Origin of the sequence: Paenibacillus radicis (ex Gao et al. 2016) (assembly GCF_014641555.1) — a bacterium.
GTDB classification, from domain to species: domain Bacteria; phylum Bacillota; class Bacilli; order Paenibacillales; family Paenibacillaceae; genus Pristimantibacillus; species Pristimantibacillus radicis.
Genome location: NZ_BMHY01000011.1, coordinates 64,382 through 122,052 on the forward strand (window position 1 = coordinate 64,382; position 57,671 = coordinate 122,052).

The following is a 57,671-nucleotide window of genomic DNA, read 5'->3' on the forward strand; positions in this document are numbered from 1 at the left end:
TCCGCTTCGGCGGCGAGACAGTGGCCGAAAGCGTAAAGGCGCTTATCGTGCATGAGCGCGGCCATCTGCCCGTCTATTATTTTCCGCGGGAAGATGTTCGCTTCGATTTGCTAGAATCAACCGATCATAGCACGCATTGCCCATTGAAGGGCGATGCTTCCTATTGGACGATCCAAGCCGGCGGGCGTATCTCGGAGAACGCAGCTTGGAGCTACCCGGAGGCGATCCCGGAGAGCAAAGGGCTGGAAGGCTATATCGCTTTCTATTGGGACAGAGTCGATCAATGGTTTGAAGAGGAGGAAGAGGTGTTCGTCCACCCGCGTGATCCGTATAAACGGGTAGACTTTCTGGCTTCGACCCGTCATATCCGGGTTGAGCTGGACGGCGTGACGGTTGCAGAGAGCCGCAGCCCGGTCATTTCGTTCGAAACCGGCCAGCCTGTCCGGTATTACTTGCCGGAAGCGGATGTGAACAGCGAGTATCTGCTCTCGTCCGACACCGTGACCCGCTGCCCTTACAAAGGGATAGCTGCCTACCATTCCGTTCAAGTCGCCGGTACGGAGCATAAGGATTTGATTTGGCGCTATAACGAGCCCATTGCAGCAGCGAAAGCGATTGAAGGAAGACTTTCCTTCTATAACGAACGCGTGCAGATCTACGTGGATGGCGAGCTTGAAGTTGTAGCTAAGTCCGAACGTTCGGTGCTGGACAGCATCCGGCTTCACATCGCGTAAAGGAGGCTGAAATATGGATATCCATTCAGAAGAAGGGCGGCGGTTGATTCAACGAATGTCGCCTGTCGATGCCTCTGGCTCTGGCTCGGGGCCGGAAACACTCGGTACCGGCAGCACACGCACTGTCATTAAGCTAGACAATTGCCCGTTTTGCGGTTCGGATATGCGAATTGAGCAATTCGGCGGGCGGCTTCGGGTACGGTTTGGCGGCGAGACGATCGCTGATAGTGCACGGGCGGTGTTGTTTCGGGAGGCGGAACGTCCGCCGGCCGTCTATTTTCCGCCCGACGATGTGCGCCAGGAGCTGCTTCAGCCAACCGATACCCGGACACTGTGCCAATACAAAGGAAATGCCTCGTACTGGTCCATTCATGCGGGTGGTCAGGTAGCCCGCAATGCGGTTTGGAGCTACCAGGAGTCATCCGCCGATAGTGCGTCGATTCGCGGCTACTTGGCCTTTTATTGGGATCGCGTGGACGAATGGCTTCATAATGAACAGCCCATCGAAGACCGGCTGCTGTCAATCTATGATAACGGGATTAAGGAAGAGGAGGAGTTAGTCCAATGAGTGAAACGAAACGCCAACTATCGCTGGGAGCGATGATGTTTTTTCCAACGGGAGAGCATATCTCCAGTTGGAGACATCCGAAGTCGAATGCAGCGGGATCGTTGAATTTTGACCATTACAAAGAGATTGTGCAAACGGCGGAGCGCGGGAAATTCGATATGTTTTTCTACGCCGATGAGCTTTATGTCTGGGACCGCTTCGAATCCGGCATCGCCCAGGCCAACAGCATTCGTCCCGAACCGTTCACGCTGCTGTCGGCGCTCGCTGCTGCTACGAAGCATATCGGCTTGGCAGCGACGATTTCCACCACCTACAACGAGCCCTACCATATCGCCCGCAAGCTGGCTTCGCTCGATCATTTGAGCGGCGGCCGCGCAGCGTGGAATATCGTCACTTCACAGACGGACGAAGAGGCACGCAACTTTAGTCAGGAGAAGCATCTGCAGCATGAGACCCGCTATGAACGAGCCCGGGAGTTTGTCGACGCGACGCAAGGGCTCTGGGACAGTTGGGAAGATGACGCGCTGACGCTCGATAAGGAAAGCGGCGTATTTGCCGATAAGGATAAGCTGCACAATGTGGACTTCAAAGGGAAGTTCTTCAACATTCGCGGCCCGCTGAACGTCAGTCGTCCTCCACAAGGTTATCCGGTACTCATTCAGGCGGGCGCTTCAGAAGCCGGGAAGGAAGTTGCGGCAGCGACGGCCGAAGTGGTGTTTGCCCCGAAGGGAACGTTGGAGGAGGGCCAGGCTTTGTACAACGACCTGAAAGGTCGATTGGCTAAATACGGTCGCAAGCCGGAAGAGCTGAAAATATTGCCGTTCTTCATGCCGGTCATCGCGTCGACAGAGGAAGAGGCGAAGGCGCTGCTCGCAGAGGTCGAGGAGCTGACGCCGGAACGGCTTGGGCTGGATTTGCTGTCGCACTATTTGGGCAGAGACATTTCCGGCTTCCCGCTGGATGAGCCGCTGCCTTTCACCCCAGAGCTGGAGGGCTTTAATCAGAGCAAAAGCGGGCTGAAGCGGATTATTACGATTTTGGAGGCGGAGCCGCAGCTAACCATTCGCCAATTGTACAAGCGAATCAACAATCGCGCGATTGCAGGCACGCCGGAGCAGATTGCCGACGAGCTGGAGCAATGGTTTACGAATGGAGCCGCAGATGGATTTATTATCGGATTCCCGCATCTGCCTGCAGGCATTGATGACTTTGTCAATTTAGTTGTGCCGGAGCTGCAACGCCGGGGCTTGTTCCGTACGGAGTACCCGGAGGGAACGCTGCGCGATACGCTTGGCTTCAAGCGTCCGCAGAACAGCTTCGCGTCGGCGCCGGTCGGATAAGCTGACAAGACAGCATACAAAGAAGAGCACGCCGGGGCTTCCCAGCTCCAGCGTGCTCTTTGTCCCGCGATTGCAATATTTCTCGTATTATCAATCATACATTCAGGAGGCTTATCATGCGTGAATTAACGAAAGACGATGTGATTGCTGCCGTTAAGGGCGGCTCGGTGTTTGCGTCCGGAGGCGGCGGATGGGTAGAACACGGTTTGGAGATCGGCAACGCGGCGGTGGCGCTGGGCAGGCCAAAGCTGGTATCGGCGGATGAGCTGCCGGATGACGCGATCATCATAACTTGTACAGCGATTGGTGCTCCGGCAGGCACGGATTGGCAGATGCTTGGCAAGGATTATGTGCGAGCGGTCCAACTGCTGTTTGAACAATACGATGGTAAAATAGTCGGCGTTATGACGCCGCAAAACGGCATGTCGAGCTCGATCAACGGCTGGCTGCCGGCAGCTGCACTAGGACTGGTTGTTGTCGATGCGACGGGAGATATCCGGGCACATCCGACGGGGAAAATGGGCTCGCTGGGGCTTGCCTCCCGTACAGACTTCGAGACGATTCAGGCGGTTGCCGGGGGCAAGCCGGAGCTTGGCTCCTACATTGAGCTTACTGTAAAAGGTACGCCGGCGCGCACGTCGAACATCCTTCGTACGGCATCTGATATGGCGGGCGGTTTCATTGCGGCTGCACGTCATCCGCTGCCTGCGAAATATGTGAAGGAGCATGCGGCGCTTGGCGGTGTCTCTATTGCGATTGATCTTGGCAGGGCAATTATCGACGCGGAGCCGCAAGGGCCGGAACAGGTTTTGAAGACGATTTGCCGCAAGACAGGCGGGAGATTTGTGGGCAAAGGCAAGGTAGTCAAGAAGGATGTGAGCTATTCGGGAGCTTTCGATATCGGCACGATTGAGGTAGAGAAAGGCAAGAAGAAGCTTAAGCTGCACGTTATGAATGAATATATGGCGGTGGAGGATCAAGAGGGGACGAGGGTGAGCACCTTTCCCGACGTTATTACGACGTTCAATCTCGACACAGGCCTACCTGTCAGTGTTGGCCATATCGAGGAAGGTCAGCGCATCGGCGTTTTTGTTATCGACAAATCGCTTCTGCCGCTTAGCTCCAGCGTAAAGGACCCGTCCGTATACCCGGAAGTTGAGAAAGCGCTTGGTATTGAATTGTTGAAGTATGCGCTGGAGGATGAACCGGCGACGGTTGTTTCCGCCCATGCATGATCGTGTAGAGGTATTGAGTGATCCGCTTGTGCTGGACGGCGGAACTCTGACTGTGGAGCAGTTGCATGAGGTAGCCGTCAACGGGCGTGCTGTGCGGATCAGTGAAACGGCGCGGCAACGGCTGGAAGCTTCGCGCAAGCTTGTGTTCGAGCTGGCCGAGCAGGATATCCCGATTTATGGACTAAACCGCGGGGTCGGCTGGAACAAGGACAAGGTAATTGGGAAGACGTTTTTCGAGCGCTTCAATCGAAATTTGATTCTGTCTCACAGTGCAGGAGTGGCGCCTTACGCTTCAGTTGCAGAGACAAGGGCTGTCATGCTGGCCAGACTGAACACGCTGCTGCCTGGCCGCTCCGGCATCGATCCGGCAGTTGCAGAGCGCTATGCGGAGTTTCTAAATCAGGGGATTCACCCGAAGCTGCCTCTTCGCGGATCGGTGGGGGCCGCCGATATTACGACCATTTCACATCTGGGCCTGGCGATGATTGGGGAGGGAGAAGTGGAGTGGTCCGGCAAACGGCTGGCGGCAGGCGAAGCGCTCCGGCAGGCTGGACTTGCGCCGCTCGCTCTCGGTCCCAAGGACGGTCTGGCTATCGTCTCATCTAATGCTTTGTCTGCCGGAATGGGCGCGCTTGCCCTGCAGGAATGTGAAGCACTGCTTGAAACGGCCGATCTGGTGTACGCTCTGTCGCTGGAAGCGATCCGCGGCAACGTAAGTCCGCTGGAGGAAGGCGTGCATCTGGCGCGTCCGTATCCGGGACAGCTGCGAAGCGCAAACCGTGTCAGAGCGGCGCTTCTCGGCAGCAGCTTATGGGAGAATGCAGATACGGAGAGTCTTCAAGACCCGCTTAGCTTCCGCGATGCTTGCCAGATTCATGGGGCGGCCTATGATGCGTTGGGCTATGCGAAGGGGCAACTGGAGCTCCACTTGAATAGCTCAGAGGATAATCCATGCGTACTTCTGGAGGAGCGGAGGATCGTCTCCTGCGCAAACTTTGATCCGGTCACCTGGATACTTGGCTTCGAAATGCTGGGAAGCGCGCTGCATCATCTATCCAAAAGCGCCTGCTACCGGACGATCAAGCTGGGAACGCCGGCGTTTACCGGGTTGTCGCGGTTTTTGACTGCGGATGAAGAGCGTTCGATCGGATATTGCACGGCTCAGAAGACCATTACCTCGCTGGATGCGGAAATCCGCCATCTGATCAACCCGGCATCGACAGACTATTACGCGTTGGCTGGTGATATTGAAGATCATGCGGCGAATGCGCCATTCGTCGTTATGAAGACGAGAGAGATCATTGACCGGCTGTGGTATATTATCGCGATTGAAGCGCTTCATGCTGTGCAAGCGATTGATCTTCGCGGAGATTTAAAGCTTGGAAGAAGGACAGCGGCCGTCTACCGGGCAATTCGAGATGAAATTCCGTTTCTCGGTGCAGACCGGGATATATCCGTTGACATCGACCGGGCTTACCATGTGGTTAAGGAGGGACGCCTGCTGGAAGGGGCGGAAGCATGATAAAGCTTGATCGAGTCATGCTCGGACTTTGCGGCGTCGCTATATTCTGGGGCTTCAGCTACGTGATCAGCGGCTATTTGCTGCAGTCGTTTTCACCGGTTTTTTTATCTTTTTGCCGGATGATCATCACGTCCCTGTTTACGCTTACGCTGCTATTCGGGAACGGCGGGCTGCGGTGGCCGACGCGCAAGGAATGGCTGCTGCTGCTTGCCTCCTCACTATTCGGCTTGTTTATTCAACAGCCCTTGTACTACTTGGGGCTGCAGTTGTCTTCGGTTGCCAACGCTTCGTTGATTTATGCGGCTGCACCGCTTGTGGCCGTCTTGCTGGAGAGAGTGTTTTTTGCTGTGCGGATGACCGGGGAAAAGATTGCTGGCGGCGTGCTTGGCCTTGCCGGGGTTGTCGTCATTATCGGCTTGCATGGCGCCTCCTTCCAAGTGTCGCTGGGCGATCTCTTTCTGCTCCTAGCTATGCTTGGGATGACCGTCGGCATGCTGTTCACACCGGTACTCGCCCGCACGATGTCGAATCAGGCGATCAATCTGTATGCATGTCCAATTGGCATTATGCTTATGGCACCCTTAGCTGCAGGAGAAGCGGCTCTAGGCCGGACCTACATGACGTTCAATTGGGGCACGGCAGGGTTGTTTTTGCTGTTGGGGGCAATCACGATGTACTCCGGTCTATTGTGGACGAAGGGGGTTGCGTCTACTGGACCAGGGACGGCAGCGATGTTCATGAATATTCCGCCGATCATTTCGCTCGTGGCCGGACATTTCATCTTAGGTGAGCCTATCCGGGGCGTTCAATTGGCGGGTGGGGTGCTTGTACTGGCGGGAGTCTATGTATCCAGCCGTTCGATGCTGCGCAGACAGTCGTTAGAGCAGGGAACGGTGCTTGCAGAGGAGAATTAGGGGTTAGAGAAGAACAGTGAGATGAGCTTGTGTATCTCACTGTTCTTTTTGTTGTTGCTAGATTAGCGTTTCATATTGCTGCTGTGTCCAGGCGACAGCTTGGCGGCAGGGTCTAAGTAGACTTTGGCATTGTTGATAGCCGTTGGCGCCTCGCCGAACCCGACGGCAATCAGCTTTAATTTTCCGGGATAGGTCGTAATGTCGCCTGCTGCAAAAATACCCGGTATGCTTGTCTCCATCCGCGTATCCACAACGATCGAACCGTTCTGAATATCCAGTCCCCATTCCAGAATCGGACCAAGAGAAGAGATGAATCCAAAATTGACGATCAGCGCATCACAAGCAATTTCCCGCGTTTCGTTCGTTTGATTAAACGTAACCGTCAGGCTCTCGATCTGTTCGTCACCATGAAGAGCTGTAATCTCAGCTGGTGTTACGATATTTACTTTCGAATTAAAAAGCTTCTCTACGCTATGCTCATGGGCGCGGAACTTGTCCCGTCTATGGATCAGCGTCACTTCTTTGGCCACAGGCTCCAGCATCAGCGCCCAGTCGACCGCCGAATCGCCGCCGCCGTTGATAACTACACTTTTACCCGTAAAAGATTCAAGGTTGCTGACGAAGTAATGCAGGTTCGTACGCTCATATTGCTTCACATGAGGCAGATCCAGACGGCGCGGCTCGAATGCCCCGACACCTCCGGTAACGATGACTGATCTGCTGTAATGGGTTTCTTTATCTGTAACAATCTCGAAATGGCGCTCGTCCTTCTTAATGACCTGCAGAACCTTTTCGTCTAAACACACTTGCACCGGAAAATAGTTCATTTGCTGTTTCAATTGATCGACCAGCTGCTGGGCAGTCACTTGAGGAAAGCCGGCAACGTCATAAATGTTCTTTTCCGGATAAAGGGCCGTTAATTGTCCGCCAAGCTCTGGCATACTGTCTATAATTTTAACGCTGGCTTGACGCATGCCTCCGTAAAAAGCGGCAAACATGCCCGCTGGGCCCCCGCCGATAATGGTAATATCTTTGAATGTATCTTGTTGTTCAGTGGTCACGCAACATTCTCCTTCAATAAGTACATATTTTATATATTTATGTATATAAAGTTACCTTATCGCTAGATGGCTGTCAATGTTTGTGCAGCTGCGATAGGGTTTGGAGCATCTGTATCGAATATCATCTTAATAGACAGATGGGTATGGATGGGCCTTTCATTAATCATACTAGTACAATCTATATAGATGAGGAGATAGGCTCATGAACCAATTACGTTCATACAGACAGTCGCGTCGCCGGTTTGGCAAGCTTGGCGTTGTTTTGCTGATTGGAGTATGTATGCTGCTTATGCAAAGCTGCGCCCGCCCGCAGGCTAATGAAACGAAGCCGAGCCCGACAGCTGTGGAACAAGATCCTTTGGATCGGCAGATCGCTGACATGTCGCTGGAGGATAAGGTTGGTCAGATGATTATTGCCGGGATAGACGGCAAAGTTATCGATCCTGAAGCGAGCAAGATGATTAAAGACGAGCGGATCGGCGGCATTATTTTATACGGAAATAATATTTCGGATTTACAAGGCATGGTAGCTCTGGTCAATGCGCTAAAGCAGGCCAATGCTGGGAATTCCGTCCCTTTGCTGATCAGCGTAGATCAGGAAGGCGGTAAAGTCAGCCGGATGCCGAAATCGTTCACCGCAATTCCATCCAGTAAAAAGGTTGGTGCAACGAATAATCCTGCTTTGGCTGAGGAGATGGGCACGCTGCTGGCGGAGGAACTGAAGCTGACGGGCTTTAATATGAATTTTGCCCCCGTTCTGGACGTGAACAGCAATCCCGCGAATCCGATTATTGGCAGCCGGTCATTTGGTTCGACAGCGGAGCTGGTAAGCCGGATGGGTATGGCGGAGATGAAAGGCATTCGAGAGAACGGGATTATACCGGTCGTCAAGCATTTTCCCGGCCATGGCGATACCTCCGTTGACTCTCATTTGGAGCTGCCCGTCGTCAACAAGACGAGGGAGGAGCTTGCCAAGCTGGAATGGCTGCCGTTCGAAGCGGCAATTGAGCAGCGGACGGATGCCATCATGGTCGCGCATATTTTGTATCCGCATCTTGACCCCGACAAGCCGGCTTCCATTTCTGCCGCCATTATTGGGGACGTGCTCAGAGGAAAGATGGGCTATGACGGTGTCGTCATGACCGATGATCTGACGATGGGCGCGATTACGAAAAACTATGGACTCGCCGAAGCTGCGCTCGATTCCGTTCAAGCGGGGAGTGATATCGTGCTGATTGCCCATGGCTACGATAATGCCCTGCAGGTGCGGGATACTCTTCTGAAAAGCATACAGGAAAACAAGCTCTCCATCGAACAGATCGATAAGAGCGTCCGCCGTATTTTATCGCTGAAGCAGCGCTACCAATTGAATGACGAGACCGTCCCTGTGCCGGATTTGAAGGACCTGAATGCGCGGATCAAGGCGTGGATTAATAAGCTGTAAAGCTCGGAGCGGATGCGAAGCTCTAGCTTTTTGACCCGGAAATGAAGCAAGCTGGGATCGGGAAGGTTGAAGCAGCAAGCTTTTAGCGCATAACGTTCGCAGCGGGAAGGCATGCTTCCGTGAGCTTGTTTTACCGCTGCGTCACCATTTATTCACAAATAGTCAGACAATTGCGGATTTGTTTGCCGGACATCTTGCAAGAAGCGCTCGTACCGTGTAAGATAAAGACATCAAAACATTGTGATTAAATTCACATGACGATTGAAACAGTGTTCTCACCCCCATCGCAGCCAAGAAAGTTGTCCGGTTGATCGGCTTCGTTCAAGCAGCAATTTCAGGGCAGGTACCCGAATACAATTGCTTGAAAGTATTGCGCAGTAAGGCATAAGCTAGCTGGATTCGGGATTGGACATTTTTTTCAAACTACATTGTGATTTATTTCACAAAACAGGAGGCTATTATCATGACATTGAAAATTGCTGTAATTGGATGCACGCACGCTGGAACCGCCGCTGTCAAAAATATCGCCGCACAATATCCGCAAGCGCAAGTTACCGTGTATGAGCGTAATGACAATATTTCGTTTCTGTCGTGCGGCATCGCGCTGCATGTAGGCGGCGTCGTTAAGGATGCAGGAGGACTGTTCTACAGCAACCCGGAAGAATTGGCTCAGCTTGGTGTTCTTACCCGGATGCGTCATGATGTGTTAGCGATAGACGTTAAAGCCAAAACGCTGAAAGCCCGCAACCTGGATACTGGTGAGCTGGTCGAGGACAATTATGACAAACTCGTGATGACAACGGGTTCGTGGCCGATTATTCCACAGATGGAAGGCATCGAGCTTGGCAACATTCAGCTTTGCAAAAACTACGGTCATGCCCGTGAAATTATAGCCCGTGCGAACGATGCTCAGCACATCACTGTTATTGGAGCGGGTTATATCGGCATTGAGCTCGTTGAAGCGTTCCGCGATCAAGGTAAAGAAGTGACGCTGATTGATAATATGGACAGTGTGATGGCAAAGTATTTGGACCGTGAATTTACCGATTTGGCAGGCAAAGAGCTGCAGGAGCGTGGAGTACAGCTGGCGCTGGGCAGAACCGTGAAGGGCTTTGAGGGTGAAGATGGCAAAGTGAACAAAGTGCTGACGACGAACGGCAGCTTCGATACGGATATGGTCGTGCTTTGCATCGGCTTCCGTCCAGGAACGGATTTGCTTAAGGGTCAAGTCGATATGCTTCCCGGCGGCGCAATTCTAGTCGACGACTATATGCGCACAAGCAATCCCGATGTTATGGCGGCGGGCGACAGCTGCGCGGTTCGGTACAACCCAACTGGAAAAGCAGCTTACATTCCGCTAGCTACAAATGCGGTTCGAATGGGTACGCTTGTTGGGATGAATTTGTTGACGCCAATCGTTCGATATCAAGGTACACAAGGCACATCGGCGATCAAGCTGTTTGACTGGAATATCGCTTCGACTGGCATGACTGAAGCTGCTGCACTTGCTGCAGGCATGAATGTGAAAACAATCACAATCCAAGAAAATAACCGTCCTGAATTTATGCCAACTTACGAAGACGTACTGGTTAAACTTGTTTTCGAGAATGACGGCAGAATTGTCGGTGCTCAAATTATGTCGAGGGCAGACATGACGCAGGCGGCTAATACGCTGTCGGTCTGCATCCACAACCGGATGACCGTGCAGGAGCTTGCTTTCGTCGACTTCTTCTTCCAGCCGCATTACAACAAACCATGGAACTTGCTTAATACCGCTGGACTTGCGGCTATGGCGCTTCTAAGGGAGCAGCAAGCTCAAACTGCTCAACCAGCGAAGGTTGAGGTCGCTTAAGTAAACAGATTTGCTTGAAAAGGAGGCTCTCTGATTCATTAGAGAGCCTCCTTTTTGTTGGAGGTAAGCTGGTTGCTGGAGCCTTTGAGCGAAGCAGCTTCGCAAAATAGCGAAGCTAATTTCGCTGGAGCAGCGAGATGCAGTTGGTTTAGATGCCGAGCGAAGCAGCTTCGCAATAGAGCGAAGCTAATTTCGCTGGAGCAGCGAGATGCAGTTGGTTTAGGTGCCGAGCGAAGCAATCTTCGCTGTACGAGAACCTAGGTTCATGAGTAGCGAAGATCACTTCGCTATTCGCAAACTGCCTAGCTGGTCAGGTCAGTACAGCGAAGATTGCTTCGCAAATTAGCGAATCCGCTTCGTTACAGCAAAAGTGGCAGGTTACCTTCGAAAAAACTCTCAACCGCATCAGTATGCGTCCTTACCAGTAACATGTCGGCGAAGCAGTTTTGCCCAGCAGCGAAACTAGTTGGTTTAAAAGGTGAAGTTGAAGTTAGTTGAATTGCCGAGCGAAGCAGCTTCGCAATAGAGCGAAGCTAATTTCGCTGGAGCAGCGAGATGCAGTTGGTTTAGGTGCCGAGCGAAGCAATCTTCGCTGTTCGAGAACCTAGGTTCATGAGTAGCGAAGATTGCTTCGCTATTCGCAAACTGCCTAGCTGGTCAGGTCAGTATAGCGAAGATTGCTTCGCAAATTAGCGAATCCGCTTCGTTGCAGCAAAAGTGGCAGGTTACCTCGAAAAAACTCTCAACCGCATTAGTATGCGCCCTGACCAGTAACATGTCGGCGAAGCAGTTTTGCCCAGCAGCGAAACTAGTTGGTTTAAAAGTTGAAGTTGAAGTTAGTTGAAGTGCCGAGTGAAGCAGGTTCGCAGTATAGCGAAGCTAATTTCGCTGGAGCAGCGAGATGCGATTGGTTGAACTGTCGAGCGAAGCAGGTTCGCAGTATAGCGAAGCTAACTTCGCTGATGCAGCGAGATGCGGTTGGTTGTAGTGCCGAGCGAAGCAGGTTCGCAAAATAGCGAAGCTAATTTCGCTGGAGCAGCGAGATGCAGTTGGTTTAGGTGCCGAGCGAAGCAATCTTCGCTGTTCGAGAACCTAGGTTCATGAGTAGCGAAACTTGCTTCGCTATTCGCAAACTGCCTAGCTGGTCAGGTCAGTACAGCGAAGATGGCTTCGCAAATTAGCGAATCCGCTTCGTTGCAGCAAAAGTGGCAGGCAGGTTCCCGCCATTGCCATTCCCCCCTGATTCAGAACAGGGGAAATAGGGTACATATGCTAAACAAATTGCCGGATAAAGGGGAAAGCATATGGAAAAGCTGAATGCTTTTATTAAAATAAGTGTTGCCGTGCTGCTCGTGTTGGCCATCATTTACTTGGGATCGCTAGTTGATTTTCTGTTCAAGCCGATTGCATCATTGGTTGCGATTATGACCGTGCCTTTAATGCTGTCGGTGTTTTTTTATTACCTGCTGCGGCCGCTCGTCAATTGGATGGAACGCAGGAAGCTGAATCGAACGCTTGCCGTCATAATCATATATGTAATGATTGCATTAATCTTTGCTGGATTTGTCGTTATCGTCTGGCCGTCGTTACGCGGACAATTACTTACTCTGGTAGAAAATGCACCGGATTTATTCGCTTCCTTGAGCAAGCAGCTGGAGGAAATCGAGCAAAACGGAATATGGAGCCGGTGGTTTCCTGAAGGCGGCAATCCGCTTTCGCAGATGACAGATTACTTAAACAAGGGCTTTACTTTCGTCACTAATTATATCTCCAATGCGGTAACCGTCATATCGAGTATTGCCATTGTGATCGCGATTTTCCCGATTATTTTGTTCTATATGCTGAAAGACAGCGGGAAATTTAGCGACCGTATCATCAAACTTATGCCAACCCGATTTCAAAAAGATACCGCGGAGGTCGTTACGGAAATCGATCATTCGCTGAGCGGCTTTATCGTCGGAAAAGTGCTGATCAACTTAGCGCTAGGCGTGCTCATGTATCCCGGATTTCTGCTGATCGGATTGCCCTATGCGCTGCTGCTTACGGCGATCGCCGTTATCTTGAACTTTATCCCGTTTATCGGTTCGTTTCTTTCGATGATCCCGATCGTTATCATCGGGTTTATCGAATCTCCGTCAATCGCGATCTGGTCGCTTGTCGTTATTTTCGTAGCCCAGCAAATTCAGGATAATCTTATTGCACCTTATGTTTACCGCAAACAGCTGGACATTCATCCGTTGACGACGATTATACTCGTATTGGTCGGCGGGGATCTGGCAGGGATGCTGGGCATTTTGCTTATCATTCCCGTCTATATGATCATCAAGATCATCGTTGGAAAAATATATCGCCTGTATATAAAATGGCGCTGGGAGACGATATAAGAAGCAGTCACCGGCCAAGCCGCTGCTTATATGTGGACTCCACTTGCGGCATGGCCGACCACCATTAGGCAGCATGTGCTGCGCATAGCCTGTTGACAACAGACGATGTGATCATTATGATTAGAATGAACGTTCGATACAATCTTCTTTTTCGTTGAATCCAAGGCAAGGAGGTGCACCCATGTTTGAAAAATACAACAACGTGCAGCAAGCGGTATTGCAAACGACGCTGCAAATTATCAATGAGAAAGAGCTTCAGGCTACGTCGATGGCGCTTATTGCCAAACAATCCGGCGTGTCGACAGGCAGTATCTATCATTACTTTTCCAGCAAGGAAGATATTATAAACGAGCTGTACAAGGGAATTGTAAAATTCAACGGGGAGTTTGTAACGAGCGGACTCGATACGGATGAACCGGTTCGGATACGTTTTGAGCGTGCTTGGAAAAAAGTATTCGAGCTTTGCATGACCTATCCGCTGGGCTTTCAATTTATTGAGCAATATTCGTTCTCGCCCTATATTTATGATTCTTCGAAACTGGAGGCATATGAAGGGGGCTGGTGCGGGCCGTTGGCAAAGCTGTACGCTGAAGCGATTGGTCAAGGGCTGATGCTGGATATGGAGCCGAAACAGATGGTTCAGATGAATTATGGTTCAATCGTCTATTTGGTGAAGGGGCATCTCAAAGGCCAGTTCAACCTAAATGAAGAGACGATTCAGAGCGTGATTGATTCCAGTTGGAAAGCAGTAAGCCGATAATGCGAGGAAAGACTGCAAGGGAATGCGGTTTTTTCTTTTCAACAAATTAGAATGAACGTTCGATCTAACCTGATGTGAACTTAATTATTTCAATATGCATTCATCCGAGGAGGAAAAGAAAATGAGCAAAACAATTTTTATAACGGGTACAAGCAGCGGACTGGGCAAATTGACGGCGATTCATTTTGCGAAACAAGGATGGAATGTAGCGGCAACGATGCGTTCCCCGGAGAAGGAAGAGGAGCTGTTGAAGTACGAAAACATTAAATTGTTCAAGCTGGATGTGACGGATGCAGCTCAGGTGAAAACAGCTGTTGCCGACGCAATCGAAGCTTTTGGTCAAATCGATGTAGTCGTCAACAACGCCGGTATGGGCGCTTATGGGCCTCTGGAACTGGCGGAAGAGGACGCGATTGATTGGCAGTTTGCAGTCAATGTCAGAGGGCCGATTAATGTCATCCGGGCGTTCCTGCCTCATTACCGTTCCCGGAGGGGCGGAATGTTTATTAATATTAGCTCGTTAATGGGGCTGACGACAGCGGTACCGACCGGCTCGCTGTACAACATGTCCAAGTTTGCGCTGGAAGGCCTAATTGAGGGGCTTTATTATGAGCTGAAGCCGTTAAATATTGAGCTGAGACTGATAGAGCAAGGAGGTTCGGCTGGCAACAACTTCAACAGCAGCATCGTTTGGAGCCAAGGGGAAGAGATTACCGATTATGATGCGATCACGGAAAAAGTGAAGGCAAGCTTCAGCCAAGCACAGAACAAACCGATGGATGATCCGCAAATGATTGTAGATGCGATCTCTTCGCTAGCTACGGGAGAAAGCAAGAAATTTCGAACGCTTGTTGGTGAGGCAAGCAACGGACTGGTAGCCATGCGCAATTCGATGCCGATTGAAGATTATTTGGAGACGATTGCTTCTAATTACAAATAAACAAATAAAGGTTCTGATATTACGGCTGCCTGTGAGCGGAATGAAGTTCGCTCATAGGCAGCTTTTTCATATTTTCAACCTTTTATTTACAATAAAACCAATCGTTCATAATTCCTCATTAACAATCCCGGCGTACACTTGTCCTTGGTAGGACGAATAAGTCTAAGGGGTGGACAAGTTGAGCAAAACGATGGATCGCAAGACGTTTCTTTCCTATTTGGGTACCGGAGCAACAGCTCTGGCAGCCGCTTCTGCAGGGCTCGGCGTACTGGATGGCAAGGCCTCTGCCATGTCGGCAACGGCTGATCATTTGTTTGGATTTGATACGAACCGGGTAAGCGGATATTTTGATCCGATAGCGCCCACTGATGCCGACCAGCTTGTACTGCCGAAAAACTTTAGGTACGACGTCGTCGCAGCCTTTAACGACGTGATTAATCCGGAAGGCGAGAAGTTCGGCTCCGGCTGCGATTTCAACGCATTTTTCCCCATCGAAGGCTCCAACAATCGTGGATTGCTTGTCAACAATCATGAATACAGCACAATCTTCTCGATCGGCCCGGTTCTAAACGATAAAATGACTGCCGATCAATTGCATAAGAACCTGTACTATCAAGGCATGTCCGTTATCGAGGTGTATCGCGACGAGAAGGGCGTGTGGAAAATGGATACGAAATCGAAGTATGCGCGCCGCATTAACGGGTACACGAAATTCGAATTTACCGGTCCGGCTAGAGGAATCTCCGCTTTGAAAAGCGCTGCAACTGCAGTTGGTACCTTCGCCAATTGCTCCGGCGGCGTCACCCTTTGGAATACGGTGCTCTCCTGCGAAGAGAACTTTGCGGAGACGGCTGCCGCCTCCGGTTTGACGGAGACGCATTACGGATGGGTTGTCGAGGTCGATCCTTTCGACAAATCTTATTTGAAGAAGCATACGGCACTCGGCCGCTTTAATCATGAGAATACCGCTATGGGACTGGCGGCAGACGGACGCGTTGTTGTCTATATGGGCGATGATAAGAAAGACGCCTGCGTCTACAAATTCGTCAGCAAAGGCAAATTCGATAAATCGAAAGGCCGCGCCAACTCAGCGCTGCTTGAAGAAGGAACGCTCTATGCAGCCAACTTGAAGACGGGCAAATGGCAGGCCGTAACTCTGGAGGAAGTAGCCAAGGCGGTTAAAGGGAAGCCGGAGCTTCAACAGAAATTCAAAACGCAGGGCGACATCGTTACCTATTGCCAGGAAGCGGCGCTGCTTGTTGGCGGAACGCCGACGGATCGGCCGGAGGATATCGAAATTTCGCCGTTTGACCACACGATCTTCATCTGTCATACCAATAACGATAATCACGGCAATATTCATGGCCATATTACACGTATTTTCGAAGCAGGGAATGACCTCGGCGCTCTGGAATTCGATTTTGAGATTTTTGCGGCAGGCGGCCGTCAATCCGGTTTCAGCTCGCCAGATAATTTGGCTTTCGATTCGAATGGCCATTTATGGGTCGTTACGGATATTTCCAGCAGCAGCCAAAACAAAGGCATACACAAATCGTTTATGAATAACGGATTGTTTGTTATCCCGACAAGCGGCCCTGATAAGGGCAAAGCACTTCAATTCGCTTCCGGCCCTGTAGAATGCGAGCTGACAGGTCCGTTCTTCACGCCGGATGAGCAGACTCTGTTCTTATCCGTACAGCATCCGGGGGAAAACACGAAGGATTTGAGCAATCCAACTAGCACCTGGCCGCACCGTGCAGGCGAAAAAATGGCGAGATGCGCCGTTGTTGCCGTTAGCGGATTTAAGCTGGGGAATTAATCTATTAAAAGCAAGGGGGGACGCTGCCTAGGCGGTAACATCCCCTGCTTAGATAAAAAGGAGCTGCAGCTATGCCTTTCGGAAATATTGGAATTGGCGGATTGGTATTAATCCTCATCATTGCACTTATTATATTTGGTCCTTCCAAGCTGCCTGAATTGGGGCGCGCGTTTGGCCGGACGCTTAGCGAATTTAAAGGAGCAACCCGGGGTCTGGTGAACGGCACGGATGGCGACAGGGACTCTGAGCAGGAACGCGATCGCAAAGAGGGGGAGCCGCAGTTACAGCAGCAGCAAGCTTCGACGGCTGCGGACAAGTAAATGGCGGCTCCGAATGAACAAAGCGTCATTGGGCATTTAGAGGAAATGCGCTCCAGGCTGATCCGTACACTGGCCGCATTTCTCGTGTCTATGGCAGCAGCCTTAATCTATGTAAGAGATATTTATCAATGGCTCGTCCGGGATATGGAAGAGCAGCTGGTGCTGCTTGGCCCTTCCGACGTGATGTGGGTCTATATGATGATCGCCGGAGCCGTCGCTATCGCGGTTACGCTTCCAGTTGCAGCCTATCAGATATGGCGGTTCGTACAGCCGGCTGTACCGCCCCAAGCGCAGCGCTCAGCGCTTATGCTCATCCCCGGCATCAGCCTGCTGTTTCTAATCGGGATCTGCTTCGGTTATTTCATTCTGTTTCCGATGGTGCTGCATTTCATGAATGAAATGGCGGCAGGAGAATTTGCTGTGCTATATACGGCGCAAAAATATTTTACGTTTATGATCCATATGACGGTCCCGTTTGGTTTGCTGTTCGAAATGCCGGCCATCGTCATGTTTTTGACTAAGCTGGGGATTTTGAACCCTATCCGGCTTGCCAAAGCGCGCAAGCTTGCGTACTTTGTTCTTTGTATTGTGGCGGTGACGATTACGCCGCCGGATATTTTATCCGACATTATCGTCATTGTGCCGTTGTTTCTGTTGTACGAAATCAGCATCTCGATCTCGAAATTCGTATATCGCAAGCAATTGCGGGCGGGACAGCAAAACGAAGTGAGCGGATGAATAACGAGTAGACAAATAAGGAATTAAATGGTATGATGCTTTTACTAATGAATGAAGGGAGCTGGTCACAATGACAAACTTTACACTTGGATTGTTATACAACGTCGACAGCTGCCACTCATTCCATCGATCGGATTTTTAAAGTTATTTTCGAGCGACGATGAGCCCGGGCAGTATAGTCCGGGCTTTTCTATGTCTGTTTTGACAGCGCGTAGAGTCCGGGCATGCGGAATGTCCCGGGCTCTTTTTGTCGTACCCATCAAACAAACAGACGAAGGAGCTTGATCACAACAGTGAAAGAAAACTTATTAGAGCAATACGGATATACGGAAAACTACGTAAAGAACGTCCTGTCAGATCTGCCGGAGCGACAGCATCAACTGCAGCTGCAGCCGGCAAGAATAATCGCCCAGCATAAAAACTACTATCAAGCGGCAACAGCTCACGGCGAAATCATCTCGCATCTGGCCGGCAAGTATCTATATGCCAATGATGCCATGGGAGGCTTCCCCGCAGTTGGCGATTACGTGCTGGTGAAGCTGACCGAACAGAAGGATCGAGCGGTTATTCATGAGCTGATGCCCCGCAAGACGATGTTTTACCGCAGGAACAACTTTGACAAAAGCGAATTGCAGGTGTTGGCGGCTAACTTCGATACCGTATTTATTTGTATGGCGCTCAATCGTGATTTCAACCTCCATCGCTTGGAACGGTATGTCATCATGGCAAGGGAAAGCGGGGCTGATATTGCCATAGTGCTGACGAAAGCGGATTTATGCGATGATCCGGACAGCAAAGCAGTAATCTGCGAAACCGTGTGCCCCGGGATTCCTATTTACACAGTAAGCGCCCAAGAAAAGAAAGGGCTGGAGCAGCTGCTTCCGTATTTCGGCAAAGGCAACACCGTTATCGCACTTGGCTCGTCTGGCGTCGGGAAATCAAGCCTGGTGAACGCTTTGTTCGGTGAAGAGGTTATGGAGACATCGGAGGTGCGTGAAAGCGATGACCGCGGGCGCCATACGACGGTGCACCGTCAAATGATCGTCCTTCCAGGGGGCGGATTGTATCTGGATACGCCAGGGCTGCGGGAGATTGGAATCGCGGATGCGGCAGAATCTGTGTCGGAGCAATTTGCTGATCTGGAAGTGCTGCAGACACAGTGCAAATTCAAGGATTGCCGGCATGAGCGGGAGACGGGCTGCGCCGTTCTGCTTGCGCTGGAGGAAGGAAGGCTAACGCCCGATCGGCTGAGCAAGTATAGGAAGCTGTTGAAGGAATCAGCCTTTGATAAGGTCAAAAGCCGTTATTTGTATGAGAAATGGCAAGCTTCCAAAGCTTTCTCCAAGCAATTGAAAAAGCAGAAAAAAGGGCGAAAAGAAAAATTCTGACTCCACGCTGTAATAAAGCTCCCGCGACGCGGGGGCTTTTCTCGTATCGGATGCTGCTTTCCATGCAAATCAAGCTTAACTTCGTCCACCTTTTTTAAATAATTAGAATATATGAAGCGCTTTCATACCTGTACACTGGAATTGTTTACAATCAAACGATGAGGAGTGATCAAGCTTGAAAGCAATGATTCGCAACAAAACGAAGAAGGCGGTGGCGGCAGTTCTTACGATCGGATTGCTTATTCCGACGCTGTTCGTTTCCCAGCCCGTACAGGCGGCTGCCGAGTCGGTGTCGATCGACATGAGCCAGACCTTAGGGGCGCCTACTTATCGGGGGACAGGATTCCTCTATGGGCTGAGTGAAAATGGAAGCGCTCCCAATGGCTCACTGCTCTCTGATCTCAAACCGCAATTATTCCGCGGCGGCGGAGCGGGACTGAGCGGCGGCGCATGGGCGGTAGGCGGTTACAACGGCTACTTGCCGAGATTTAATTCGGTGAAAAACCAGTATAACCGGGTGAATGCGATTGGAGCGACCTATCAAATACTCGTAAGCGATATTTGGGGCTCCGACGGACGTACGATACCGAACAACAATGATCCGATATTTCCTGGCGACAATGGAAGCTGGACATCCTGGAATCAATTCATTACCCAGCTTGTGAATGATAAAATCGCCGCCAACATGACGAATGCCAGATATGATATTTGGAACGAGCCGGACGGCGCCTATTTCTGGCCAAGATCGGAAGCGCAATATTTCGAGATGTGGAAGCGAAGCGTCCAGCTTATTCGCTCTCTTGATCCGAATGCGGTCATCGTTGGTCCTGGATATGGCGGCTTTAACGCAACTCAGTTGAGCAATTGGCTGGATTATGCGAAAAACAACAACGCGCTGCCCGATATTCTCGACTGGCATTTCAGCGCGGACCCGGTTGCTGACGTTCAAACCGCGCAAAACTTGCTGAACACTAAGAACATAACGTCTATCGATGGCTTTACCATCGGTGAATACATCTGGCCAGCGGAGCAAAATGCGGGTTACACGGCATGGTACTTGGCGCGCTTGGAGAAATCGGGCGTTCTTGGCGCCAATCACGCCATCTGGGATCACTGCTGCGATCAAGGGCTGCTGGACGATATTCTGACGCCGGACTCGCAAAAGAAAGGACAGTGGTGGACGTATAAGAGTTATGCGGATATGACAGGGACACTCGTTGCGACTGTACCTTCGGCGAAAATCGATGGTGTTGCCAGCAAGGATGCGGCTCAGCAATCTGCTCGCATTTTGTTGGGCAACAAAGGCGGATACATCGGCAATGTGGACGTTAGCATCAACCAGTTGAACTCGGCATCCTATCTGGTTGGCGCGAATGGCAAGGTAAGGGTATCTGTGTCCCGAATTCATAATGTGGATCCTGTCACTGCACCCGATGTGGTTCAAGTGTTCGATGCGACGGTAACGAATCAGTCTATCCTAGTTTCGATTCCATGGCTCTATGCGATGGATGCCTATTCGATTACGTTATCGCCTTCGACAGGTACCGGCGAGCCGACCAATGAATACCAAGCGGAGCAGGCGGTCTTATCTGGGGGTGCCAATGTGATGACGAACCATACGGGCTATACCGGCACTGGCTTCGTGGCAGGGTATGAAACCCAAGGCGCTTCTACGAGATTTACGGTTCAAGCTCCGGCGCTCGCCAATTATGAGGTGACGCTGCGTTATGCGAATGGCTCCGGGGCATCCAAGTCGTTAAGCATTTATGTGAATGGGGTCAAAATCAAACAGACAGCTCTTGCGGCATTGGCGAACTGGGATAGCTGGGGGACGAAAGCCGAGACATTGAAGCTGCAGGCCGGCAGCAATACGATTGCCTATGTATTTGATCCGGGGGATAGCGGGCCAGTTAACTTGGATCGGATTCATGTTAGCGCTCCATCGGCCAGCGGAGCAACGATTCCGGGCAAAATTGAAGCGGAGAGCTATATCGGCATGTTCGGCATTCAGACGGAGCCGACAAGCGATGCCGGCGGCGGCTTGAATGTCGGCTGGATCGATAATGGCGATTGGCTGGATTATGGGGTACAGGTGCAGAACAGCAGTGCTTACACCGTATGGCTGCGTGTAGCGAGCCCGAACAGCACGGGGCAAATCCGTCTGCTTGACGGAGCCGGTTCAGTGCTGGCGACAGTCGCGGTTCCGAATACGGGCGGCTGGCAAAACTATCAGACGATCACGCAGACGGTCAGTCTGCAAGCCGGCTATCAGGTCATCCGGGTTCAAGCGCCAAACGGCGGTTTTAATTTCAACTGGATGGACTTTGCGGTCTCAACAGCACCGGTATCCTTCATTTATCAGGCGGAATATGCAGCCTTAGGCGGTGGAGCCAAAGTCATGAATGATCATACCGGCTATTACGGCAGCGGTTTTGTTGCAGGTTATGAATCCGCAGGAGCGTCCACTTCATTTGCGGTCAACGTATCAGCGGCAGGAAACTATAATACCGTGCTTCGTTATGCGAATGGCTCGGGCAGCACAAGGACGGTAAGTATTTATGTCAACGGTGTCAAGATCAAGCAAACTTCCCTGACAGCTCTGGCGAATTGGGACAGCTGGGGTACGAAATCGGAAAGCTTGAATCTGCAAGCCGGCAATAACACGATTATGTATAAATTTGATGCTGGCGATAACGGGCTCATTAATCTCGATCAAATTCAAGTCAGTCAATAGAGCAGGCGTTGAACAAAAGAAGTCCGGAGCAATCAATCGCTCCGGACTTCTTTTTACGTCGATACACTATGCTTCCAGCCTGCGTACACTCTCCCGCTGAATAACATCGGTTGCCAGCATGACATGATGCGATACGTCCTTGCCCTCCAGCAAGTCGATAAGCACCTGAGCAGCTGCAGTGCCCAGCTCATATTTGTATTGATGGACAGTGGAAAGTGCTGGCGTGCAATAGGCGGTCAGATCAATGTTGTCAAAGCCGATGATGGAGATGTCATCTGGCACTTTTTTGCCCATTTCCTTCACGCCTTGAAGCGCACCTAATGCCATCAGATCACTCGCGCAAAAGAGGGCGGTCACTTCCGGCCGTTCCGTCATAATACGGCAAGCGGCTTCTTTGCCGCCTTGCTCGGAGAATTGTCCGTTCAAGACGAGCGTTTCGTCAAAAACCATGCCGGCTTGATGGAGCGCCCTGCGGTAGCCTTCGAGACGAAGGAGACTGACATCGGCTTGGGTATGTCCGTTAATCATCGCGATCTCGCGATGTCCATATTCAAGCAGATGGTTGACGGCTGCAAGTGCGCCGTTCGTATTATCCGAAGTGACGTATGCAACATTAGGTCCTTGGAGAGTAATATCAATAAGGATGCAAGGAATTTCCGAGGATACGATTTCTTTCAAATAGGGGTCGTCGAGCCGGATCCCCATAATGATGACACCGTCGACGCCTCGTTCCTGGCATAACGTTTTGTAGGATTTGATGGACTGCTTCTGCGGTGTCGTGCTGAACAAGACGAGGTCATAGTCCAATTCGCCGGAGCGGTCATTGATGCCGCAGAGCACCTCATAGGCAATATTGTCTTTACTGCTGTCTCGCGTAATGTTGGATAAGAGCAAGCCGAGCGTTTTCGTTTTTTTTGAAATAAGCGACCTTGCAGCCATGTTGGGACTATAGCCCAGTTCATCGGCGATCGTCTTAATTTTGAGCCGCGTACCTTCGTTAACGTCGTCATATCCATTCAAGGCGCGGGATACCGTCGTCACGGATACGCCTGCTGATTTGGCAATGTCTTTAATGGTGACCATCGAATACCTCCAAAATCGTTAAAAAAATTAAAATATAAATTCGGGGTTGTAAATGCTTTCATCATGATCTATAATTCACATTATAACGCATCCGAAACGTTTTGGAAAGTTTGCAGGCGCCATTTTCATAACGGGATGCCCATTTTTTTGACGTTGATCCGAAACGTTTCGGATGCTCGCGATTAAATAGCTACTACAGCAAGAAAAGAGGGGAAAGCTTGGATTATCGAGTCATCAAAGAGAACGACCTGTTTCTAATGACGGACAAAAACGGCGACATTCCGCAAGGTGATGCTTCCGGTCTGGGACTGTATACGAAAGATACACGGTTCCTGAGCAGAATGGAGATTCGGATTAATGGACGCAGCCCGATTCTATTGTCCTCCGCTGCCGACGAGAACTATATTTCAACGATTCGCCTGACCAATCCGCATATGGAGGAGAACGGCGAACTGATCTTATGGAGGGAATCAGTCGAAATCGAACGTACCCGGTTCATTTATGACGGGGGGCTGTATGAAACCTTCAAGTTGACGAGCTACTATCCGAAAGCGATTCAATTCGATTTCTCGGTGCTGCTGGATGCGGACTTTGCCGACATGTTCGTCGTTCGCGGCTTCCAGCATGGAGATTTGGGCAGCAAGTCAGGCGAGCAGCAAGGCGAACGCCAAAGAACGATTGGCTATGACGGCGCCGACGGCGTCCGAAGAGAAACGAAAATCAAATGGGATACCGCGGAAAGCCGCGTCGAAGATAACGGTGAGCTGCATTTCGCTGTTGCGCTGAATCACCGTGAATCCGCTTCCATTACTTTCTTTGTCGCTCCTGTTGTGGATGGAATAGAGCCTCAGCAGCATGAGCCGCAGCATGCGATGGAAAAGCTTAGACAGTCCTATGCAGAGTGGAATAGCTCTACAACGACCGTCAACAGCGATATTGCGCTGTTCGATAAGCTCTATTACCGCGGCGTTCAAGACTTGCGGGTTCTGCTGACCGATATAGGCTATGGCGCATTTCCAGTAGCTGGATTGCCTTGGTATTCCGTGCCGTTCGGCCGCGACAGCTTGATTGCCGCATTGCAGATGCTGTCGCTTAATCCGGAGATTGCCAAAGGCACGCTGCTGACGCTGGCCGCTTATCAAGGCAAGAAAGAGGATGAGTGGCGGGATGAGGAGCCGGGCAAGGTGATGCATGAAATTCGTTATGGCGAGCTGGCTGGAACGAACCAAGTGCCGTTTACACCTTATTACGGAACGATAGATGCAACGCCGCTGTTTCTGCTGCTGGCAGCCGAATATTATCACTGGACGGGAGACGCCGGCTTTATCGTCTCGTTAATGCCTCATTTGAACGAAGCGCTGGCTTGGATTAAAGAATACGGCGATTATGACAACGATGCGTTTGTTGAATACTATCAGAAGTCTTCCAAAGGTATCGCTAACCAAGGATGGAAAGATTCCGCAGATTCCGTCGTTCACAGCAACGGCGATTACGCAGAAGCGCCTATCGCACTCGTCGAGGTTCAAGGCTATGTGTATCAGGCATTGACGCGTTTGGCACCGATATTCAGAAGCCTGGATCTGGCTGTACAAGCAGACAGCATGGAAGAGGAAGCAGCGAGTCTCCGCGAGAAGTTCGAGAGCCAGTTCTGGATGGAAGAGGAGCAGTTCTATGCCATTGCACTCGACAAAGACAAGAAGCGTGTAGATTCAGTTACTTCCAATCCGGGACATATTCTGATGTCGGGTATTGCATCGCCGGAGCGGGCTAAGGCAGTTGCAGAAAGACTGGTCGCTCCTGACATGTTCGGCGGATACGGTATCCGGACGATGAGCACGGATGCTGCAGGCTATAATCCGATGAGCTACCATGACGGCAGCGTATGGCCGCATGACAATTCAATGTGCTTGCTTGGACTCAGCAGTTCCGGCTTCACAAAAGAAGCGACCACGGTCATGCAGGGCCTGATGAAGGCTGCTGAAGGTTTTGAATATTACAGATTGCCTGAGCTTTATTGCGGATATGACGATTCGCTGGGATCGCCTGTACCTTATCCCGTAGCTTGCTCGCCGCAAGCATGGGCCGCTGGCACGCCGTTAACTTTCGTGCAATCGCTGCTGGGATTGAAGCCCGACGGCTTAAACCGCCGGATCACACTGACGCCGTCCCTGCTGGATGGAATGAACGAGCTGAAGGTCGACCATATGCGAATTGGCAACGGTACGCTAAGCTTGCGGATTTCGCGCGGAGAAGACGGGGCAGTCGTGGAAACGCTGTCTAACTCGACTGGCTATGAGCTGGTCATTGCCTAGGCAACACGAAACATTTTTCATATAGATAAAGCTCACATTACTAGGGAGGTTTTAAGGTATGAAGAAAAGATCAGGTTTTGCAATTGTTGCTTTAATTTTGTCTGCAGTATTGGTATTGTCCGCATGCGGCAAAAGCGGAGGAAACGCTAACTCGCCGGAATCGACATCCGGGAGCAACGGTTCAAAAGAGCCCGTTACGGTTACGCTAGCGGGATGGGGCGCAAGTCCGGAAGAGCAGGAGCTGCTCAACCAGACGATCCAAGAGTTTGAGACAAAGCACCCGAACGTGAAGGTTAAGTATGAAGTAATCGCCGATCAATACATGGATGTTATTAAGACAAGACTTATCGGCGGCGAAGGTCCCGACGTCTTCTATCTGGATGCATTCGAAGCGCCAGGTCTTATCGAACGCAACGTTCTCGAACCGCTGGACAGCTATGTAACACCAGAATTTGACGTAGCTGACTTTGACCAGCCGATGCTGGATGCGTTCAAGCAAGGCGGAGTTACTTACGGGTTCCCGAAGGACTCCTCGACACTTGCTATGTTCTACAACAAGAAAGACTTCGCAGATGCGGGTATTACGACTCCGCCAGCTACATGGGAAGAGCTTCAAGCAGCTGCAGTTAAGCTGACGAAAAAAGAAGGCGACAAAACGGTTCGTTACGGCTTTGGTGTTGCACCTGAGCTTGCCCGTCAAATGTTTATGATTCAAGCCTTTGGCGGCAAAGTGGCAGACGAAGAAGGAAACGCTGCGTTTGCTTCGCCAGAAGCGCTGAAAGGCCTGCAGCTTGTTACCGATATGCACAATGTCGACAAATCCTCTGGCGAGCCTAAAGAAGTGGGCGCTGGATGGGGCGGCGAAATGTTCGGCCAAGGCAAAGCTTCCATCGTATTCGAAGGAAACTGGGCGATTCCGTTCCTGGAGTCGAACTACAAGGATCTGGATTACGGCACAGCCGAGCTTCCAACCATTAATGGCAAAAAAGGAACGATGGCATTCACCGTTGCTTATGTGATGAACAAAGAATCGAAGAAAAAAGAAGCGGCTTGGGAACTGATCTCGTACTTGACCGGCAAAGAAGGCATGAAAACCTGGACGAGCAAAGGCTTTGCACTGCCAACCCGGAAATCGGTTGCGACAGAGCTTGGTTATGACAAGGATGAGAAACGCGGAGCAATTGTAGCCGGTGCTTCTTATGCAACACCATGGCAAGCAGGATCGACGCTTCCGACGATTATGAGCAACTTCAACAATCAATTCGTGGACACCTTTATGGGCAACTCGAAGCTTGAAGATGCGATAAACAAAGCACAGACGACTGCGAACAAGGAAATCGCAGCAGCGAAATAAGGGGATGGAGGAGGGGAGATGCCAACAATCTCCCTCCTCCATACTTTTGAGTTGGTAACGAAAGGAGAAGAGCATGCATGTCCCAAGCCTCTTCATGGAAAAAGAAACTGCGAAACAACGCGACGGGCTATCTGTTTCTGCTTCCAACGATATTAGTTCTTGGCACTTTTTTATTCTTGCCTGTCTTCTATTCACTCTATCTCTCTGGACATAAAGTGAATTTGCTGGGCGATGTCAGCTACAAATGGGTTGGCTTCAACAACTTCTCCCGGATGGCGGGGGACGAGCGAGCATGGATCGCACTGAAAAACACGGCATCATTTGCAATATTCGTTGTGCCGCTGCAAACGGCATGCGCCATCTTTTTGGCAGTCATATTAAATGCAAAGCTTAAATTTAAAAACTTTTTCCGCATTGTCTTTTTTATGCCTACCGTTACTTCCTCTGCGGTATTGTCACTTATCTTTATGTGGATTTACAATTCGAACGGTCTATTGAACCGGTTGCTTGAATTCATTGGATTGCACGGCTACAACTGGCTTGGAGATCCTGCGGTCGCCATGAAGGCGATCATGCTTATGAATATATGGTCTACCGCTCCGTTTTTTATGGTCGTCTTCCTGGCAGCGCTGCAGGATATTCCTGACGCTCTCTACGAATCGGCGATGCTTGACGGGGCAGGCGCATGGAGAAGATTTATTTCCATCACGCTGCCGCTGCTTAAGCCTGCTACCTTCTTTACAGTCGTCATGGGTTTTATCGGCACGTTCCAGCTATTCGATCAATCGTATATTTTCTCGGCAGGCTCCGGCGGTCCGAACAACTCGACCTTGACCGTTGCGCTGCTCATCTATCAATATGCATTCAAAAATCTTGACTTTGGCTACGCTTCAGCGCTGGCAGTCATGCTGGCTGCGGTCATCCTGCTCGTCACGCTGATTCAACGCAAGCTGTTTGCCGAAGAGAAGCTGAACTAGGAGGGCGATAAAATGGTAATCCAACAAACCAAATGGGGCAAAGTGGTTCTCTACTTCCTGTTGTTTGCATACGGCTGTGTTACTGTCGCGCCCTTCCTATGGGCGTTGTCCTCTTCGTTCAAGCCGCTAAGCGAGATCGTGTCGGGAGGCATTAATTTTATTCCGAAGCAGTTTACGCTGCAGAACTATTACGATATTTTCGTTAAAGAGCCGCTATTTATGCGCTGGATGTATAATAGTGCGCTCATAGCCGTTGTAGCGACAGTGTGCAATACGCTGTTCAATTCGATGGCGGGCTATGCGCTGGCCCGGATAGATTTTGCCGGGAATAAGATTATGTTCGTGCTCATTCTCGCCGTGCAAATGATTCCGGGTCAATTGACTATCGTGCCTGCATATTTGATTATGAAGCAGCTTGATTTGCTGAACACTTACGCAGCATTGACGCTTCCGATGATGGCTAATGCAACGTTCATCTTTATGATGCGGCAGTTTTTCCTTAGCTTCCCGAAAGAGCTGGAGGAGGCAGCAGCGATGGATGGCTTGAACCGGTTCGGGGTATTCTTTCGCATCGCTTTGCCGCTTGCTGTACCGGCTCTTGCCGCGCAGACGATCTTCGTCTTCATGGGCGCATGGAATGAGTTTTTGAAGCCGCTCATGTTCATGTCGGATAAGTCGATGTTTACGCTGACGCTCGGTCTCAATACATTCAAAGGCCAATATATTAGCCACTGGAACTATATTATGGCGGCTTCCATGGTATTTACGCTGCCGGCTCTGCTCATCTATGCCTTCTTTAATCGCTTCTTTATTAAAGGGATTACGTTTACGGGCGGCAAGTAATACAACGAAAAAAGCGGTTCTCATTCCGATAGGGAATGGAACCGTTTTTTTTGTGTATGGCGGAACATTGGAATGAAAACGCTGCCTAAGTTTATGAAATCGTACTCAAAACAATCATATTCCGGCCTAAATAATTAAATATTGAACTATTCAGAAGGCTTCTCAGCGTTCATAATAGACGATAGCAATATATTCCTACAGCTAGCGAAGGAGCGATTTCGACGATGACACGGATTCAAAAAAATGCAAAAGTGCTTTTTCAAGGGGACAGCATTACGGATGCAGGCAGAGACAGAAACGACGCTTCCCATTTGGGCGACGGGTATGTACACATTATTGCGGAGAAATTCGCACGGCTTTATCCCGATCATAACGTAACCTTTCTGAACCGCGGCATTAGCGGCGATCGTGTTCCCGATCTGACAAGCAGATGGGATGAGGATTGCCTCGATCTGAAACCGGACTGGCTGTCTATTTACGTGGGCATTAACGATACATGGCGTAAATACGACAATAATGATCCTACGTCTACCGACCAGTATTACGAGGGCTATCGCAAGCTTATATTGCGGACGAAGGAGAACAGCAATGCTTCGCTGATCCTTATCGAACCGTTCGTATTGCCAAATACGGAAGACCGCCACGCATGGCGGGAAGACTTGGATCCGAAAATTTACGCCGTTCGCGAATTGGCGAGAGAATTCCGTACGCTCTACGTGCCGATCGACGGCCTCTTTGCCGCTGCAAGCGCGCAATCGTCAATTAGTGAGCTGGCGCCTGATGGCGTTCATCCAGCCCGTCTCGGACAAGAATTGATCGCCAATGCTTGGCTGAACGCTGTGCAAGCAAACGGTTAATTTAACCGCTTCAAACCAAAGAACCGGCCCTTTACAAAAAGGAGTCGGTTCTTTTTTTATGTTTTTTTCATGCTGTTCCTATGCCATTGTCCTGTTAAGCGGACGTCTCTGACAAACGAATAAATGAGAGGACGATATCCTGAGGATGATCGCCGAAGGCCGAGCCGAACAGATTCATGCCGTTGCGGTTGGCTGCATCCGCCTTAACCTCCAGCCGGACACGAATCGGCTGGTTGAAGGATAACGCCAGCTCATCAATGTTCGTTTGCGAAGAGCTTGAGCCGTTGATGAGGCTGCCTTGACGATTGACACGCCATTCGGTAAGCATGCCGTATTCAGTCCCGCTCCTCCAACGCTCAGGAGTCAGCTTGCCTTTACGGTCGCCGTAATCGCTGGGACTCGTCCAAGTGCCGATCGGCAGATCATTGATCGTAAGCGAAATGTCGGACGGCCAGTCCTCACAAGATCCTGCAGCCTCGGAGCAGAGCTCGGCCCGTAATGCGATCTCGTCCAGTTGAACGCCGGGCGGCATCGGATTGGCGAAATAATACTCTACAAAGCCAGTACCTGAAAACCAAAGCAGCGCAGCGTCCGTACGCTCCGGCATGTAAAATACGCGCGGATCATCGGATGAGCCGATAATGGCCCCGTCGCGGTTCGCCATGCCGCAAGTCGGCTGTACAGAGCACGTGGCATACATTCCAATCGGCATATGTATTTCTTCGACCCGATGCAGGCCGTCTCCCGGCTTAGCCGGCAGCTCCAGTACGATGGAGCGGCAAGTGACGGAGCATATTTTTTCCCGGTTGGCTCCTTGCCAGGAGAGGACAAGATCGGCTTGCTCCAGCATTTGAACATTAATCGAAATAGTCGGTTGAGCAACGCCTAGCGCATCCGCTAATTGACCAACGCTCATTGGTTTGTCGCCCAGCGCCTCCAGAATGCGTACTCGAACGTCGCCGGACAACGCTTTGGCGATCTCCACGATACGTGAAGATGGAAATCGTATTGTTTCTTGCTTATTTTCATTCATGTGAACCGCCTGCTTCCTTTTGAACCTTATTAGTTATAGTGTACAACGATTTAGGTGTATTGTAAATTTATAATATACATTGTGTTTTTGTTATATTGGTGATAGTATGACTGTAATTCCAATAATGAAAGGTTGTGTTGGCTTGGTATCTTCTTTGTTGAAATCGATTGACAGCGCTATTCCACGGCCGGAATACCCGCGTCCAGACTGGCAGCGCGCCGATTGGCTCAATTTGAACGGGGCTTGGCAATTTCAGTTCGATACGGCTAATGAAGGGCGGAAGGGCAATTGGCAGGACAGGACAGATTTTGAAGAAACGATTACAGTTCCGTTCTCCTGGGCAAGCCCGCTATCAGGGATAGGAAGGGATGAGAAAGGAATTGGCTGGTACCGGCGTTCGTTGAACTGGAGCCCAGCTGAAGCAAATAGCAGACTATTCCTGCGGTTTGGAGCTGTCGATTATGCCTGCGAGATATGGATCAACGGAGTAGCTGCCGGCTCACATCGAGGCGGTTATGGCACCTTTGAATTCGACATCACCAACGTCTGGAATTGCGGTCAGGACAATGTCATCGTCGTACGCGTGGAGGATTTCGACGGGGATGATCAAGCGCGAGGCAAGCAAGGGTATGGTGAAATTCGCGGCATTTGGCAGCCGGTATGGCTCGAGGCCAGACCTCAAGCCTATGTAGCCAGTGCCAAGTTCCATACGTCCATGAACGGAACCGTAAAAGTTACGGCAGTGATCGAGTCGGCGCTGGAAGACGAAGCCGCTCATCTTCACTTTCATTTCGGTGGAACCGCAGTCCAGCATCAGCTGCCTCTGCAGCTCCAAGCCGGGCGTAATGAGATCGAGACCAGCTTTACGGTAGAGGAGCCACAGCTCTGGAGTCCTGAACATCCTCATTTATATGAAGGAGAGCTGCTGCTGACAGGAGAGTTCGGAACTGACACCATCAGCACCTACTTTGGCATTCGTGAGATTGGCACCGCCAAGCTCGGAGAGCGGGATTACCGGTGGATTACGTTAAACGGCAAGCCGATTTACTTAAACGGAACATTGGATCAATCCTATCATAGGACCGGCTATTTCACGTATCCGACCGACGAGGAAATGCACGAGGACATTTATTTGATGAAAAGGCTGGGGCTCAACTTCGTCCGTATTCACATTAAGCCAGAGGAGCCGCGTAAGCTGTATTGGGCAGACCGGCTCGGACTTCTGGTTATGGAGGATATGCCTTGCTTCTGGGGCAACCCGGATGAAACGGCTAGAGCGGCGTATGAAAGCGAAGCGGCAGAGACGATTCATCGGGACTATAATCATCCCAGCATTATTGCTTGGGTCATGTTCAATGAAACTTGGGGGCTGAAGACGGGAAGTGCCGCGACTGCACTGACGGGCGGCTCGCAGCCGAGCAGCTTCTTGCCGGAGACGCAGGAGTGGGTCAGACAGCAATATCGTTGGGCCAAGCAGCTCGATCCGACAAGAATCGTAGAGGATCACTCTCCTTGCAACAATGATCATGTGGAGACAGACATTAATACCTGGCATTTTTACATGAACGGCTATGAACAGGTTCGCACTCATTTAAATGAAGTTGTTAGTCAGACATTTGCCGGTTCGTCCTACAATTATATAGGCGGGAATACGCAATCGGATGCGCCGCTTATGAACAGCGAATGCGGCAACGTGTGGGGCATCGATGACGGCGGCGCCGGCGACAGCGATCTCGCTTGGCACTATCGCTATATGCTGAATGAGTTCCGGCGGCATGATAAGCTTTGCGGATTTGTGTTCACCGAATTCCGTGACGTAACGAATGAGTTCAATGGCTATTACCGCCTTGACGGTACTGATAAGCATTTCGGGTACGAGGCTTATGTGCCAGACATGACGCTGCGTGATTTGCATACGGCTGATTTTGTCGTCATCGATGCGCCGCCATGCCAGACGGTAAACGCCGGAGATACCGTATCGCTCAAGCTGCTTCGTTCCAGCTACTCGGACCAGTATCATGGACAAACCTTGTATATCTTATGGGAGTTGTGGCATGACAGATTGGGTACGAGAATCACCGACGGCCGCGGCTCATTCGGCGTTACTTGGTCAGACTATGGCGTTTCTGCACTGCCGGATCTTTGCTTGTCAATGCCTATGGAAGACGCAGCAGCTGTGCTGGCACTGCAGCTTGTCGACGCAAAGGGCAACATGATAACGCGGAACTTCACCACTTTCGACGTACGAAGCGGTGAGAAGGATGGACAGTACAGCTTGGATGGCGGATGGCTCAGCATTCCTGTCGCAGATTACTCCGATCATAGCTTCAACTATGAATGGAAGGTTCTCGGCGGGCATAAAGTGAATGGCGGCGAAGCGGGTAAATTCGTCTATGAGATCGTACTGCCGGAGTCCGATGGAGAGGGCGTGCTAAGCGAGATTGAAATCATGTTCGAGGCTAGCGCGAAGCGGATGCTGGCGCGCAATCGCGAAGGAGCAAAGATCCATCAGCATGGTATTGAATTCATGCATGGCGCCAATGCTAACGTAGAGTATAATCCGAATACGTATTATATGACTGATGAAGAGGTTCAAAGCTCAGACGTCTCCGTCGTTATTAATGGAATAACGGCAGGCGTATTCCGATTGGAGGATGATCCGGCCGACAGCCGTGGCATGTTGTCCTGGCACTATCAAGCGACGGAACGAAAGCTGGAGGAAGGCGGTTCCTACGGTTACCTTTGCAAAGCGGCCGTACCTTCAAGGCTCTTGGCGAAGCTTAACGAGACCAGGCGCTTTACGTTGGAGCTGCAATCGGGAGACGGAGGCTTAGCACTGTATGGACGCAATGCCGGACGATATCCGATCGATCTGCTTGTCCGATACCGTTGATTCATTAACGTAAAAGCAAATGGAATTGTCAGGAGGCTTCAAGCATCGCGCTTGAAGCTTTTTCCTTTCTCTATCGGCATGAAAGTAGGGTATACTTGTATTAGAGGGTTTGAGCAGGGTCTTGACTAACAAAAAGTAATCTGCTATATTATTTAGAATTTATAAGGTGATCTTTGCCGTTTAGCTAGTTAAAAAAAGTTGAGGAGTGAGCGTATTGGCAACCTATTATTTGGAACCATCCCGTACATTTAGCGAATTTCTGTTGATTCCCAACTTGACAACAAAGGACTGTACACCGAACAACGTCGATCTGAAAACACCGATCACGAAGTTTAAAAAAGGTGAAGAGCCAGCGATTTCTTTGAATATACCGTTCTCATCAGCGGTCATGCAGTCTGTCTCCGACCATAATATGGCGACTGCATTGGCTCGATGCGGCGGTATTTCTTTTATCTTCGGCTCGCAGTCGATTGAAGACCAGGCGTCAATGGTCCGCAAGGTTAAGGAATATAAAGCTGGTTTCGTCGTAAGCCGCTCCAACCTCAAACCTGACCAGACGCTGCAGGACGTACTCAATTTGAAAGAGGAGAATAGCCACTCCACGGTAGCGATTACCGAAGACGGCACCTCAAGCGGCAAGCTGCTCGGTATCGTAACGAGCAGAGATTACAGATTGAGCCGCGACTCGCTGGACAAGCCAATTAGTCAATTCATGACGCCGTTCTCTTCTCTTATCTATGGAACATCCGGCATTACGCTGCCAGAAGCGAATGATTTGATCTGGGAAAAGAAATTGAACTGCTTGCCTATCGTAGATGAGCATCAGCACTTGCAGCATCTTGTATTCCGCAAGGACTATGACGCAGACAAAGAAAATCCGCATGGATTGCTGGATACGAACAAATCCTATATTGTAGGCGCAGGTATTAATACGAAGGATTACAAAGAGAGAGTGCCTGCGCTTGTCGAGGCGGGCGTAGACATTCTCGTCATCGACTCCTCGGACGGCTATAGCGAATGGCAATACGAGACCGTCCAATATGTGAAAGAAAACTTTGATGTGAAAATCGGAGCTGGCAACGTGGTTGACCGCGAAGGTTTCCTCTATCTCGTGAAGTCCGGCGCTGATTTCGTCAAAGTCGGCATCGGCGGCGGCTCGATCTGCATTACGCGCGAGCAAAAAGGCATCGGGCGCGGTCAAGCCTCGGCACTGATGGAGGTCGCGGAAGCGAGAGAGCAATATTATAAAGAGACGGGCATTTATGTGCCGATCTGCTCCGACGGCGGTATCGTTCATGATTACCACATTACGCTGGCACTCGCGATGGGTGCGGATTTCGTCATGATGGGCCGTTACTTCGCCCGCTTTGATGAGAGCCCAACCAAGAAGCTTAAAGTCGGCAACAATTTCGTAAAAGAGTTCTGGGGCGAGGGCTCAAACCGCGCCCGCAACTGGCAGCGCTATGACACCGGCGGCAAGCAAGGACTTATTTTCGAAGAGGGCGTGGACTCCTACGTTCCTTATGCCGGCACGCTGAAGGAAAATCTCGATAAAACGATTCATAAAATGAAATCGACGATGTGCAACTGCGGCTCGACTTCCATTGAAGAACTGCAGCAGAATGCACGCATTACACTTGTCTCGGCGACCAGCCTTGTCGAAGGCGGAGCCCATGACGTTATTATGAAAGAAAATGGATTGTCTGCTGAATAAAAGATAAATTCCCTCCTAAGAAGCTGAATCTCTATGCGTAGAGATTCAGCTTCTTTTTGTTTTCTCAGCGCTTGAACCGGTCACTATTAAAGTATTGTTAATTGGGACAAATGTCCTTTCAGCCAACAGGGCTTTCATTGTTTAATAAAACTGCATCACAAATACATCAACAGGAGAGTGACGAGAAGGGCATGGAGCGATTAAAGAACCGGCGCCGGGAGTTTAGTGCAACTGTATATGTACTGAGCGAGAGCAGAGACAGCTTAATGTTCGTCAGGAGGAGGAAGCCCCCGTTTATAGGCAGTTTTTTGCCGCCAGGCGGGCATCTGGATGAGAATGAAACGCCTGACGAGGCAGCGCTGCGGGAGGTGCTGGAAGAGACCGGTTACCCGATCAAGCTCTTATCCGCTGCTCAGCATGAGCCGCTGGAGGACGTGGTAACAGCTTTGGCTGCACCCCTTGCCATTCAGCTTGAGCCTATTGATGATGAACACGACCATATCGATTTTATCTATTTGGGTCAAGTAACCGGTGATTCAGTCGAGCTTTCTGAAGAGGAAGAAGGGGGCGTCTGGTTGACTGTCGAGCAGCTGGATGAGCAGCCGATGCCGGAGTCAGTTCGAGCAGCGGCCAAACGAATTCTAGCCGGGGCGTTGAACAATTATTAACGGCTTGCATCTCTTCGTTTATTTCCAGGGCATAATGAGGGAAATCATGCACGGATACGAGGGATAAGGATGAATGACGGAATCATAGACAAGCTCAGACAGAAGCATAGCTGGTTAAACGATATGCTTGCCAATATGCCGCCTGAATGGCTGGGGCACTGGAACATAGTGAACATTCAGCTTCATGAGTCGGTTTGCGAGCAGGGGAGGATGCCGGATTACTTTTATGTCGTCCTGGAAGGCGAATTTAAAGTTCAGCACACGTTGGACGACGGACATTTAGTCATACTGGCCTATCTCTATCCCGGGGAATTAATCAGCGATATTGAGATCGCTCTCGATCGGCCTTACGTATGCTCGGTAGTCGCATCAACGAAAGGGACTATACTTGCCCTAAATACGGCTGTATACCGCAAGTGGATCGAAGCGGATCCCGGTTTTTTATTCATTTTGAATAGACAGCTGTCTAAAAAGCTCTATGAAGCCGGACAAAAGTCGATCGATCACATGTCGATGTCGCTTCGTCACCGATTAGCCCGTTATCTGTACAAGCAGCTCGAGCATTTTGATTTTAACGAGCATGTAGCTTGTATGATTGCCTTCTCACGAGAAAATATTGCGTTAGAGTGGGGTGTTTCGGTACGCAGCATTAATCGGGTGCTGAAGGATCTTAAGGATCGCAGAATGATTTTCGTCCAAAAAAATCAGATCATTTGCAATGAATGGAGCCGCTACTTGATAGAGAAAGAGCTAGAGGAGCTTGAGAACAAATAACATTAGGAGTGATTAGCTCATGTCCCAATTATCGAACCCGATGCAGCGCGGCCTGTCGCAAAAAAACATTTCGGCACGCCATATCGTTGCCATCGTCATTAGCGCATTAATTTACGGAGCGACGATCTATATTTCCCGGTACTTTCCTATTAAAATCGGTACGGTTCAAGCGATCTATCCGGCCGCTGTATTCGCTCCCCTGTTCGGAATTTGGTTTGGCCTATGGGGTTCGGCTGGACTGGTTGTCGGCAATGTCCTTTCCATGCTCGTAGTCGGCATGAATCCTGCCGTTTATCCGCTCGCACTATTAGCGCAATTTGCGATGGGCTTTATACCTGGCGTCATGTTCCGAAAAGTAAAGCTGGAGAGTGTGAAAGACCGCGTACATTTTATAGTGGTTGTTATCCTGGGTATGGTCGCGGGAACAGCACTTGTCGCGCTTAATCTCATTCTATTTCAAAAGGTTCCGGCTAATGTGGTATGGAGTACTGTCTGGGCTTGGATGCAGGTCAGCAATACGCTAACGGCAGCGATCCTTAGTCCGCTATTGTTCTCGTGGATGTCCGATTATATGAATAAGTCAGGGTTGTTTTTCAAACGGTTCTGGGGCTAAGAAGGGGAGAGATTAGATGCAGCTGTATTATCCTTCGAACTCAATCATTCATTACATGCATGGCTTCAGCAAAATACTAATTTTTGGCATTCTCTTGACGTTAATTCCTTTGTTCATGGAGCAGCCAATCAGTTTATTGCTTTTATTGTTTCTTTGCGCAGCATTGTTTTCTTATATCCGGCCGCCAAAAACCCATTTGCTGCTGCTGATCCCTGTCGGGCTGCTGGCCGTTATGATGAGCACGACCTATTTTTTTGCAGATATGGGCGGACAGGTATACTTGCATATGGACTTCGGCTATTGGATGTTTCAAATTTCTTCAGGCAATATTTTATTCGCGGTTACGTTTATTTTGCGAATGATGATTTGGTCGCTATTGTTTTTTATTTTATTATTCACTACTTCTCCAGAAGATTTGGTTATCGGGCTGAAAAGATTCGGTTTGCCTGAGTTTCTGACCTTGGCCGTATCGCTGGCTCTGCGTTATTGGAGCCTGATGATCTTTGATGTAAAAACGGTTATGGACGCTCAATATTGCCGCGGGGTTGATTTTCGCTCTGGCGGCCTGCTGACGCGAACCAAGCGATTTGCGAGCTTGCTGATCCCGGTATTATTCGTATTCTTGAAACGTTTCCGTACGACCAGCTTTGCGCTCACCTTGAAGGGCGTGGGAAGGAAAAATAAAAGAACGTACTATTACAATCCGCGCTTATCCGCTATAGACAGCTGGGCGATATCGTCGGCGGCACTATTGACTGCAGCTTGGCTGACGCTGCAATGGTTGTATAAACTTTAGACAAGGAGGCTGACTATGATCCGTTTTGACAATTACTCCTGCCGCTATGAATCGGGCAAAGAGCCTCTGCTGCATACGTTAAATCTGCAAATTAATCCGGGTGAATTCGTGTTTGTAACGGGGCCAAGCGGCGGCGGGAAATCGACATTATGCTTCTCCATTAATGGGCTGATCCCGAACGAAATGGAAGGCTCACTGTATGAGGGGAGCGTGACGGTAGACGGCATTAATGTTCAGCAAACGTTCCCGTATGACCTTGTATCGGTTGTCGGAACGGTGCTGCAGGACCCGGAATGGCAGCTCGTTCGAGGAACGGTGAAGGAAGAACTGACCTTTGCTTTGGAAAATATGGGCGTGCCCGTTGAAGAAATCGATCGCCGTTTGGCCCAAGTAGCCGAACAAGTGCAAATTAAACCGCTGCTCCTTCGCTCCTCTTTGGAGCTGTCCGGCGGGCAGAAGCAAAGGGTGGCCATCGCGGCTTGCCTGATGATGCAGCCGAAAGTAATCGTGCTTGATGAACCAACTGCCGAGCTGGATCCGATGGGGAAGGAGATGGTCATGGAGACGATATGCGAGCTGCATCGCGAGTGGGGCTACACGGTCGTATTTGTGGATCACAATCTTGACGTAACGCTACCGCATGCCAGCCGGGTCATCGTCGTCGCGAACGGGCGAATCATTGCCGATGCGCCTCCTTCACGACTATTTGATCAACAGGCTGTTCGTAAGCTGCTTCCTATGCCTCAGGTTGTACATCTGTCAAGACAGCTTGGCGTGCGCAGCCCAGACGGAGGCGATCCGCTAACGGTAGCGGAGCTTGAAGAGGAACTTGCTCGAAGGCTTGGAACCAGAGCACCTCTTGCCGGTACGAACAACGAGCAACTGATCCGTGATGAGCCTGCCCGCTCCGGCAAACCAATCATTGAACTCAAACAAGTAAGATTTAAGTATAAAAAGCATGATACCGACTTGACGATCAAACCGGTAGATTTGCGAATCATGCAAGGCGAGTTTACAGCCATTATCGGCCATAACGGGGCGGGCAAATCAACCTTGTGCAAGCTGATAACCGGGCTGTTGAAGCCCTCTAGCGGCGAAGTGCTTATACATGGCAAGCAGGCCAATTCCTATCAGGCCGAGCAGAGGGTCCGGCATGTCGGCTTTGTGTTTCAAAACCCGGACTTTCAGTTTGTCCGCCGAACGGTTTATGATGAAGTGGCATACGGCTTGCATATTCAGCGGTTGAAAGCGGAGGAAATTGACGTACGGGTAAGACAGGTAACGAAGCTGTTGAATATTGACAACTATTTGAATGAGCATCCGCATTTTCTAAGCAGGGGAGAACGGCGAAGAGTGGCGATAGCGTCTATTCTAGCGCTGGAACCAGAAGTGATTATACTCGACGAGCCCACAACGGGGCTGGATTCCTTGCGCTGCCAAGAGATGATGAGCTATATCCGGAAATTATGGCAGAAGGGGCATACGATTATTTTGCTTACCCATGATATGCGAGTGGTAGCCGACTATGTACCGAGAACGATCGTGATGTCGGGCGGGCAAATTCAATGGGATGCGCCAACCCGCGACATTTTCGCCAAAAAAGAAGAATTGCACCGTCATCAGATTACGCTTCCTCCGGTCGTCGAACTCTCCTATGCCTTGGGATGGTCTGTACCGTCGCTTACTTCAGAGGAGTTCATCGCTCATATGGACAGGGAAGAGGGAGTCATAGAGACGGCTGCTGAAGGAGTGCTCAGATGACGCAGCCATTTCTTATGATGATGCTGGGTGTCGGGAACGGGTTCTGCAAATCGACTTATCATAACAATGCTTTAATTGATGCAGAAGGACGGTTGTTTCTCATCGATTGCGGAGCGATGGCATGGCAAAGCCTGCATGAAATTGGTCTTGGCTTCGAGGATATTGAAGGCATATTTATTACCCATCTTCATTATGATCATTGCGGAGGGTTGGAAGAGGCAGCTCTATATGGCGCCTATGCGGCGAGGAGGAAGATGAAGCTGTGGCTTCCTGCTCCTTTACAAGGGGTCATATGGGAAAAGTATCTTAGCGGAACGCTGGAGAACAAATTGGAAGGTAAATTGTCACTGGACGACTATTTTGAAGTGCATTGGATCGAGGAGGGAGAGCGGTTTTCGTTCTCGGCCGGTTCGTCAGCCGGACTGACTGCCCGCTGGATGCAGACACGTCACGTGCCCGCCAAATTTAGCTGCTCAGTCATAATGAATAACCGTATTTTTTATAGCTCCGATATGCGGGCGGATAAAGAGCTGCTTTGTTCCTTGGCCGATCAGGGAATTGAGACCTTTTATCATGATACAAGCTTTACGCACAATCCCGTTCATGCCGGCTTTGAGGAGCTGTGCGGATATCCGGAAGAAATACGCAACCGTTTGTATTTGATGCATTATGGAGAGCTCCCGGCAGATAAGTTGGAACAGGAGCTCCAAGGTATGAAGCTGTTAAAGCAGCATGAATGGCTCTCTTGGTAGAGGGGATTTGGAAGATAGGGGAGGGGGATGGACTGATATGAGTGGAAAATTTCCTTTTGTAAGGTTGGCTTTTCCGGCTTGGTTCGAGCCCGTTATGGATAGGGTCTGGTTAAAAATGAAAGACGATTCTACCGGGCATGATTTTTTGCATGCAGTTCGTGTCATGGAGCTGGCTGTAGATATTGCAGCTGAGCTTGAGGCGGATCAGGGATTGGCAATGGCGGCTGGACTTCTGCATGATTATTACCGCAAGGAGGAAAAGCAAACGGGCCAGCTCCATTATGGACAGGAAGCGATAGAGGGGTTGCGTCACGAATTTGAATCCTTGCTGGTGCCTTATTTGAAGGAGGAGCGGTTCGAACGAATGCTGCAAGCGATATCGCGACATGAAGAGTATCCGTTTGCCGGCGGTGCCCAAAGGCCACCTTTGTCTGTCGACGAACAAATTCTGCAGGATGCGGACCGGATCGATGCCATTGGAGCTATTGGTATCGGGCGTACGTTTATGTTTGGCGGCGCGCACGGCTTGTCATTGGCAGACGATGAAGAATGGTCGGATCGTATATTCGATCCTGGGCAAAAACCGCATGGGTCCGTATACCGGCACTTCTATGAGAAATTGCTGCATCTATCCGATGGTATGCATACCGGACCAGGGAAGCGATTAGCTGACGAACGGCATCAATTTTTAGTCCATTTCGTTAGGCAGCTCGAATATGAATTGAAGCTGAATCGCTGCTAAATGACAGTGGGAGCTTTGACGGCTTTTTTTTGTACAAGGTAAATGAATCAGTCTTCTAATGATTGTAAAAAAGGTTGCGCAGCTACGTTCACTCGCTGCGCAACCTTTTCTTCAATAGAGAAGACGCTTAGCTAACAGCTGGTTATTTCAACAGCCACAAGGCAGGAACGTTGGATGGTTCCCAGCCAATCAGAGAAGTATGGGACTGTCTACACTCATAGACAGAGCCGCCGTAAGAAACCAAAGTGCCAACCGAATAAGCGGTATTCGGTGCCCAAGCAGGCGCAGTCGATGCGGATGCGGTCGTACCATTCACCGTACTGGCAGCTGATTGATTGCCAGCTGCATCTATCGCTCTAACGCTGAATGTATAAGTTGTACTTGCGCTAAGTCCGGTTACGGTATAAGAGGTCGCTGTGCCAGATGTCGTCGTTACGAGAGTCGAGCCGTTGTAGATGCGGTAACCGGTAACCCCAACATTATCAGTTGACGGGCTCCACATGAGCTGCAGGCTGGAAGAGGTTGGAGCACCCATGACATGCAAGCCTCCTGGTGCCGTAGGCGGTTGCGTATCATTGCCGACGATCGGGTTCGTCGTTACCGTTAACGCATTGCCGGCAGCCGATACATTACCTGCGGCATCAATTGCTCTGACGCTGAATGTATAGGCGGTATTGGCGGTAAGGCCGGTTGCCGTGTAAGTAAGGGTAGAGCCGGATACCTGGGCGATCTGGTTGGCTCCATTAAATATCCGATAGCCTGTGACTCCGACATTGTCGGTAGCGGCCCCCCATGAGAGCGCCACACTGGTGGTCGTTTTCGATGGAGAAGTCAGTGTTCCTGGTGCAGACGGCGCTGTCGTATCCACCGGGTTTGTGCCGCTAAAGTTTACGTCGATAACGTTATAGAAAGCGTTTGCAGTATCAGCTACTTCCCACACGGCCAGAATGACTTGATAGCCGGTGCGTGCGGGCACATTGCATGTATTGGAGTAAGTGAATGGCGGTTGTACTCCGCCGTAGTTGACTGAACAGAAAGGCGTTAAGTCAAAGGAATCACGGGTTAGGGCTGCGTTAGGATTCCATGTTGGCTTCGTGATGTAATATTTCCAGCTTGCTGTAGCGTGCGCGGCGGTCAGCTTCCAAGTGAAAGTGTTAGTGCCAGAGGAGATATTGACTTTGGACCAGCGGGTTGCCGACTGCTCATCAAGTTTAGGGAAAGCACCGTTGGCGCTCGCTATTTTACCGTCTGCAGGTCCGGCAGCAGGGAAGCCTTTTGGCGCTTCCAGGCTTTGCGGTTCGTAGATAATAGATCCGCAATCGGTATTTTGCCCCGATTTGCAAAGTGCGGCCCGGCTTGCTGGACCTTCCACATAACCGTGTGAGAAAGCGGCTTTTTCCGTAAGCATAAGCATGGAAATTACGGCAATGAGCAAGATGCCAAACAATTTGGGCACAGATACCTGATAAATTCGAAATGACGTCATAAATGAACCTCCTTCAAATTTTTTGGAACCAAATCGGCTAGACGGCAGCGCAACAAATCGTCGGATCAGGCTTATGTCAGATCATAGGCAAGCTCCTTTCCTAAAGATTTATATATAAACTCAAGAAGAGAGTTCATATCGAATCTCAAGGTCAACTGTATTCATTTGCTTTTAGGCTGCGGTATAGAAGAAAAAGGGTTCAACGTTTGAAGGAGAGAGGGAGGGAGTATGCTGAGATTTGCCAGACTAGGGTGCTGCTTACTCGTGATCAGCTGGAGGATCCATGCTTCGTTCGATTTCATTATATGGTAAAATTGTAAATTCCACTTGAGTCTTTTGGAGTGGAAAATCAAAAAAATGATTGGTTTTTGCAAATATAAGTCTCTAATGAGCAGAAAATCTTGTTTTTCCAGCGTTTTAGTTGCGGTTCAAACGCGGATGATTTCTTTGATGTCAGGATTATGTGAGTAATGGACAAGCAGACGGGCAGGCTTTCTGAATTATTTTAATAGGTATAAATAACTAATGAGGTTGAAAGAAAATTGAAGGATGTCGAAGAATGCGGCTGAAGAAATACAAGCGGCGACAGTAAAATGGGGGTTGGATAAAAGGGTATGTTATGGAGTATGGGGGGATTTTCCAAATATAGTGGAAGCGCATACATTTTTCGTAGTATTGCATCTTATAGCTTGGTCAGCTCTGTCTCTATAATGGGAATGTATGACATGGAAAGGAGGAGCTTTGCCAGTTAATTATGAAAGGCAGGTGAAGGCAACGGAATAAGAAAGACAGAAAACGTCGAAGTGAGACATCATGAATTGTAACCGCTATCATTAATTGATTTGGAAGGTTTACTGCATGTTCTCGCACCCTATTTTATTGAGGAGGTATATAATGCGCAACAAGAAGTATGTCGCATGGTCGCTGGCAGTGACCATGCTGATCTCAAGCCTGCTCCTATCGGCAGGTCCGTCAGCGCCCGTGCATGCAGCTGGCGGTGCCAATCTCGCTCTTGGCAAGACGATAACGGCAAGCGGACAATCTCAAAATTACAGCCCGAACAATGTGAAGGACAGTGATCAGAACACGTATTGGGAAAGCACGAATAATGCATTCCCGCAGTGGATTCAAGTCGATTTGGGTGCCAGTACAAGCATTGATCAGATCGTTCTGAAGCTGCCTGCAAGCTGGGGCTCCAGAACGCAAACGCTGGCCGTTCAAGGAAGCGCAAACGGATCTTCATATACAGATATTGTTGGATCGGCGGGTTATGCATTTAACACTGCTTCGAGCAATACAGTCACGATTAACTTTGCGGCAGCAAGTACGCGTTACGTTCGTTTGAACGTAACGGGCAATACCGAATGGCCAGCGGCTCAGCTGTCGGAATTTGAAATTTACGGCAGCGGCGGAACGACCCCTACGCCTAGTCCAACGCCTTCTGCACCAGGCACGTACCAAGCAGAATCTGCGGCGCTGTCTGGGGGAGCGAAAGTCAACACCGACCACACCGGATATTCGGGTACCGGATTTGTCGACGGCTATTGGGCACAGGGCGCAGCGACGACTTTTACGGTCAATGTACCTGCGGCAGGCAACTATGATGTGACATTGAAATACGCCAACAGCAGCGGCAGCGCAAAGACGCTAAGTCTGTATGCCAACGGAACGAAAGTCCGGCAAACCTCCTTGTCCAGCTTGGCGAACTGGGATACTTGGGGAACTAAAGTGGAGACCGTTAGTCTGAATGCCGGCAACAATACGATTGCCTATAGATATGATGCGGGCGATTCCGGCAATGTTAATTTGGATCAGATTACAGTAACGGCTAATACGTCGTCGACACCAACGCCAACACCGACGCCGACGCCGACGCCAACACCGACCCCAACGGCAACACCAACACCGACGACTACAGTGGCGCCGACACCAACGCCAACGCCTACTGTAACACCGACTCCAACGGTGACGCCAACAGCTGGGCCAGGCGGCAACATTGCGATTGGCAAAGCGATTACAGCTTCTTCAAGCACACAATCCTTCGTTGCAGCCAATGCAATCGATAACAACACCGATACTTATTGGGAAGGCGGCAGCAGCTCAAGCACGCTCACACTCGATCTGGGAGCCAATCATGACGTAACGTCGATTGTGCTGAAGCTCAACCCGTCCGCTGCGTGGTCAACACGTACACAGACGATTCAGGTGCTGGGCCACAATCAGAACACGACGAGCTTTAGCAATTTGGTAACTTCGCAATCCTATACGTTTAATCCGTCAACCGGCAATACAGTTACAATTCCGGTTACAGCTACAGTGAAACGGCTTCAATTGAGCATTACGTCCAATTCCGGAGCTCCGGGCGGACAAGTGGCGGAATTCCAAGTGTTTGGCACGCCATCTCCAAATCCGGATCTGACGATTACCGGCATTTCATGGTCGCCGTCTACGCCAATTGAGACGAATGCCATTACGCTGAACGCTACCGTGAAGAACATCGGCAATGCCGGTTCTCCAGCAACAACAGTCAATTTCTATCTGAATAATACACTGGCAGGCTCTGCTCCGGTAGGCGCGCTTGCGGCCGGTGCTGAAGCAGCGGTATCGCTCAATGTTGGAGAGAAGACGGCGGCGAATTATACAGTCAACGCCAAAGTCGATGAGAGCAATCTCATTATCGAGCAAAACAAGGTAAACAACAGTTATACTCATTTCGCTCCATTAACGGTTGCACCTGTTGCAAGCGCTGACCTGGTAGGAACGGTTTCATGGACTCCGAATACGCCAACAGCTAATAGCGCTGTGGCGTTTACGGTAAATCTTAAAAACCAAGGAAACATCGCTTCAGCCGGCGGTTCCCATGGTGTTACAGTTGTCTTGAAAAATGGGGCAGGGGCGACGATACAGACCTACAATGGGTCATATACCGGCACTCTGGCTGCTGGAGCTTCTGTTAATGTCAATATGGGTACATGGACTGCGGCAACGGGGAACTACAGCGTAACGGTAACGGTCGCTGCAGATGCCAACGAGCTTCCAATTAAACAGACGAATAACGTAAGTACGACAAGTCTGGTTGTCTATTCGGCACGTGGTGCAAGCATGCCTTACAGCCGCTATGATACGGACGATGCTACACGCGGAGGCGGTGCTGCTTTGCAGACTGCGCCAACCTTTGACCAAGCACTAACAGCTTCGGAAGCATCCGGTCAGCGTTATATAGCGCTTCCGTCTAACGGCTCGTATGCGCAATGGACTGTTCGTTCAGGCGAGGGCGGAGCGGGCGTTACGATGAGGTTTACGATGCCTGATTCGGCAAACGGCATGGGACTGAACGGTTCCCTTGATGTCTATGTCAATGGCGTCAAAGTGAAAACCGTATCCCTGACTTCTTACTATAGCTGGCAATATTTCAACAGTGATCATCCTGCCGATGCCCCTGGAGGCGGCCGGCCGCTATTCCGGTTTGATGAAGTTCACTGGAAGCTGGACACACCGCTACAAAGCGGAGACACGATTCGTATTCAGAAGGGTAATGGAGACAGTTTGGAATACGGCGTCGATTTCCTCGAAATCGAGCCTGTACCTGACGTAGTCCCACGTCCGGCCAACTCGGTATCCGTAACGGATTACGGCGCAATTGCCAATGACGGGAACGATGATCTTGCCGCTTTCGAAGCTGCTGTAACGGCAGCGGTTGCTTCCGGCAAAACACTCTATATTCCGGCAGGAACCTTCCATTTGGGCAACATGTGGAAAATCGGCTCGGTTAGCAATATGATTGACGATATTACGATTGTGGGCGCCGGCATCTGGCATACGAACATTCAATTTACGAATGCGAATGCGGCTTCTGGAGGCATATCATTCCGAGTTAAAGGGAAGTTGGATTTTAGCCATATTTATATGAATTCTAACTTGAGATCCCGTTATAATCAGGAGGCTATCTATAAAGCGTTCATGGACAATTTCGGTAAAAACTCCAAGGTGCATAACGTTTGGGTAGAGCATTTCGAATGCGGCTTCTGGGTCGGCGACTACGCTCATACTCCTGCGATTTATGCGGATGGGCTTGTGATCGAAAACAGCCGCGTGCGAAATAACCTTGCAGACGGCATCAACTTTGCGCAAGGAACGAGCAATTCGACCGTGCGCAACAGCAGCATCCGCAATAACGGTGATGACGGCCTCGCCGTATGGACAAGTAACGTCAACGGCGCTCCTGCAGGTGTGAACAATACGTTCTCCTTCAATACGATTGAGAACAACTGGCGCGCAGCAGCAATCGCCTTCTTTGGCGGTGGCGGTCACAAAGCGACTAACAATCTGATTGTCGATACCGTCGGAGGCTCCGGCATCCGGATGAACACCGTTTTCCCTGGACATCATTTCCAGAATAATACGGGCATTTTGTTCTCGGATACGACAATTATCAACAGCGGCACGAGCAAGGATCTGTACAACGGTGAACGTGGCGCAATCGACTTGGAGGCTTCCAACGACTCCATTAAAAACGTCACATTCTCTAACATCGATATTATTAACACCCAGCGCAGCGCCATCCAATTCGGCTACGGCGGCGGGTTCGAAAATATCGTGTTCAACAACATTAACATTAACGGCACGGGCTTAGACGGCATTGAAACCTCACGGTTTACGTCACCGCATAAAGGTGCAGCCATCTACACCTATACCGGTAACGGCTCTGCGACGTTCAATAATTTGACGACGAGCAATATCGCTAACCCGAATGTGAATTACATTCAAAATGGATTTATCGTGACGATTAATTAAGCAGCTTGTTGTAGTAGAGCCAAGGAGGCGTTCTTCGGAACGCCTTTTTGGTGTTCTAGGAGAGAGGTGCTCGCTGCGCGTTTTGGTTCATTCTGCCGTTCTTGATTCCATTGTCCCATCGCTTATACGATGTTAAATGGATTGAACCTTCGAAATGTCAGCCTGAACTCAAAACGCTCCGCTTACACTGGTGCGCTAAAGGTAATATACATAAAGTGTGAGTTAAAGGCAGTAAGCACCAGGTAATCAGCTAGGAGGGGTTACGCACCAAGTAATGAATAAAGGTAAATATACAGAGGTAGCTGCTATAAGGCAGCACACATTAGGCATTACACAGTACATAGGGTATGCGTATTGCAGTAAAGTAGCCGTAATCTCCAGTAGTGAATAGTTAGTTTAACAGAGCCTCAGCTAGCACCATTTTAGTACAATAATGTTCATTCTGCTTAACTGTGCCAGGTTTGTTTATAGGATTTGAATCAAAATGTAAAAGTGCAGTTTGTTAGCGGGTTTTTCGGCGATTTATGGCGTCAAAATGTAAAAGTGCAGGTTGATTGGGGCGAAAAGCTTAAATAAGTCGAAATTGAGCGATTTAGAATGTATTTTCGCATTTTGATAGTGATTTTGGGTCATTTTGGCCTTATCAAAATGCACATTTGCATTTTGATTCCTGTTCGGCTAAAAGTGATCATTCACGGATGCGTGTAATGCTTAAATTAGTTGGTCACATAAGATGCAGCCCCAGAGCTTTGGCGGCACGTAATTACTTTATGCAACAGTCCGAGAAGCGCCAGAAGAGAGTCTCACGCCGTGCTGCGAGACCACAGGAATGAAATTGTTCTTGCTTTTTTATTTCCGACTGTGATACTATGCTTTACAAACGTTCCGTTAGTAAACGGTACAAAACTACTACAATACATTAAATGAATAAGGATCTTCGGGGCAGGGTGAAACTCCTGACCGGCGGTAAACGTTCCTCGTTGAACGAAGCCCGCGACTCTCTGAGCCGACTACGGCAAGGGGACTGACTTGGTGCAAATCCAAGGCCGACGGTATAGTCCGGATGGAAGAAGATCACAAGTACTGATGCGGGCAAGCGCGTTTAATTTGACGCAGCTTCTGTACTCGCAGCTTTATTTGGGCAGCCCCGATTCGCGTGTTCGCGTGAATCGGGGCTTTTTTGGCGAACATGCAGCCACTGTATGTTGTGCCCGGTCCTTGATTCAGAAAGGTCAATCATTATGAGTCATTCATTTTCTGCACCACCGCTTGTTCGAACAAAACCCGTTCGTATGGAGTTTTGGCTAGTCGTAATCGGAGCCGCTCTTTGGGGCATCGATCCTGTGTTCCGCATTTTGCTGTTAAAGTCGCTCACTTCTACGCAAATCGTATTGCTTGAGCACTTGATTCTGTTTGCGGCTGCAGCACCCGTTCTCTGGAAAAACCGTGCCGATCTGCGCGGTACATCGCTTCGTCAGGTGGGGGCGCTGCTCTTTATTTCATGGGGCGGCTCGGCGCTAGCGACAATCCTCTTCACGCTGGGATTGGCGCATGGCAATCCCAATGCGGTGCTGCTGCTTCAGAAGCTTCAGCCGCTGTTCGCGATCGTATTGGCAAGAGTGCTGTTGAAGGAAGTGCTGCCGCGGTTTATCGGCCCGCTGTTCCTGGCAGCAGTCGCCGGCACCTATTTGCTCACCTTCGGCTTCTCGCTGCCGTTTGCCCATGTTAACGATTTGATGCAAATCGGCAGTCTGCTATCGCTTGGCGCAGCTCTGCTGTGGGGCGGCTCTACCGTAATGGGCCGTTACTTGCTAGGCACGATGAAGTATGAGACCGTCACCTCACTGCGTTTCGTCTTGGCGCTGCCGCTGCTGCTGGTCATAACAGCTTCCGAAGGCGCAATATGGAAGTTTCCAGCGGGTACAGGCGAGCAGTTCGCCGTACTGATCAACCTGCTGCTTCAGGCGTTATTGCCGGGTCTGCTTAGCCTGCTGCTCTACTACAAAGGGCTGAGTAAAATTAAAGCTTCCTACGCTACTTTAGCTGAGCTAAGCTTCCCGATGGTCGGCGTTTTGTTGAACTGGATTGCGTTCAAAGCGATCATTACGCCAGCACAATTGGCAGGCTTCCTGCTCATTTGGATCACCTTGTTTTTCATATCAAGACAGCAAGACAAGGAGCAGCCGCTCCAACAATAGCAATCTGCTAATTTGATATCTTCAAGTCCTCGCCGTTGCGCCAGCACGGCGTTTTTTTATGCCTGATTTTTTAAAGTTAAGCATCGCAAAGAGCAGCTCCTAGCTCGCCAAGCCGTCTTGATATGACTTAGGTCCTAGGACCAATAAAAAAGAAAACGATTGCAATTTAGCCGGTTGTTGAGGTTAGATGATAAATAAAGAAAGGTGTCGAATTGAAGGGGGAGTTCAGATTGGCAGCCAGAAAATGGCGTTTCAGCTACCGGAATAAACTGATCGTATCGTTCATGCTGGTCAGTTTGCTGCCGGTATTGATCGTGCAAATGATCTCGTATTATGTGTCCACCGATGCCATGCAAACGAAGACCAACGCCCTAGTACAAGCGAACTTGCTGCAAACGTCAAAAAACCTGGATATATCGCTGCTGGCGTATCAGGACCTATTATTTCAAATCATTACGAATGACGATGTGATTCGGCTTGTAAAAGCAATCAACGTTCCCAACGAGGATGTCGAGCTAAGCAAACGTAAGCTGATCAATCTCCTATCCTCCTATTCCTATGCAAAATACGGCATCCGAAGCGTCGCGATATTTACGAGCAACGGCTCATTGATCTGCTACGACCAGCAAACAGGCTCTCCGTATGACAATCTGTGGTCGGAAGCCTCCAATCTTCAGCAGCATCCGCTTTACGTCTCGGCTATTCATAAAACGAACGGAATCATGACCGCTCCTGAGAAGATCAGCTCGATAAATCGGGATGAGCAATACGGTTTTCATCTGGTTCGGAAGTTAAGCGATTTGAACGGAGTGAATCTGGAGGGTATCGGAGTCGTCGTTGTTACCGTGTATGAATCTGTATTGGCCAGTGCGATTAATTTGACGGATCCTGAAAGCGATACCAAACAGCCGTTCGAAAGCCGTAATTTTTTGGCGGACAAGGATGGCACCATCGTGTCCTCTCCTGATCAGAGCAGCATCGGCAAAACGATCGGCGATGTGACGACAGCGGCGACGATCAGCAACACCTATTACAATTCCAAAACGGGTTTTACTCTATATAACTTGATTGATCAGAAAGAACTGTTCAACGAAATGTATGCGATGCAGCGGATCAGCATATCGGTAGGTGCTGCGGCGCTTGTATTGGCAGGAGTGCTTATTTTCTACTTTTCAGGAAGATTAACGGCTTCCATTCGCAAAGTTGTTGGTGCGATGCGCATTGCCAGGCACGGGGGATTTACGGTGCAAGTGGATGACCGTTCGCAAGACGAGATTTCTACGATCGCACTTCATTTTAACCGGATGATGGTGACGATCAATGATTTAATGCAGGAAATTAGAGAAACAGGCGAAAAGCGGAAGGAAGCGGAAATACGTGCCTTGGAAGCGCAAATTAACCCTCATTTTCTGTACAATACGCTGGACTCGATCAACTGGCTAGCCATTGAGAAGGACGAGCATCAGATTAGCCAGATGCTGAAAGGATTGGCACAAATTTTACGCTACAGCATCAAAGACAGCAACAAGCCAGTGACCGTAAGAGAAGAGCTGATGTGGATGGACCGTTATATGTTTTTGCAGCAATACCGGTTCCGCTCCTCGTTCGAATGTGTTGTCGAGAAGGACGAAGCGGCGTTAGATTTCTATATTCCAAAGCTGCTGCTTCAGCCGATTATTGAAAATGCAATCATTCACGGTTTTTCGGGGGTGAAGCAAGGAGGCGTGTTGTCTATTCGTTTCCGGTTCATAACAGATGATCGTATGGAAATTACGATTTGCGACAACGGCGTCGGTATGGATGAAGCCCTATTGACGAAGCTCCGGCATGAAAGTGTTGCGTTTACGGAGGGCGGCGGCCATTCAAGCTCCATCGGTATTCGCAACGTCATGGAGAGAATGCGAATGCATTATGGGGAGCAGGCGGAATTTAGTGTAACTAGCGAGCTGGGAGAAGGTACAGCTGTCAAGCTGCTGCTCCCCGCTATGTCACCAAAGGAGGAACTGGCTGGATGAAAATCGTCGTAATCGAAGATGAGGACAATACACGCAGCGGCATCATCAAACTAATCGGCAAGCTTGGCCCCGACTATGAGGTCATTGGCGAGGCGGATAATGGCCTATCGGGCATCAGCCTCATTGAGGAGCTTCGGCCAGATCTGGTTATAGCGGATATCAAAATGCCGCAAGCAACGGGTATCGAGATGCTTCAGCAGCTTAAAGAGCGGGGTCATCGCCACAAAACGGTCATTCTCACTGGATTTTCGGAGTATGAGTATGCACGAAAAGCTTTGCAGCTTGGCGTGTTTGAATTTCTGGAGAAGCCGATTACAGCAGAGGATCTGCGCGTTACGCTGGAAAAAGTGAAAGAGGAGCTGAACTTTCAGACGGCAGCGGGGATGCCGGCAGGAAATGCGGCTGCCCAAGCTGAGCAACTGCTGCAGCAGCTGCTCGGCCGGGAAGACATCGATAGGCCGCTGCTGTCATCTTATATCGGTCAGGGAATGGGCTTGGAGGAGCAATTGCCCCTCTTTCTGGTAACAATTTACTTAGGCAAACAATTTGATAATGTCGCTAGACACATGCTGCCAATCATCAGCAGCTTACTGAAGCCGTATGGACGTCAAGCGGTCTGTTCAGTCGTGCAGGATCAGTCTCTGGCAGCACTGGTTCAACCCGACTCGGCAAATAGGGAGCTTCAGCATTATGTCAAAGAGGTGTTGCTGCCCGCAGTTCGCAATCTCGATTCGTATGCGGCCATCAGCGTAGCGGAAATGAACGATGTCTCCCGGTTGAAGCCTTCCTTTGATCGTCTAAAAGAATTGAGAAAATGGTTCATTGCCGTCGAAGGATCTGATGTGGTTCTGAATGTGGGGCAACTGGAACGGCTCCAGCTTGAACGCCGCGTTCTCTCGTACCCGTCTACAATCGAGAATAAACTCAAGATGGCAGTATCTTCGCATACACCGGATGAAGCGGGAAGGCACCTGGAGCAATGGCTCGACTTTTGCCTCAGAGGGGTCTATGATCCCCAGCATATCATCGATGCGTCGGTACGGCTCGTATCGGCGATGCTGCAAACCGTCAGCGGCCTATATGGCGAGCGCATAACATTCGATTATCAACAAGAATGGCTCCATCCGATCTTATCATCGCAGACGAGGCAGGAGCTGCAGGCAGCTTTCGCAGTCATCGCCCGCCAGTTGTCGTCGATCCGGCCGGAAAGCAATCCGGTTCCTTATAGCATGATTGTTCAAAAAACGATTCGCATTCTCCAGGAAAGGTATCAGGACGGCGTAACACTCGAGGAGATCGCGGCCGAGCTGCATATTACACCGGAATATTTGAGCGGATTGTTCACACGGGAAGCGGGCCGCAACTTCACGGCGTTTCTGAAGGAGCATCGAATTCGCAAAGCGAAGGAGCTGCTGCTGGAATCCGGTCTGAAAATGTTTGAAATCGCGCAACAGGTAGGCTATCCGGATCCGAAATATTTTTCGCGTGTGTTCAAAGAGATGACTGGCTTGTCGCCAGCGGAATATCAAAAACTGAACAGGGGATGATTTTCGTTTAAGATCGTCCACCTTTATTAAATATTTCGTATTTATGAAACGCTTTCAAAACCATAAACTGAAAACGTGATCACAAAGTCTTGTCACTTCAGGGGGGATAAAGTTGAAAAAAAGATCAGGTTTATGGATGCTGGCCATGCTGCTCGTATTGTCCTTAGCGCTGGCAGCTTGCGGCGGAGGAAACGGAAATGGAAACGGCAATAAGGAAAGCAAAGGTTCCAATGAGGCAGCCGAAGGCAAAGGTGCCGTTGAGCCGAAGAAGCTGACGCTGTGGTTCTATTTCGAAGGCAAAGCACAGTTCGATATTGTGAAGTCGTTGACGGACGGCTTTACGGCTAAAAACCCGAATATTACAGTTGATCCGGTCTATATTCCATTCGCAGATTTCAAAAAGCGGCTGTCCGTTGGTCTGACCGCATCCGAATTGCCGGACATCGTCATTATCGATAATCCCGATCATGCAGCTTACGCGGCAATGGGACTGTTCGCAGACATTACGGAGCAGTTGAAGGATTGGCCGGAGAAGGATCAGTTCTTCGAAGGACCATGGAAATCCGCCTCCTATGACGGCAAGCAGTATGGTATTCCGCTCGGCAGCAACAACTTAGCGCTCTACTACAACGAGCAAATGCTCCAGGATGCTGGCGTAACGCCGCCGCAAACATGGGATGAGCTGAAGGAAGCGGCGAAAAAGCTGACAAAAGACGGCGTTAAAGGGATTGGCGTCAGCGCTCCGCAAAATGAAGAAGGCACGTTCCAGTTTCTGCCTTGGCTGTTGTCCACAGGGGCAACTTTCGATCAAGTTTCGACAGATGGTGTAAGAGCATTCGGGCTGCTGTCCGACCTCATTAAAGACGGCTCGATGAGCAAGGAAGTGATCAACTGGACGCAATCCGACGTGATGAAGCAGTTCGCGGCAGGCAAGCTGGCCATGATGATTAACGGACCTTGGCAAATCCCGGATATTGAGAAATCGGCTCCAGATTTGAAATACGGCTTGGCGCTCGTTCCGAAAGACAAACAGTATGCCTCCGTACTAGGCGGAGAAAACCTTGGCGTCGTGAACGGGAAAAACATACCGGAAGCGATTGAATTTATTAAATATGTTGCTTCTCCAGACGTGAGCAAGGACTTTGCGCAGAAATTCGGCTATTTCCCGGCCCGCAAAGATGTTGCAAGCGATCCTTACTGGACAGATAACGACAAATTGAAAGTGTTTGCCCAAAACATGGAGTATGCGCAGCCTCGCGGCCCGCATCCGAAATGGCCGGAAATTTCCAACGCGATTTCCGAAGCGCTGGGTAAAGTGCTGACACTCTACTCCGAACCGGAAGCGGCAGCGAAAGAAGCACAAGCGAAAATCGACGGTGTTTTGCAAAAATAAAGTGCAGCATTGAAAATCGATAAAGGGGAGTACATGTGCAGCTTCCATGTACTCCCTTTTTTTAAGGGCGGTGAACAGCATGAGTAAGTTCAAAGAATGGAGAGCAGGCTACCTGTTCGCGCTGCCGGCGCTGGCATACATGCTCTTCTTCGTAGGCTATCCCATCATTGATAACATACGGTTAAGTTTACTGGACGTTAACGTCATGAACCTGGTAAACGGCGATCAGCCGTTTGTCGGCTTTGACAATTACACCAAGCTGTTCCGTGAGGGCGCGCTGGTGAAGGTGCTGCAGAACACGCTTGTTTTCACAATGATGTGTATTGCGCTGCAGTTTGTTGTAGGCCTTGCTTTCGCATTATTGTTCCAGCTTTCCTTCCGGTTCTCGCAAAGGCTTAGAGGGCTGGTCATGATCAGCTGGCTGCTGCCTGCGACAATTACAGCGATGATGTTCAAGTTTATGTTCGGCTCCGGAGGCATTATCAACGATGTGCTTCTGCGGCTTCATCTGATTCAAGCTCCAATCGAATGGCTCGTGGAGCGGCATACGGCAATGTTTACCGTCATTCTTGCCAATACGTGGATTGGCATTCCGTTCAATATGATTTTACTGACAACGGCATTGACGACCATTCCGAAAGACATCTACGAAAGCGCGGCGATCGATGGCGCAAACGTGCTGCAGCGGTTTTTCCGGATTACGCTGCCACAGCTCAAATCGGCGATTTTATCGCTGCTGGTGTTAGGCTTTATCTATACGTTTAAAGTATTCGACATCGTGCTGATCATCACGAACGGCGGACCGGTTAACTCTACGCAGATGATGTCTACGTTCGCCTATAAGCTGAGCTTTGATCAGTTTCAATACAGCCAAGGGGCGGCGGTTGCTAATGTCATGTTCCTCGTCCTGCTCGTGGTCGGCTTTGTTTACATGCGTTTGCTGAATAGGGAGGAGCGGTCATGACATTGTTGAAAAAAAATGCAAGGTGGCTGCTGCCCCTCTTCGGAATCATCGTTACCGCTGTCTTTCTCTTCCCGTTATACTGGCTGGCAGCGACATCGTTCAAGACGGAGGCCGAAATTTTCCAAACCCCGCAAACCTGGTTTCCGCATCAATTTCAGATCGAATCGTATACGGAGCAGCTTACCGGCTCCTCCGTCGATATATTCGCGGGCTTCCGCAACAGCCTCGCCATTTCTGTCGGTGCATTGATTATCTCGACGCTGCTTGCCATACCGGCTTCCTACGGCGTAGCCCGCTTCCGTTTTCCAGGACGCCATCTGTTCGTTTTATTGTTTCTTGTTACGCAAATGCTGCCAGCTTCGCTTATTCTGACTCCGCTGTTTTTGCTGTTTAAGCAGTTAGGTCTCATCGGACCGTCTTACTGGAGCACGATATTGGCAAATGCGACGGCAGGTATTCCGTTTGCCGTTATTATTTTGCGGACCTACTTTGTCACATTGCCGAAGGAGCTGGAGGAATCGGCGAAGATCGACGGCTGCAATACGCTGACAACCTTTTTCCGCATCATGCTTCCTATCGCGGTTCCTGGTGTAGTAGTTGCGATTGTGTTCTCGTTCCTGTTTGCCTGGGGCGACCTGATCTACGGTATGACGTTCATCAGCAAAGAAAGCTTGCGGCCGATTACAGCGGGCATTTACAACTTCTTGGGCTTCCAAAGCACCTCGTGGAACAATACGATGGCTTTCGGTACGGTGAGCATCATTCCGGTAGCGCTACTCTTTATTTTCGTACAGCGGTATATCGTCAGCGGACTGACGAACGGCGCAGTGAAAGGATGATCGAATCATATGACAACTATAAAATATCCGTTAAATCGTCCATTTGATGTAGGAGCGGGCTTCGAAGAGCCTTCCGATACGTATTTCTTCGCTTCATCCGCAGCCGCCTACGATGCAGAAACGCATCAAGGTCAAATGCAGTGGCAGCGCTATTTGCGCAAGCCTCGCCTTTCTTTCAACCAGATCGATTATCCGTTCGCCGCATCTCAGGGCTGGGAGTTTCCCGATGAATATGCGGATCAGCCGGTTACGGATTTCCAGCTCGCTTTCTTGAGCGAGCGGACAATCCGGCTCCGGGTTAAGACGCGTCCATCCTTCAGCCGTAGAACATCCGATGAGTCATCGCTCATGCTGGAAGAGGGGGCGGCCGATCGCCGGTTTCAATGGGAGTCACGCCAAGAAGGTGATTCGGCAGTCGTCTATGAGAGCCGCTTTGGCTCGGTAACCGTAGGCTTTAATCCGTGGAAAATTACGATCCGGAATTCGGATGGCGAAGTTCTGACCGAGACGCGGCATCTGTCCGATTCCAAATCGCTGCTCAATTCCAATCAGCTGCCGTTTGCATTCCGCAGAAGCTCAGCCGATATGGGCAATCAGCTTGCAGCCAGCTTTTCTTTGCACCCCGATGAGAAACTGTTTGGTACGGGGGAGTCTTTTACCCGTCTGAATAAACGCGGTCAGCGGATTGATCTGTTCACAACCGATGCGCTTAGTGCGCAAACGCCGCGCATGTATAAGCCAATTCCGTTTTACCTAAGCAGCCGGGGCTATGGCATGTTCGTTCATTCCACGGCACCGATGACCTTCGATTTGGGGGCGGCTTACGACGATACGCAAACGCTGTATACCGGGGAAGAGGAACTGGATTTATTCCTGTTCATCGGCGAGCCGAAGGACGTATTGTCCGAGTATACGAATTTGACGGGGAAAAGTCCGCTGCCGCCGCTCTGGTCGTTTGGCCTATGGATGAGCCGGATTACGTACAGCTCTGAAGCAGAGGTGCGCGAGGTGGCGGAGAAGCTTCGCATCAATGGGATTCCAACCGACGTTATCCATCTAGATACGGGATGGTTTGATAAAGACTGGCGCTGCAACTACGAGTTTTCTGCGGAGCGGTTCGATGATCCGGGCCGGATGATTTCTGATTTGAAAGAGCAGGGGCTGCGGGTTTCGCTATGGCAGCTGCCTTATTTCACGCCAACAAACCCGCTCTATGGCGAACTGATTGAAAAGGGCTATGCCGTATTGACCGGCGAGGGAAATCTTCCAACCGACGATGCGATTCTGGACTTTAGCAATCCGGAGGCAGAGCAATGGTATAAGGAGAAAATCGCCGGTTTGCTGGAACTGGGAGTAGGCGCAATTAAGGTCGACTTTGGCGAAGCGGCCCCATTGAATGGCGTATATGCTTCTGGCAGAAACGGATATGTGGAGCATAATCTGTATCCGCTTCGTTATAATCGCGCAGTGGCGGATATTACCCGGCAGGTGAACGACGAAGCGATAATTT

At 50.1% G+C, this 57,671-nt stretch carries 42 protein-coding genes and 1 riboswitch (2 of these 43 running past the window's edge); of the genes, 38 read left to right on the forward strand and 4 right to left on the reverse strand.

Translation table 11 applies throughout. The annotated features are described in order from the left end of the window. From IEX98_RS22815 to IEX98_RS22840, 6 genes are all read left to right on the forward strand, one after another. Window positions 1-734: the 3' portion of a DUF427 domain-containing protein gene (locus IEX98_RS22815; protein WP_188891815.1), read on the forward strand. Its footprint begins 94 nt before the window's first position; only the last 734 of its 828 coding nucleotides appear in the window; its start codon lies off the left edge, out of view; it ends in the stop codon at window positions 732-734. Between the two features lie 13 nt (window positions 735-747). Next, window positions 748-1,302, forward strand: a complete 555-nt coding sequence (locus IEX98_RS22820; RefSeq protein ID WP_188891817.1) for a DUF427 domain-containing protein — start codon at window positions 748-750, stop codon at window positions 1,300-1,302. After that, complete coding sequence (locus tag IEX98_RS22825) at window positions 1,299-2,642, forward strand: LLM class flavin-dependent oxidoreductase (protein ID WP_188891819.1); 1,344 nt, start codon at window positions 1,299-1,301, stop codon at window positions 2,640-2,642. The genes IEX98_RS22820 and IEX98_RS22825 overlap by 4 nt, the downstream gene beginning before the upstream one ends. A 116-nt stretch (window positions 2,643-2,758) precedes the next feature. Continuing rightward, complete coding sequence (locus IEX98_RS22830) at window positions 2,759-3,877, forward strand: DUF917 domain-containing protein (RefSeq protein ID WP_188891821.1); 1,119 nt, start codon at window positions 2,759-2,761, stop codon at window positions 3,875-3,877. Further along, window positions 3,843-5,399 carry an HAL/PAL/TAL family ammonia-lyase gene (locus IEX98_RS22835; RefSeq protein ID WP_229692339.1) on the forward strand — a complete coding sequence of 519 codons (1,557 nt, stop codon included), beginning with the start codon at window positions 3,843-3,845 and terminating at the stop codon, window positions 5,397-5,399. The genes IEX98_RS22830 and IEX98_RS22835 overlap by 35 nt, the downstream gene beginning before the upstream one ends. After that, window positions 5,396-6,313 carry a DMT family transporter gene (locus IEX98_RS22840; RefSeq protein WP_188891823.1) on the forward strand — a complete coding sequence of 306 codons (918 nt, stop codon included), beginning with the start codon at window positions 5,396-5,398 and terminating at the stop codon, window positions 6,311-6,313. Before IEX98_RS22835 ends, IEX98_RS22840 begins: the two co-directional genes overlap by 4 nt. A gap of 62 nt (window positions 6,314-6,375) precedes the next feature. On the opposite strand, the gene IEX98_RS22845 is transcribed toward IEX98_RS22840, so the two are convergent. Then, the gene (locus IEX98_RS22845; protein WP_229692346.1) at window positions 6,376-7,311 is read right to left on the reverse strand and encodes an NAD(P)/FAD-dependent oxidoreductase; all 936 of its coding nucleotides are present in this window, start codon (window positions 7,309-7,311) and stop codon (window positions 6,376-6,378) included. Between the two features lie 265 nt (window positions 7,312-7,576). Here IEX98_RS22845 and nagZ point away from each other — a divergent pair, with 265 nt between their 5' ends. The 10 genes from nagZ to IEX98_RS22895 all read left to right on the forward strand — a co-directional run bounded on the left by nagZ (window position 7,577) and on the right by IEX98_RS22895 (window position 21,753). Continuing rightward, on the forward strand, window positions 7,577-8,818 hold the full coding sequence (gene nagZ / locus IEX98_RS22850; protein WP_188891827.1) for a beta-N-acetylhexosaminidase: 1,242 nt from the start codon (window positions 7,577-7,579) through the stop codon (window positions 8,816-8,818). A 469-nt stretch (window positions 8,819-9,287) separates the two neighbouring features. Continuing rightward, window positions 9,288-10,670 (forward strand): FAD-dependent oxidoreductase, encoded by a 1,383-nt coding sequence (locus tag IEX98_RS22855; protein WP_188891995.1) that lies wholly within the window; start codon window positions 9,288-9,290, stop codon window positions 10,668-10,670. Between the two features lie 1,304 nt (window positions 10,671-11,974). Continuing rightward, window positions 11,975-13,054 carry an AI-2E family transporter gene (locus tag IEX98_RS22860; RefSeq protein WP_188891829.1) on the forward strand — a complete coding sequence of 360 codons (1,080 nt, stop codon included), beginning with the start codon at window positions 11,975-11,977 and terminating at the stop codon, window positions 13,052-13,054. A 181-nt stretch (window positions 13,055-13,235) separates the two neighbouring features. Further along, the gene (locus tag IEX98_RS22865) at window positions 13,236-13,814 is read left to right on the forward strand and encodes a TetR/AcrR family transcriptional regulator (protein WP_188891831.1); all 579 of its coding nucleotides are present in this window, start codon (window positions 13,236-13,238) and stop codon (window positions 13,812-13,814) included. A gap of 121 nt (window positions 13,815-13,935) precedes the next feature. After that, entirely contained in the window at window positions 13,936-14,754 is an 819-nt protein-coding gene (locus IEX98_RS22870; RefSeq protein WP_188891833.1) for an SDR family oxidoreductase, read from the forward strand. 190 nt (window positions 14,755-14,944) lie between these two features. Next, window positions 14,945-16,573, forward strand: a complete 1,629-nt coding sequence (locus tag IEX98_RS22875) for a PhoX family protein (protein WP_188891997.1) — start codon at window positions 14,945-14,947, stop codon at window positions 16,571-16,573. Between the two features lie 71 nt (window positions 16,574-16,644). Further along, complete coding sequence (gene tatA / locus IEX98_RS22880) at window positions 16,645-16,893, forward strand: twin-arginine translocase TatA/TatE family subunit (RefSeq protein WP_188891835.1); 249 nt, start codon at window positions 16,645-16,647, stop codon at window positions 16,891-16,893. Next, the gene (gene tatC, locus IEX98_RS22885; protein ID WP_188891837.1) at window positions 16,894-17,631 is read left to right on the forward strand and encodes a twin-arginine translocase subunit TatC; all 738 of its coding nucleotides are present in this window, start codon (window positions 16,894-16,896) and stop codon (window positions 17,629-17,631) included. Window positions 17,632-17,924: 293 nt separating this feature from the next. Further along, window positions 17,925-19,019 (forward strand): ribosome small subunit-dependent GTPase A, encoded by a 1,095-nt coding sequence (gene rsgA, locus IEX98_RS22890; RefSeq protein ID WP_188891846.1) that lies wholly within the window; start codon window positions 17,925-17,927, stop codon window positions 19,017-19,019. Between the two features lie 184 nt (window positions 19,020-19,203). Beyond that, window positions 19,204-21,753 (forward strand): carbohydrate-binding protein, encoded by a 2,550-nt coding sequence (locus IEX98_RS22895; protein ID WP_229692347.1) that lies wholly within the window; start codon window positions 19,204-19,206, stop codon window positions 21,751-21,753. A 66-nt stretch (window positions 21,754-21,819) separates the two neighbouring features. On the opposite strand, the gene IEX98_RS22900 is transcribed toward IEX98_RS22895, so the two are convergent. Further along, window positions 21,820-22,836 carry a LacI family DNA-binding transcriptional regulator gene (locus IEX98_RS22900; RefSeq protein ID WP_188891850.1) on the reverse strand — a complete coding sequence of 339 codons (1,017 nt, stop codon included), beginning with the start codon at window positions 22,834-22,836 and terminating at the stop codon, window positions 21,820-21,822. Between the two features lie 218 nt (window positions 22,837-23,054). On the opposite strand from IEX98_RS22900, the gene IEX98_RS22905 reads away from it, so the two are divergent. From IEX98_RS22905 to IEX98_RS22925, 5 genes are all read left to right on the forward strand, one after another. Beyond that, window positions 23,055-25,148: an amylo-alpha-1,6-glucosidase gene (locus tag IEX98_RS22905; protein WP_188891852.1), complete on the forward strand. Its 2,094-nt coding sequence runs from the start codon at window positions 23,055-23,057 to the stop codon at window positions 25,146-25,148. A 58-nt stretch (window positions 25,149-25,206) separates the two neighbouring features. Beyond that, on the forward strand, window positions 25,207-26,502 hold the full coding sequence (locus IEX98_RS22910) for an ABC transporter substrate-binding protein (protein WP_188891854.1): 1,296 nt from the start codon (window positions 25,207-25,209) through the stop codon (window positions 26,500-26,502). Between the two features lie 77 nt (window positions 26,503-26,579). Further along, entirely contained in the window at window positions 26,580-27,479 is a 900-nt protein-coding gene (locus tag IEX98_RS22915; protein ID WP_188891857.1) for a carbohydrate ABC transporter permease, read from the forward strand. Between the two features lie 12 nt (window positions 27,480-27,491). Then, entirely contained in the window at window positions 27,492-28,322 is an 831-nt protein-coding gene (locus IEX98_RS22920) for a carbohydrate ABC transporter permease (RefSeq protein WP_188891859.1), read from the forward strand. 224 nt (window positions 28,323-28,546) lie between these two features. Beyond that, entirely contained in the window at window positions 28,547-29,179 is a 633-nt protein-coding gene (locus IEX98_RS22925; RefSeq protein ID WP_188891878.1) for an SGNH/GDSL hydrolase family protein, read from the forward strand. A gap of 94 nt (window positions 29,180-29,273) precedes the next feature. On the opposite strand, the gene IEX98_RS22930 is transcribed toward IEX98_RS22925, so the two are convergent. After that, window positions 29,274-30,212: an ArsR/SmtB family transcription factor gene (locus IEX98_RS22930; RefSeq protein WP_188891881.1), complete on the reverse strand. Its 939-nt coding sequence runs from the start codon at window positions 30,210-30,212 to the stop codon at window positions 29,274-29,276. A gap of 142 nt (window positions 30,213-30,354) precedes the next feature. On the opposite strand from IEX98_RS22930, the gene IEX98_RS22935 reads away from it, so the two are divergent. From IEX98_RS22935 to IEX98_RS22975, 9 genes are all read left to right on the forward strand, one after another. Further along, the gene (locus tag IEX98_RS22935) at window positions 30,355-33,105 is read left to right on the forward strand and encodes a glycoside hydrolase family 2 protein (protein WP_229692340.1); all 2,751 of its coding nucleotides are present in this window, start codon (window positions 30,355-30,357) and stop codon (window positions 33,103-33,105) included. Window positions 33,106-33,319: 214 nt separating this feature from the next. Continuing rightward, window positions 33,320-34,819 (forward strand): IMP dehydrogenase, encoded by a 1,500-nt coding sequence (locus IEX98_RS22940; protein ID WP_188891883.1) that lies wholly within the window; start codon window positions 33,320-33,322, stop codon window positions 34,817-34,819. Window positions 34,820-35,010: 191 nt separating this feature from the next. Beyond that, window positions 35,011-35,487, forward strand: a complete 477-nt coding sequence (locus tag IEX98_RS22945; RefSeq protein ID WP_188891885.1) for an NUDIX hydrolase — start codon at window positions 35,011-35,013, stop codon at window positions 35,485-35,487. 69 nt (window positions 35,488-35,556) lie between these two features. Next, window positions 35,557-36,261 carry a Crp/Fnr family transcriptional regulator gene (locus tag IEX98_RS22950; RefSeq protein ID WP_188891887.1) on the forward strand — a complete coding sequence of 235 codons (705 nt, stop codon included), beginning with the start codon at window positions 35,557-35,559 and terminating at the stop codon, window positions 36,259-36,261. Between the two features lie 19 nt (window positions 36,262-36,280). Continuing rightward, window positions 36,281-36,874 (forward strand): hypothetical protein, encoded by a 594-nt coding sequence (locus IEX98_RS22955; protein ID WP_188891889.1) that lies wholly within the window; start codon window positions 36,281-36,283, stop codon window positions 36,872-36,874. 16 nt (window positions 36,875-36,890) lie between these two features. Further along, window positions 36,891-37,670 carry an energy-coupling factor transporter transmembrane component T family protein gene (locus tag IEX98_RS22960; RefSeq protein WP_188891891.1) on the forward strand — a complete coding sequence of 260 codons (780 nt, stop codon included), beginning with the start codon at window positions 36,891-36,893 and terminating at the stop codon, window positions 37,668-37,670. A 15-nt stretch (window positions 37,671-37,685) separates the two neighbouring features. After that, a complete protein-coding gene (locus IEX98_RS22965) occupies window positions 37,686-39,431 on the forward strand; it encodes an ABC transporter ATP-binding protein (RefSeq protein WP_188891893.1) in 1,746 nt (581 codons plus the stop codon). Next, complete coding sequence (locus IEX98_RS22970; RefSeq protein WP_188891895.1) at window positions 39,428-40,183, forward strand: MBL fold metallo-hydrolase; 756 nt, start codon at window positions 39,428-39,430, stop codon at window positions 40,181-40,183. Before IEX98_RS22965 ends, IEX98_RS22970 begins: the two co-directional genes overlap by 4 nt. 37 nt (window positions 40,184-40,220) lie before the next feature. Then, window positions 40,221-40,925, forward strand: a complete 705-nt coding sequence (locus IEX98_RS22975; protein ID WP_188891897.1) for an HD domain-containing protein — start codon at window positions 40,221-40,223, stop codon at window positions 40,923-40,925. A gap of 142 nt (window positions 40,926-41,067) precedes the next feature. On the opposite strand, the gene IEX98_RS22980 is transcribed toward IEX98_RS22975, so the two are convergent. After that, window positions 41,068-42,411: a lytic polysaccharide monooxygenase gene (locus IEX98_RS22980; protein ID WP_188891899.1), complete on the reverse strand. Its 1,344-nt coding sequence runs from the start codon at window positions 42,409-42,411 to the stop codon at window positions 41,068-41,070. Between the two features lie 894 nt (window positions 42,412-43,305). Between IEX98_RS22980 and IEX98_RS22985 the strand changes: the two genes are divergently transcribed. The 8 genes from IEX98_RS22985 to IEX98_RS23020 form a co-directional block, all read left to right on the forward strand. Continuing rightward, window positions 43,306-47,205 carry a discoidin domain-containing protein gene (locus IEX98_RS22985; RefSeq protein ID WP_188891902.1) on the forward strand — a complete coding sequence of 1,300 codons (3,900 nt, stop codon included), beginning with the start codon at window positions 43,306-43,308 and terminating at the stop codon, window positions 47,203-47,205. Window positions 47,206-48,134: 929 nt separating this feature from the next. Continuing rightward, window positions 48,135-48,284: riboswitch (FMN riboswitch) on the forward strand. A 162-nt stretch (window positions 48,285-48,446) separates the two neighbouring features. Continuing rightward, a complete protein-coding gene (locus IEX98_RS22990) occupies window positions 48,447-49,403 on the forward strand; it encodes a DMT family transporter (protein ID WP_188891904.1) in 957 nt (318 codons plus the stop codon). Between the two features lie 230 nt (window positions 49,404-49,633). After that, the gene (locus IEX98_RS22995) at window positions 49,634-51,418 is read left to right on the forward strand and encodes a sensor histidine kinase (protein WP_188891906.1); all 1,785 of its coding nucleotides are present in this window, start codon (window positions 49,634-49,636) and stop codon (window positions 51,416-51,418) included. Then, window positions 51,415-52,965 carry a response regulator transcription factor gene (locus IEX98_RS23000; protein WP_188891908.1) on the forward strand — a complete coding sequence of 517 codons (1,551 nt, stop codon included), beginning with the start codon at window positions 51,415-51,417 and terminating at the stop codon, window positions 52,963-52,965. Before IEX98_RS22995 ends, IEX98_RS23000 begins: the two co-directional genes overlap by 4 nt. Before the next feature lie 112 nt (window positions 52,966-53,077). Next, entirely contained in the window at window positions 53,078-54,358 is a 1,281-nt protein-coding gene (locus tag IEX98_RS23005) for a sugar ABC transporter substrate-binding protein (RefSeq protein WP_229692341.1), read from the forward strand. Window positions 54,359-54,437: 79 nt separating this feature from the next. Continuing rightward, window positions 54,438-55,322, forward strand: a complete 885-nt coding sequence (locus IEX98_RS23010; protein WP_188891910.1) for a carbohydrate ABC transporter permease — start codon at window positions 54,438-54,440, stop codon at window positions 55,320-55,322. Beyond that, complete coding sequence (locus IEX98_RS23015) at window positions 55,319-56,161, forward strand: carbohydrate ABC transporter permease (protein ID WP_188891912.1); 843 nt, start codon at window positions 55,319-55,321, stop codon at window positions 56,159-56,161. The genes IEX98_RS23010 and IEX98_RS23015 overlap by 4 nt, the downstream gene beginning before the upstream one ends. Before the next feature lie 9 nt (window positions 56,162-56,170). Then, window positions 56,171-57,671, forward strand: the 5' portion of a protein-coding gene (locus IEX98_RS23020) for a glycoside hydrolase family 31 protein (protein ID WP_188891914.1). It continues 848 nt past the right edge of the window; only the first 1,501 of its 2,349 coding nucleotides appear in the window; the start codon lies at window positions 56,171-56,173; its stop codon lies beyond the right edge, outside the window.

Bases quoted from the DNA above. Each gene is read 5' to 3' on its own strand.
- IEX98_RS22820 (WP_188891817.1), top strand. From the start codon at position 748: ATGGATATCCATTCAGAAGAAGGGCGGCGGTTGATTCAACGAATGTCG.
- IEX98_RS22825 (WP_188891819.1), top strand. From the start codon at position 1,299: ATGAGTGAAACGAAACGCCAACTATCGCTGGGAGCGATGATGTTTTTT.
- IEX98_RS22830 (WP_188891821.1), top strand. From the start codon at position 2,759: ATGCGTGAATTAACGAAAGACGATGTGATTGCTGCCGTTAAGGGCGGC.
- IEX98_RS22835 (WP_229692339.1), top strand. From the start codon at position 3,843: ATGAACCGGCGACGGTTGTTTCCGCCCATGCATGATCGTGTAGAGGTA.
- IEX98_RS22840 (WP_188891823.1), top strand. From the start codon at position 5,396: ATGATAAAGCTTGATCGAGTCATGCTCGGACTTTGCGGCGTCGCTATA.
- IEX98_RS22845 (WP_229692346.1), bottom strand. From the start codon at position 7,311: ATGTTTGCCGCTTTTTACGGAGGCATGCGTCAAGCCAGCGTTAAAATT.
- nagZ (WP_188891827.1), top strand. From the start codon at position 7,577: ATGAACCAATTACGTTCATACAGACAGTCGCGTCGCCGGTTTGGCAAG.
- IEX98_RS22860 (WP_188891829.1), top strand. From the start codon at position 11,975: ATGGAAAAGCTGAATGCTTTTATTAAAATAAGTGTTGCCGTGCTGCTC.
- IEX98_RS22865 (WP_188891831.1), top strand. From the start codon at position 13,236: ATGTTTGAAAAATACAACAACGTGCAGCAAGCGGTATTGCAAACGACG.
- IEX98_RS22870 (WP_188891833.1), top strand. From the start codon at position 13,936: ATGAGCAAAACAATTTTTATAACGGGTACAAGCAGCGGACTGGGCAAA.
- IEX98_RS22875 (WP_188891997.1), top strand. From the start codon at position 14,945: ATGGATCGCAAGACGTTTCTTTCCTATTTGGGTACCGGAGCAACAGCT.
- tatA (WP_188891835.1), top strand. From the start codon at position 16,645: ATGCCTTTCGGAAATATTGGAATTGGCGGATTGGTATTAATCCTCATC.
- tatC (WP_188891837.1), top strand. From the start codon at position 16,894: ATGGCGGCTCCGAATGAACAAAGCGTCATTGGGCATTTAGAGGAAATG.
- IEX98_RS22895 (WP_229692347.1), top strand. From the start codon at position 19,204: ATGATTCGCAACAAAACGAAGAAGGCGGTGGCGGCAGTTCTTACGATC.
- IEX98_RS22900 (WP_188891850.1), bottom strand. From the start codon at position 22,836: ATGGTCACCATTAAAGACATTGCCAAATCAGCAGGCGTATCCGTGACG.
- IEX98_RS22910 (WP_188891854.1), top strand. From the start codon at position 25,207: ATGAAGAAAAGATCAGGTTTTGCAATTGTTGCTTTAATTTTGTCTGCA.
- IEX98_RS22915 (WP_188891857.1), top strand. From the start codon at position 26,580: ATGTCCCAAGCCTCTTCATGGAAAAAGAAACTGCGAAACAACGCGACG.
- IEX98_RS22920 (WP_188891859.1), top strand. From the start codon at position 27,492: ATGGTAATCCAACAAACCAAATGGGGCAAAGTGGTTCTCTACTTCCTG.
- IEX98_RS22925 (WP_188891878.1), top strand. From the start codon at position 28,547: ATGACACGGATTCAAAAAAATGCAAAAGTGCTTTTTCAAGGGGACAGC.
- IEX98_RS22930 (WP_188891881.1), bottom strand. From the start codon at position 30,212: ATGAATGAAAATAAGCAAGAAACAATACGATTTCCATCTTCACGTATC.
- IEX98_RS22945 (WP_188891885.1), top strand. From the start codon at position 35,011: ATGGAGCGATTAAAGAACCGGCGCCGGGAGTTTAGTGCAACTGTATAT.
- IEX98_RS22950 (WP_188891887.1), top strand. From the start codon at position 35,557: ATGAATGACGGAATCATAGACAAGCTCAGACAGAAGCATAGCTGGTTA.
- IEX98_RS22955 (WP_188891889.1), top strand. From the start codon at position 36,281: ATGTCCCAATTATCGAACCCGATGCAGCGCGGCCTGTCGCAAAAAAAC.
- IEX98_RS22960 (WP_188891891.1), top strand. From the start codon at position 36,891: ATGCAGCTGTATTATCCTTCGAACTCAATCATTCATTACATGCATGGC.
- IEX98_RS22965 (WP_188891893.1), top strand. From the start codon at position 37,686: ATGATCCGTTTTGACAATTACTCCTGCCGCTATGAATCGGGCAAAGAG.
- IEX98_RS22970 (WP_188891895.1), top strand. From the start codon at position 39,428: ATGACGCAGCCATTTCTTATGATGATGCTGGGTGTCGGGAACGGGTTC.
- IEX98_RS22975 (WP_188891897.1), top strand. From the start codon at position 40,221: ATGAGTGGAAAATTTCCTTTTGTAAGGTTGGCTTTTCCGGCTTGGTTC.
- IEX98_RS22980 (WP_188891899.1), bottom strand. From the start codon at position 42,411: ATGACGTCATTTCGAATTTATCAGGTATCTGTGCCCAAATTGTTTGGC.
- IEX98_RS22985 (WP_188891902.1), top strand. From the start codon at position 43,306: ATGCGCAACAAGAAGTATGTCGCATGGTCGCTGGCAGTGACCATGCTG.
- IEX98_RS22990 (WP_188891904.1), top strand. From the start codon at position 48,447: ATGAGTCATTCATTTTCTGCACCACCGCTTGTTCGAACAAAACCCGTT.
- IEX98_RS23000 (WP_188891908.1), top strand. From the start codon at position 51,415: ATGAAAATCGTCGTAATCGAAGATGAGGACAATACACGCAGCGGCATC.
- IEX98_RS23010 (WP_188891910.1), top strand. From the start codon at position 54,438: ATGAGTAAGTTCAAAGAATGGAGAGCAGGCTACCTGTTCGCGCTGCCG.
- IEX98_RS23015 (WP_188891912.1), top strand. From the start codon at position 55,319: ATGACATTGTTGAAAAAAAATGCAAGGTGGCTGCTGCCCCTCTTCGGA.